The sequence below is a fragment of the Ignavibacteriota bacterium genome, from assembly GCA_016218045.1.
In the GTDB taxonomy this organism is placed as follows: Bacteria; Bacteroidota; Ignavibacteria; order SZUA-365; family SZUA-365; genus JACRFB01.
In genome coordinates this window covers 115,343-173,013 of the sequence record JACRFB010000040.1, presented here as the reverse complement: position 1 = coordinate 173,013, position 57,671 = coordinate 115,343, and the positions used below count along the sequence as shown (strand labels likewise).

The 57,671-nt window shown below is 60.9% G+C and carries 33 protein-coding genes and 1 tRNA gene (2 of these 34 running past the window's edge); 16 read left to right on the top strand and 18 right to left on the bottom strand.

Going from position 1 to position 57,671, the window contains the following annotated elements:
- The 4 genes from HY962_10395 to HY962_10380 all read left to right on the top strand — a co-directional run.
- Window positions 1-1,175, top strand: partial view of a hypothetical protein gene (locus HY962_10395; protein ID MBI5647329.1) — the 3' portion only. Its footprint begins 1,009 nt before the window's first position; 1,175 of the gene's 2,184 nt are visible here — the last part of the coding sequence; the start codon falls outside the window, past its left edge; the stop codon is at window positions 1,173-1,175.
- 47 nt (window positions 1,176-1,222) lie between these two features.
- Window positions 1,223-2,218 (top strand): AAA family ATPase, encoded by a 996-nt coding sequence (locus HY962_10390; protein MBI5647328.1) that lies wholly within the window; start codon window positions 1,223-1,225, stop codon window positions 2,216-2,218.
- Window positions 2,219-2,366: 148 nt separating this feature from the next.
- Window positions 2,367-4,514 carry a T9SS type A sorting domain-containing protein gene (locus HY962_10385; GenBank protein ID MBI5647327.1) on the top strand — a complete coding sequence of 716 codons (2,148 nt, stop codon included), beginning with the start codon at window positions 2,367-2,369 and terminating at the stop codon, window positions 4,512-4,514.
- A gap of 121 nt (window positions 4,515-4,635) precedes the next feature.
- The gene (locus tag HY962_10380) at window positions 4,636-6,678 is read left to right on the top strand and encodes a T9SS type A sorting domain-containing protein (protein MBI5647326.1); all 2,043 of its coding nucleotides are present in this window, start codon (window positions 4,636-4,638) and stop codon (window positions 6,676-6,678) included.
- Between the two features lie 147 nt (window positions 6,679-6,825).
- Here HY962_10380 and HY962_10375 read toward each other — a convergent pair whose 3' ends face one another.
- The 3 genes from HY962_10375 to HY962_10365 all read right to left on the bottom strand — a co-directional run bounded on the left by HY962_10375 (window position 6,826) and on the right by HY962_10365 (window position 13,006).
- Window positions 6,826-9,531: a PD40 domain-containing protein gene (locus HY962_10375; protein ID MBI5647325.1), complete on the bottom strand. Its 2,706-nt coding sequence runs from the start codon at window positions 9,529-9,531 to the stop codon at window positions 6,826-6,828.
- 51 nt (window positions 9,532-9,582) lie between these two features.
- Window positions 9,583-11,826 carry a hypothetical protein gene (locus HY962_10370; protein MBI5647324.1) on the bottom strand — a complete coding sequence of 748 codons (2,244 nt, stop codon included), beginning with the start codon at window positions 11,824-11,826 and terminating at the stop codon, window positions 9,583-9,585.
- A gap of 151 nt (window positions 11,827-11,977) precedes the next feature.
- Window positions 11,978-13,006: a hypothetical protein gene (locus HY962_10365; GenBank protein ID MBI5647323.1), complete on the bottom strand. Its 1,029-nt coding sequence runs from the start codon at window positions 13,004-13,006 to the stop codon at window positions 11,978-11,980.
- A 214-nt stretch (window positions 13,007-13,220) separates the two neighbouring features.
- Here HY962_10365 and HY962_10360 point away from each other — a divergent pair, with 214 nt between their 5' ends.
- Both HY962_10360 and HY962_10355 read left to right on the top strand, forming a co-directional pair.
- The gene (locus tag HY962_10360) at window positions 13,221-13,421 is read left to right on the top strand and encodes a heavy-metal-associated domain-containing protein (protein MBI5647322.1); all 201 of its coding nucleotides are present in this window, start codon (window positions 13,221-13,223) and stop codon (window positions 13,419-13,421) included.
- A 316-nt stretch (window positions 13,422-13,737) separates the two neighbouring features.
- The gene (locus HY962_10355; protein MBI5647321.1) at window positions 13,738-14,760 is read left to right on the top strand and encodes a T9SS type A sorting domain-containing protein; all 1,023 of its coding nucleotides are present in this window, start codon (window positions 13,738-13,740) and stop codon (window positions 14,758-14,760) included.
- A gap of 729 nt (window positions 14,761-15,489) precedes the next feature.
- On the opposite strand, the gene HY962_10350 is transcribed toward HY962_10355, so the two are convergent.
- Window positions 15,490-18,207, bottom strand: coding sequence for an HAD-IC family P-type ATPase (locus HY962_10350; GenBank protein ID MBI5647320.1), 2,718 nt, complete (start codon window positions 18,205-18,207; stop codon window positions 15,490-15,492).
- Window positions 18,208-18,289: 82 nt separating this feature from the next.
- Window positions 18,290-18,844 (bottom strand): hypothetical protein, encoded by a 555-nt coding sequence (locus HY962_10345; protein ID MBI5647319.1) that lies wholly within the window; start codon window positions 18,842-18,844, stop codon window positions 18,290-18,292.
- Window positions 18,845-19,037: 193 nt separating this feature from the next.
- Between HY962_10345 and HY962_10340 the strand changes: the two genes are divergently transcribed.
- Window positions 19,038-19,124: transfer RNA gene (locus HY962_10340), tRNA-Ser, on the top strand.
- Between the two features lie 152 nt (window positions 19,125-19,276).
- Here the strand turns inward: HY962_10340 and HY962_10335 are convergent.
- Together HY962_10335 and HY962_10330 are read right to left on the bottom strand one after the other, a co-directional pair.
- The gene (locus tag HY962_10335; GenBank protein ID MBI5647318.1) at window positions 19,277-19,939 is read right to left on the bottom strand and encodes a response regulator transcription factor; all 663 of its coding nucleotides are present in this window, start codon (window positions 19,937-19,939) and stop codon (window positions 19,277-19,279) included.
- Window positions 19,936-20,928: a sensor histidine kinase gene (locus HY962_10330; protein ID MBI5647317.1), complete on the bottom strand. Its 993-nt coding sequence runs from the start codon at window positions 20,926-20,928 to the stop codon at window positions 19,936-19,938. The genes HY962_10335 and HY962_10330 overlap by 4 nt, the downstream gene beginning before the upstream one ends.
- Window positions 20,929-21,416: 488 nt before the next feature.
- Between HY962_10330 and HY962_10325 the strand changes: the two genes are divergently transcribed.
- On the top strand, window positions 21,417-23,174 hold the full coding sequence (locus tag HY962_10325; GenBank protein MBI5647316.1) for a hypothetical protein: 1,758 nt from the start codon (window positions 21,417-21,419) through the stop codon (window positions 23,172-23,174).
- 74 nt (window positions 23,175-23,248) lie between these two features.
- On the opposite strand, the gene HY962_10320 is transcribed toward HY962_10325, so the two are convergent.
- Window positions 23,249-23,542: a hypothetical protein gene (locus HY962_10320; protein ID MBI5647315.1), complete on the bottom strand. Its 294-nt coding sequence runs from the start codon at window positions 23,540-23,542 to the stop codon at window positions 23,249-23,251.
- A gap of 195 nt (window positions 23,543-23,737) precedes the next feature.
- Window positions 23,738-25,627 (bottom strand): Nramp family divalent metal transporter, encoded by a 1,890-nt coding sequence (locus HY962_10315; GenBank protein MBI5647314.1) that lies wholly within the window; start codon window positions 25,625-25,627, stop codon window positions 23,738-23,740.
- Between the two features lie 673 nt (window positions 25,628-26,300).
- Between HY962_10315 and HY962_10310 the strand changes: the two genes are divergently transcribed.
- The 4 genes from HY962_10310 (at window position 26,301) to HY962_10295 (ending at window position 32,015) form a co-directional block, all read left to right on the top strand.
- Complete coding sequence (locus HY962_10310) at window positions 26,301-26,771, top strand: hypothetical protein (GenBank protein ID MBI5647313.1); 471 nt, start codon at window positions 26,301-26,303, stop codon at window positions 26,769-26,771.
- A gap of 7 nt (window positions 26,772-26,778) precedes the next feature.
- Window positions 26,779-27,342 (top strand): hypothetical protein, encoded by a 564-nt coding sequence (locus HY962_10305; GenBank protein MBI5647312.1) that lies wholly within the window; start codon window positions 26,779-26,781, stop codon window positions 27,340-27,342.
- A gap of 192 nt (window positions 27,343-27,534) precedes the next feature.
- The gene (locus HY962_10300; GenBank protein MBI5647311.1) at window positions 27,535-30,213 is read left to right on the top strand and encodes an SBBP repeat-containing protein; all 2,679 of its coding nucleotides are present in this window, start codon (window positions 27,535-27,537) and stop codon (window positions 30,211-30,213) included.
- A gap of 155 nt (window positions 30,214-30,368) precedes the next feature.
- Window positions 30,369-32,015, top strand: a complete 1,647-nt coding sequence (locus HY962_10295) for a hypothetical protein (protein MBI5647310.1) — start codon at window positions 30,369-30,371, stop codon at window positions 32,013-32,015.
- A 107-nt stretch (window positions 32,016-32,122) separates the two neighbouring features.
- Here the strand turns inward: HY962_10295 and HY962_10290 are convergent, their stop codons facing one another.
- The 3 genes from HY962_10290 to HY962_10280 all read right to left on the bottom strand — a co-directional run bounded on the left by HY962_10290 (window position 32,123) and on the right by HY962_10280 (window position 39,623).
- Entirely contained in the window at window positions 32,123-33,655 is a 1,533-nt protein-coding gene (locus HY962_10290) for a hypothetical protein (protein ID MBI5647309.1), read from the bottom strand.
- 383 nt (window positions 33,656-34,038) lie between these two features.
- A complete protein-coding gene (locus HY962_10285; GenBank protein ID MBI5647308.1) occupies window positions 34,039-39,159 on the bottom strand; it encodes an HYR domain-containing protein in 5,121 nt (1,706 codons plus the stop codon).
- 47 nt (window positions 39,160-39,206) lie between these two features.
- Window positions 39,207-39,623 carry a hypothetical protein gene (locus tag HY962_10280; protein MBI5647307.1) on the bottom strand — a complete coding sequence of 139 codons (417 nt, stop codon included), beginning with the start codon at window positions 39,621-39,623 and terminating at the stop codon, window positions 39,207-39,209.
- 323 nt (window positions 39,624-39,946) lie between these two features.
- Here HY962_10280 and HY962_10275 point away from each other — a divergent pair, with 323 nt between their 5' ends.
- Window positions 39,947-41,512, top strand: coding sequence for a hypothetical protein (locus tag HY962_10275; GenBank protein MBI5647306.1), 1,566 nt, complete (start codon window positions 39,947-39,949; stop codon window positions 41,510-41,512).
- 104 nt (window positions 41,513-41,616) lie between these two features.
- On the opposite strand, the gene HY962_10270 is transcribed toward HY962_10275, so the two are convergent.
- The 5 genes from HY962_10270 to HY962_10250 all read right to left on the bottom strand — a co-directional run bounded on the left by HY962_10270 (window position 41,617) and on the right by HY962_10250 (window position 49,925).
- Window positions 41,617-43,296, bottom strand: a complete 1,680-nt coding sequence (locus HY962_10270) for a T9SS type A sorting domain-containing protein (protein MBI5647305.1) — start codon at window positions 43,294-43,296, stop codon at window positions 41,617-41,619.
- A gap of 176 nt (window positions 43,297-43,472) precedes the next feature.
- A complete protein-coding gene (ybaK, locus tag HY962_10265) occupies window positions 43,473-43,940 on the bottom strand; it encodes a Cys-tRNA(Pro) deacylase (GenBank protein ID MBI5647304.1) in 468 nt (155 codons plus the stop codon).
- 153 nt (window positions 43,941-44,093) lie between these two features.
- On the bottom strand, window positions 44,094-45,944 hold the full coding sequence (locus tag HY962_10260) for a phosphoenolpyruvate carboxykinase (ATP) (protein ID MBI5647303.1): 1,851 nt from the start codon (window positions 45,942-45,944) through the stop codon (window positions 44,094-44,096).
- Between the two features lie 147 nt (window positions 45,945-46,091).
- Complete coding sequence (locus HY962_10255; GenBank protein ID MBI5647302.1) at window positions 46,092-48,359, bottom strand: aminotransferase class I/II-fold pyridoxal phosphate-dependent enzyme; 2,268 nt, start codon at window positions 48,357-48,359, stop codon at window positions 46,092-46,094.
- Between the two features lie 174 nt (window positions 48,360-48,533).
- Window positions 48,534-49,925 carry a flotillin gene (locus HY962_10250; protein MBI5647301.1) on the bottom strand — a complete coding sequence of 464 codons (1,392 nt, stop codon included), beginning with the start codon at window positions 49,923-49,925 and terminating at the stop codon, window positions 48,534-48,536.
- 202 nt (window positions 49,926-50,127) lie between these two features.
- Between HY962_10250 and HY962_10245 the strand changes: the two genes are divergently transcribed.
- Both HY962_10245 and HY962_10240 read left to right on the top strand, forming a co-directional pair.
- Window positions 50,128-50,598, top strand: a complete 471-nt coding sequence (locus HY962_10245; GenBank protein MBI5647300.1) for a hypothetical protein — start codon at window positions 50,128-50,130, stop codon at window positions 50,596-50,598.
- A 620-nt stretch (window positions 50,599-51,218) separates the two neighbouring features.
- A complete protein-coding gene (locus HY962_10240; protein MBI5647299.1) occupies window positions 51,219-53,111 on the top strand; it encodes a hypothetical protein in 1,893 nt (630 codons plus the stop codon).
- A 261-nt stretch (window positions 53,112-53,372) separates the two neighbouring features.
- On the opposite strand, the gene HY962_10235 is transcribed toward HY962_10240, so the two are convergent.
- A complete protein-coding gene (locus HY962_10235; protein ID MBI5647298.1) occupies window positions 53,373-54,497 on the bottom strand; it encodes an alkaline phosphatase in 1,125 nt (374 codons plus the stop codon).
- A gap of 441 nt (window positions 54,498-54,938) precedes the next feature.
- Between HY962_10235 and HY962_10230 the strand changes: the two genes are divergently transcribed.
- Window positions 54,939-57,671: the 5' portion of a T9SS type A sorting domain-containing protein gene (locus HY962_10230; GenBank protein MBI5647297.1), read on the top strand. Its footprint extends 2,523 nt past the window's final position; the window shows 2,733 of its 5,256 coding nt (coding positions 1-2,733); it begins with the start codon at window positions 54,939-54,941; the stop codon falls past the right edge of the window.

The window sequence follows — 57,671 nt, the reverse complement described above, 5'->3', positions numbered from 1 at the left end:
CCAGCGCCATCGACGCCTACGTCACCCTCCTGCACTGCAAGGGCGCGCCCGAGGAGGGCTACGCCTACCTCGACGACTACACGCGCAAATACCAGGAGCAGCGCGGCTGGGGCTTGATCAGCACGGGCACTGCGAATTACTGGAACGGGCATCTCGACGCCTCGATGCGGCATCTGACAAACGCATCCGAATATCCGGAAATATTCGGCAACATCTCGCTCACGCGCACCAACTACGATCTCGTGATCGAGGCGCAGCGCGCGCTCACGCACGAGGCCATCGCCAACCGTCTGGAATTCGAACCCGCTCCGGGCGAGGGTTTTTTCACACGCCTGTGGAACGCGGTGCTGCGGTTTTTCAACGCCCTGTGGCATCGATTCGCTGCGTTTCTCGCGCGCAACACCGCGACCGACCGGTATCTGCAGATCCGCGACCGCGGGGAATATCTCAAGGTGTTTTACGTCGAGGCCACCGGCGACCCGTTCCAGATCACCTCGGTGCTGCGCGGACTCGATCCACGCTGGCATCTCGAACGGGTCCGCGCCCTGCACGACGATCGTCCGCGCGCCGCGAAATTCCGGCGCTATCTCGAGGCCTTGTTCCTGCACGAGGACGGACGCGACGAGGATGCGTTGCGAATACTCGACAACGGCGGCCGCCTCCTGCGCGCCGAGGCCGACACGGCCTACGAAAAACAATTCATGGCCATGACCGACGATCTGCACATCGACGTGCTCGAGTCGCTCGGCATGGACACGCGTGCCCGCATTGCCGCGCAATACCGCGTGTATCCACAGACCACGTCGCTGTGGGGACGGCACCTGCCGCTGTACTTCGACCGCGAATCAGTCGTGTTCCGCCGTCTCGACGAAGCCCAGCGCGGAGCCGCCGACGAAGCCCTCGACGTGTTTGCGCGTTACGGCTTCGACTTTCTGGATGCTCCCGCGGCAGGCATACCGCGCATGCGTCTCGAGATCGAAGCAGCGCAAGGCGGGCTGCTGTACCGTTACAGCGTTGAAGCCGGAGGCACCGTGATTGCGGCGGGCGAATTCAGCACCGCCGCCACCAAGAACCGCCCCGCCCTCGCGCCGTACGACGCGGCAAAACACATCGCCTACGGCATCTTCAGAATACACGAGCGCGAAACAGGCGCCTCGGCAAGCACCGGCGTGTAAACGCAGAATCAGACATCCCGACACCCATCACCAGAACCAGTACAGCCATGACGACCCCATCCCGCGAACAGCTCGAGACGCGCATCGCCGAAGCGGCGCCCCGTATTCAAGGACTCATCGACAATGTGAACCTCATCATTCGCGGACAGCGGCCGACCATCGAACTCGTGCTGACCGCACTGTTCGCAGGCGGGCACGTTTTGATCGAGGACTATCCCGGCAGCGGGAAAACCACACTTGCAAAAACCCTGAGCTTGAGCATCGGCGGCGGCGGCACGCCTTCCACCTTCAAGCGCATTCAATTCACGCCGGATTTGCTGCCGATGGACATCGTCGGCTTCAACTTTTTCGACGCTGGGAAAAATGCGTTTGTATTCAAGCAGGGCCCGGTGTTCAGCAACTTCCTGCTGGCCGATGAAATCAACCGCGCCTCTCCAAAGGTACAGTCGGCGCTGCTCGAATGTATGGCCGAAAAACAGGTGACGGTGGACGAACGGACCTACAAACTCGAGAACCTGTTCTTCATCGTCGCGACGCAGAATCCGATCGACAGCGAAGGCACCTACCCGTTGCCTTGGGCACAGCTCGACCGCTTCTACTTCAAATTACCGCTCGGTTACGTCGATTATGAGACCGATCTCGAAATCCTCGGCGATCTCGACCGCATCCTCGACGTGCAAGGCCAGGTGCATCCGGTGATCACGGCCGACGAAGTTGTCGCCCTCCAGAATCTCGCCTTCGCCGTGCACTGCGATGAAACCATCATCCGCGCGGTCACCAACCTCATTCACCGGACGCGTGAGAGCAAGAAGGAAATCAATGTCGGCGCCTCGACCCGCGCGGGCATCTATCTGCTCAAACTCATCAAGGCGCATGCGCTTGTCGCGGGCCGCGCCTTCGCAACCGAAGACGACTTTAAGGCCGTGGCCTACTGGGGCCTCCATCATCGCCTCGTGTACGCCAACCGCAAGGCGGGCGAGGACGTTCTGCGGGCTCTCGTCGATACGGAGGTCGAGAAGCTGAGGAATGTTGTTGCGAGGTAAAGGTGGAAGGTGGAAGGTGGAAGGTGGAAGGTGGAAGGTGGAAAGGTGGAAGGGGGGACTGACGGTGTTGTGATGTCAGGATGATTGAATTGATTTGTCTCACGTATTGACTGTACCCGCGTTTCGGAATTGTGAGGGTGGAGGATGTATGAAAACGGCAAAGTTTCAGTTCATTGTTATCTTCAGCGTGTGCGGCATTACAGGCGGGGAGGTGGCCGCGCAACAGCCGTTCTGGCAGAGAGTGGATTCTGTTGAACGATTCTCATGGTCTGTCGCCTTTGGTGACGCAGGCGAGATATTCACGGCAGATGGGAAGTCGGGCGTGTACAAGAGCATCAACGACGGTAGACACTGGGCTGCTGCCAACGAAGGGCTCGTGAACAGAACTGTCCACGATATGTACTTCGATGCGGCGGGTCGACTGTTCGCCGCGACCAATGACGGTGTGTTCCGGAGCGACGACCGCGCGGAGCACTGGACGCGCGCTTCCGCCGGACTCCCGGAAGGGCCGGTCCACGTTCTTGCATCCGGCGGAGATGATACACTGTTCGCACTGCCCGGCATGAGGGTGTATCGCAGCATCAATGCGGGAAACAGGTGGGATCTGATCGGTCCGCCCGGCACCGCCCCGTGCAGCGGCGTATGTGTCACAGGTTCCGGCGTGCTCATCGTTTCCACCGACGACACGCTGTACCGCAGCACTGATGCCGGCGCGACGTGGCGCGTCTGCCACGCGCGCCCGCGCGAGACGTTTCTACCGCCCATTGTGGACACACGGGGAGTCGTGTACACTGCAGCGAATTTCGGGAAAGTGTTATTGAGCGGCGACGAGGGCATCACCTGGACGACGCTGTACCCCGGGCTTGGCCACATTTCCGTGCTGGCTGCGGGAAGCGACGGATACCTCTACAGCTCGATGTACGCAGCCAAAGGCCTCGTACGCAGCAACGACGGCGCGGCAACGTGGACGGATGTACCTGCGAGCGATTCGCCGGGGAGTGAGTACACAACGCGTATCGCCATGGACCCGCAAGGGCGGCTCATCACCTGCGACCATTTCGACGGTGTCTTCCGATACGCTCCGGATTTTTCATTCAAAGAGCCGCTTCGAGGAAGGGCGCTGTATTACGAACTCCCTACTATGGCTCTCTCGCGCCTTGCCATCAGCGATTCGGGCAGCATGGCAGTACTGCCAGAGCATGACGGACTGTTCCGCAGCAACGATGGCGGGATAACCTGGATACCGACCGACGTCTCCTTCCCTCAATCCTGGGGGAACCGCGTCTTTGTTGGCGGTGCGAGGCATTCCATGTACGTCGTTTCCAGCGACTCTCTGTACATCAGCACCGATGGCGCTGCAACATGGCATGCCGCACCTGCTCCCGCCGATACGTATACGACAGTGCGTCCGCTGCAAAGCGGGACTCTGCTGCTCGGAAGCAGACAATGGATATATAGAAGTACGGACCAGGGAGCGACATGGAATGTGGTCACACAATCCGCCGGTCCGCACTCTGTCATCGGCATTGCGCAGGACACGCGGGGTGATGTGTATGCACTTGTCGATGCGAACCGGCTGCTGGTCAGCACCGATGACGGGAACACCTGGCTGATCCGCGCATCCACAGGTTTCGATGGGTCCTACACCAAAATTGCATGCGGCGCGGCCGGACGTGTGTACGCCGTGAAGGGGATGGGACCTGTCGTGGCGGCGAGTGATGACGGCGGTGCAACATTCCGGTCAGCGAATACGGGTATGTCGCCGAACGAGCTCACCGCGTTCAGCACCGATGCACAGGGCCGTGTGTTTGCGGCGGGCGCATGGTGGGTTTCAGGCGGCGTGTATATCAGCGCCGATTTCGGTGCGAGCTGGCGCAAGCAGAATTCGGGCTTTTATTCCGTCGAGTATCAGTGGGCGTTCGAACCGGGTGTGATGGATTTGGTACGCGGTCCCGCCGGGCGCATGTACGCACTCACCGACAGCGGGCTCTATTGCGGCTCCGACTGGCCCCTGGGTGTCGATAAGAGCAAGGCACAACCCGCAAATATCGGACATGTCTATCCGAATCCATTCCGGTCCGGCACCACCGTCACCTGGACACTCGAACGGAAGCAGCATGTCGACGTGCAGGTCTTTGATCTGCTGGGCCGCCGTGTCGCCTCACTCGCTTCGGGCATGTTCGCCGCGGGAACACACTCGATACCTTTCACCGGCAGCGGCCTGCCACAGGGAAGTTACTTCGTGCGGATCGGCACCGCGGACAGATCGCGGTTGTTCATGATCGTCAAACAATAACACTGCGATGGAAGAGAATATGCCCCGTTGCATCTTTCATATCCGCATATGTGTGTTGCTGGTTTTACTGTGCCCGTTAGTGAGCAGTGCGCAGAAGCTGTCCTGGAGGCATCTGGATTCCGTGTCGCGCTTCTCATGGTCAGCAGCCACGGATCCCTCCGGTACGCTGTATGTGGCGGACGGTACACCGCATCTCTATCACAGCATCGATGATGGCGTGCATTGGAGATCGGAGATTGTTGGTTCATTCGCGCCACACGTGTATTCCATCACTACAATCCCGACGGGAACACTCTTTGCGATCACATCGGACGGCGTATATCGGCGAGAGACAGGTGTGGCCTCTTGGCTTCCGACCATGCGCAATCCTGAACTCGGAATCGTGTATTCCATTCTTTCGAAAGGTCGGGATACACTCGTGGCAACACATGCGTATGGCGTCGCAATAAGTCTTGATGGCGGATTCACCTGGAACCGCACCGGTCCTCCCGGGTCAGGCGGACTCGGGCAGGTATGCATCACAACGTCCGGCCGCATGTGCCTTGCTAGGGCCGACTCTTTGTTTCGAAGCAATGATGGTGGAGCCACCTGGCGCGGCATTCACACTCCCGCCGCAGGGTATATCCGAAAAATCTGGAGTATCGGCGAAGATACGATGTATCTCTTCACGACGGAGGGATACCTCTGCCAGAGCAGCGACGGCGGTGAGTCGTGGAGCATGGCGGCTTCGCTGGGAGGGTGGACTACTTCGGTCGTGTCACACCCTGGCACACCTCTGTTCGCGCTCAGTGACCGGGATTCCACGCTCATGCAAAGCACGGATGGTGGTCGGACGTGGATCCTCGTTCTCAGACAGGATCAGGTGGGATTTAGTAGCCTGAATTTTTTGGATGTTGATCCGGCCGGCCGCGTCTTGTATGGGGACCGCTACGATGGCTTGTTTCGCTTCGACCCTGCCAACGCCACGCGTACGCACGTCAGAGGACGCTCCTTGTATCCACGAGTCTTCCGTGGCGTATGGCCGGAACTCGCGGTGAATGCACGCGGGACGATGGTGACATGGGGTCCGCTTGACGCCTCCGGCCGCAGCGTCGATGACGGATACACGTGGAGATACAGTGAAAGTGAAGTCATCTCGAATTTCTCCGTCATTGACATATCGGCGGGACACAACGCTTCCTTTTATGTGCTCACAACCGATTCGCTTTTCACCAGCACCGATGATGGCCTCACGTACACAGCACGGCCCGTGCCGGCATCACATCCCTCCTCCTGTATCCAGACTCGTGTCGGTTCGCTGCTGATAAGCGGACTGCACGGAGTGTATCACAGTAGCGACGATGGGGTGAACTGGACGAAATCGAACGCACCCTCGGGAGTGGGTGATGTACGATCGCTGCAAGAGGATGAGTCTGGAAATCTCTTTGCACTTTCGAGGCAGAAGTTCGTGATTGTTTCCACCGATGATGGATCACACTGGCGTGAACTCCCATCTGTGGGGCTGCCGGATCACTGTTCCCAGCTTGCAGTCGCGCAAGGCACAATCTATGTACTTGATGTGTCGAACGGAGTATACCGCAGCAAAGACGGCGGCGCAACATTTCTGCAAATTCCTGCCGGAAGCCGGAACGCACACTTTAGCTGTCTCGCTGTCGATGCTGCCGGTCGAGTATATCTCGGAGCGGAGGATATCCATCGCGACGGCATACTGTACAGCACAAACAACGGTGATTCCTGGCAGGACGGGAATACTGGTATTGTATCACCAGAACAGGGATTCGACTACGAGCCCGTCGTGCGCGACTTCGAGTTGGGGCGCGATGGAAGGATGTATGCACTGGTTGACAGCGGGATCTATCGCATGGAGGAGACGGTACTCCACGCGCTGGATGACGTACACAAACCGGATATGGCCGCGACAGCGCGGCCGAATCCCTTCCAAACTACAACCACCGTCACCTGGACACTCGAGCGGAAGCAGCATGTCGACGTGCAGGTCTTTGATCTGCTGGGCCGCCGTGTCGCCTCACTCGCCTCGGGCATGTTCGCTGCGGGAACACACTCGATGCCCTTCACCGGCAGCGGCCTGCCGCAGGGAAGTTACTTCGTGAGGATCGGCACCGGCACCGGCGTAACAGTGCTGCGGCTGTTGCGGGTGCCCTGAGCAGCCGGCGCAACACTGCCGCCATCGGGGTCAGTGCGCGCGGATGGTTCGCGCGCAAGCACACTGTGGAAGGTGCGGATCGATACACTGGCCCGATGCGATACTGAGGTGCCCGAGGACGACCCGCACATGCGAGACGTTATCGTGTCACTCAACAGCCCCGAGCGTTTCCCGCAGGATCATCATTTCGAGCGTGATGCGGACTTTGCGCAGAACGGCCGCGTAGCCTTCCATCATCTGCTGTGCCTCGGCGCGGTCGGCGTACATACCGCTCCGCACCGAATACCGTTTCTCGTGCGTGTCGAGAGCAGTTGTTTCGTCGATCCACACAGGTGCACCGAGCAGTGTGCGCAGCGTGTCGCGCAGTATCTGCGCGTTGCGCGGATACAGGAAGGTGCCGAAGCTCAGCGAGAATTGCCTGCAGGCGGACTTCGAGCCGGGCGTGTATTTCTCGAGCATTGTGATGGCCTTGTGCACCGCCTCGTGCATGATACGCGCGGCCTCCTGTGCGTCGGCCGGCGCGGGCAGGCACCCTGTGTGGAGACGGAACTGGCGAGCGCCCTTGTCGTCGGTCTCCTCGACAACAACCACGCTGTCGCGCACGATCTTCGCGGGATCGGTGAATTGAAGCAGCATCGCCTTCGTGAACACCGCCTCGCTGCTGTCGCGGAACACATGTTCGGCACGCACACAGCCGCAGGACCGCGGTTGCGCCTCGGGATCGATCTGTTCCTTCTGCACAAAATCCGTCTCGAGCGGTCTCGGCATGGTGCGCGGATCACCAACCACTGGCGTGATGAAGATTTCGATCCGTCGTCCTTCGGGATTGTTGCAGCCGTAGGCGTTTGTTGATCGTTTCCGGCAGGGATTCTCCATCGCGGGGGCCTGCGTCTGTACATCGCCGCGCCATGCCGTCGGCTCGTATACACCCATGCCGTCGTAGTCGAATACGATGCGGCCCGCATCGCGAAAACGTTTGTACGTTTCAGATCGATCGCCCATGTCGCGGTCGATGGTCTTCATCGTGAAGTACGAGCGCAGCTTCGACAGGATCACGTTGCCGTACTGGCCGCGGTCCTTGAGCGGGATGTTGCGCGTCCCGTCGGCCGAGGGCAGCGAACTCGACCACATGTCGGTGCCGCTGGCGATCTTCATCGTGGGCATCAGTACTGTTTCGTCGGTGTAGGAACCCTGCACGAGATTACACGCGTCGGTGTAACCGACCACGGTGATCATCAGCGAGATGTCCTTCTCGGAACAATTGTCCACTTTGCGCAGCGCGTTGTCGATCTTGTCGTAAATATTGCGCGCGAAAAAATCGTCGATAGTCTTCGAAGCGCAGGCGTAATCGTAATCGCCGCGGTCGATGAACTTCGCGCGGGCGAGCGTGCCCGCGCCCGCCTGCCTGTTGAGCTGCGCGAGATTGCGGCTCGTGTTCGGCCACCAGTATCCCGTCACAAAATACGGGATGCCGCTCGCGTCGCTGATGAGAATGGATTCGACCGGCTTGGGATTGCAGTCGCAGTCGATGTTGACGAGCTGCAGCGTGTCGCCGAATTTTGCCACGGTCTCGACGATGGGACAGCTCATCGTGATACATTCGTCGGCGGCGCCCGCGCGCAGGAAGGACACACGATCGCCCACCTTCACCTGGATCTTCTCGCCCGCGCGCATGTCGGTCACCGCGCCGTTCACCACGGCCTTCACGCGCTGGTCGCCCATGACGCGGCCCTCGAGACGCATCCCCTCGACTTTTACGTTACCCTTTTCGTAACAGGTGACGACGGGCGAGAGCCAGATGCGCGGAACCGGCAGGCGGCACGCGTAGATGTCGAAACCACCGAAGCCGTCTTCGCGGTTCGACGACCACATGATGATCTGCCCGGTTTCCGTCGTGGACACCTGTGGAAAGATTTCATCGGCCGCGGTGTTGACGCTGAAACCCTCCTGCGCGGTGACGGTGTTGATGTCCACCGGCTTTGCTGCACGTCCCGCAAGCACGTCTTGCAGCGCGCCGGCGAGGTACACGTCGAAGCCGCGTCGCGAACGCGCGCCGGAGGCAAAGTCCCACTGCGTGGAAAAATACAGCGCGCCGAAGCTGTCGATGCCGGGGCACATGTCGTCGACGGGTGTGGCGAGCGACGCGACGATCGAAGGTGCGCCCCACACACCGCGGGTCCGCACAGCGTACCAGATGTTGATGCTGGTGTCGGCGGGGTTCAGAGGATTGGGCCGGTCGGACGCAAACAGCAGCGTGTCGCCGCCGGGCGACAGAGCCGGTTGCGAGGTCCATGCCGAGGCGAGGTTCACGTTTTCGACGGGTGTGGCGTCACGCGGAGTGCCGTCCGCTCCGCGCTGAAGTTTCCACAGGAACAGGTTGTACCCGGAGGCGCCCGGCCGCAGCGTGTTGCTGCCGTCCACCGGCTGCTCCGCTGCCAGCACCACCTCGTTGCCGAACATCGTCACGGCGCCCTTTGTCCACGTATCGAAGGCCGAGCCGATCTGCGGCATACGTTCGGCGTTCCCCCAGTTCCTGCACACGTCGGGCGGCGACAGCGCGCCCGCGTGTTTCGACACAAAAATATCGCTCGGCAGCGACGTCTGCTTTTTTCCGTCCACGCCGCGGGAACTCGTGAACCAGAGCCGCGCGCCGTCGGCACGCTGTTCCAGGTACGCCCCATACTCGTCGGCGGCAGTGTTGACCGACGCGCCGAGCAGACCCGACCCCTGCGGACAACAGCGCTCGCTGCGCGCATCGCGCAGCGACGTGCTGGACGAGCAGCCGGCACACACGAGTGCGGCAAGGGCGAGGACCGGCACCAGGCCTGTCGCGATTCTGCGATGCACAAACATGGTTCAGCTCCTGTGTCTATGAGCGCTTCCGATGGACGGGTCCGTGATCACTCAGTAGAGGATGACCGGGAATATCAATTCGTACTCGATGCCGGATTGATCGTTGCTGCTGTTGTTCAGATTGCCGTCGAAGATCTTCCGGATGTAGAGCAATGCGACCTTGCACGGTATCACATGTCCCGTGGTCGCGCTGGTCCATGTGCCGGACGATGCCATGATAAACACGTCGCCCGGGCGCGGTTTCACCGATGAGGCCGTGGGCGGGAAATCCCAGTTCAGCAGATTCTGGGAGAAGAAATTCGGGCCTGCGTTCAAGGCGTTTTGCACGCGCTGCACGATGAGTCGCACGTCGGCGAATTCGTTCTCGTTATAGTTTGTCGCGAAACGGATCAGCCGTGTGAACTCCGACGATGCGACACGGAAGAGCATCGGATCCTGCAGCTTCTGCGATCCCGGCGGCACACGCACCGAGGTGGTGTCCATCACCTCGACAAAGAAGTCGTGTTCATTGGGCGGATACGGGAAGGTCTTGGTCACGGGCTGCAGCATGTTGAAGAGGCGGCCGATGTCGAGCGAGCCGTCGAGATTTGTGCAGCAATCGATATGGCACACCTTGCGCACCGGGGGTTCGGGCAGCTTGGGTGTGTTCTGGCCGTAGGCGTACAACGTGATGACGTTGCTGATGTTGATGAAACTGCCCACCGACGCGCGCACGTCGAGGAGCTGCACGCAGTTCCCGCAGCCCGGACTCGAGAGACGTATCTGCATGTTGAATTCGTTGTCGGCCGCTGTGCCCGTACGCACGCGCCTGCCCGACGCAAACAACGCCTCGAACTCGTCGATGGTCGGCGTATTGAAGCGCACGGTCACACTCGAACGCACACCCTTCTCGAGACGGATGCTGCTGCCGGGTGTCACATCGTACAGACTGCTCGGAACACGACGCGCGTCGTTGTCGATAACTTCAATGCGCACATCGGCGGGTGACGGACAGCACGCCGTGTCGGGCAGCAGCAGCGTCACTTCCTGGTACACCGCGCTGCGCGTGCCGCCGCAGGCCGCGTTCGGCGAGAAGGGCACGGTGCCAAAATCCACTCGCACGGGCTTCGCGGCGTTGAACTCCTGATTGCCCGGACGCAGCAGCAACGGACACATCGAGCGGCAGCCGAAGCCGCGCAGCGTGGTTATCACGCGGCAGGGCGTTCCGTCGGCCAGCCGGAAGTACACGCGGAAGGTGTCGACGGCGTTGCCCGCCTTGAAGGGCCGGAAACGCGCGGTCAGGCGGATGTTCCCGCCGGGCTGCACAACCTCGCCGCCGGAAGGCGCAAGCACGTCCCACGCGCGTTCGCGGTCGCGCGAGACCACGCTGTCGACGGTGAGCGCGCGGCAGTTCGCCGGATTCGTGTACACTATGAGGTTCGTGTAGTCGCGCGTGCTGCCCACCTCCACGTCCTGCACGCCGGGCTCCAGCGCGATCATGGAGTCGCGCGGGCAGGTGCACGTGAAGGCCGTCACGGTGGCGAGCAGGCGCACACGCACGGTGTGGGTGGTCGCGCCGTCGGGACAAAGGACAATCAGATCCATTACTCCTTCATAATCGCCCGCGGCCACGGTCGACACGGCGAAGGTGATGGTGAAGGCCTCGCCGTTGGCGATGGTGACGTTCGGCCCGGTCACGACGCGGTCGTTCACGCGCATCTCGCGGATGCTGAACGGCGCGGGCGCCGCGGGCACGGTGACGGTCAGCCGGTCGTTGGGATTCGGGCAGTCGAGAAGGAAGAGCGTCCGTGTCAGCGTGTACTGGGCGATACCCGGGGGATTGCCCTGAATCAGATCTGTGCTTCCTGTTTCGTCGATGAACTGATAGGTGAGCAGTGTATCGCTCGGACAGCACACGGGCCAGGTGCCCGCGAAGCGCAGCGTGACCGTGGCATCGTTGCAGAACAGGAAGACCGGCGGATCGGTCGTCTGCCTTTCGCTATCGTAGGTGCCCACCACACGCAGATTCACGCCCGTAGCCGGAAACACCGCGCTGTACACTGCCACGCCCTGGTCGTTGGTTTCGAGCCGCGCGAGTTCATGGTCGCCATCGGCACGCACCTCGTAGATGACGATCTGCGCGCGCCGCGCCGGACCGATCACCGCGCCCGTGGCCGGATCGACCTCCTTCGCGAGCACCGTCAACACACGCTCCTTCGAGCCCTGCGCGGGCACAACCTCGTCCTTGCACCCGGCGCTGCTCAGGATCAGGATGCCTGCGACGATCAGGAGACTGTATATTCCGAGACGTGTCATGACTCCTCCGGAAACGGGAAACGGGAAACGGTGAACGGTGAACGGTGAACGGTGAACGGTGAACGGTGAACGGGGGACGAGGGACGGGGGATTCCGGAATGCTTCAGCGTTCTGCGTTCCTTGTTCTTCTCTCTTCCCTCTTCTCTTTTCACTAAAATGTGACGCCGAAACGCAGTCCGACCAGATTCGATATGCGGACGGGATTGCGTTCATCCGCGGGGATGTCGGGGCAGCATTCAAGCGGTGGAAGGGGCAGCCAGGTGCGGCGAACGAAGAGGTCCGCGCCCAGATCGACCTGTTTGGAGACGGGGATTTCATAGCCGATGCCGAGTCCGAGCCAGATGCGCCGGTCCTCGGCGATGGGCGCGCCCGTGGTGCCATCGAAGGTCACGCCGAGATCGCCAAAGAGATACCAGGCGTTGCAGTTGCATCCATAGGGATCTGGACGGTTGTTGAAGGTGATACGCGGATGCAGGGAGACGGGAATGAATGTCGAACCGTCCACCGGCCATACACCGACGAGAGGACCGAGGTGAAAGGCATGTGTGCCGCCGAAGCGTAACACTTCCCACAGCAATGCGGCTTCCGCTCCCACAGTGATCGTTGTACCTCCGCGTCCCGTACCGAACGTCTCGGGTTCATAGAGCACACCGCCCGCGGCGTCGGGATAGAACACCGCGGTCTGATCTCCGCGGTAGGCGCCCATGGCGCGCAGTTCCACCTTGTCGAAGACCAGCAGGCCGTCGCGGGCGGCCTCGCAGTTTTTACAGCGGCAGTAGAGCGCGACGGGCTGCGGGTGTGTCTTGGTGTCGGAGACGCGTAACACGCGCAGCACCGCCGCCTCTGGTATCGTCAGACCCGCGCTGCCCTCGCAGTCGCCCGCTTTTGCGCAGGGCACGTCGACGCGCAACACGCGCTGCTCGACTTCGCACAGCAGCGAGGGCTGGTAGGGAGTGGTGAGCGCAAGCACCAGTTCGCCGCTGCAGGGATCGGCCACGGGATCGCGCAACTCCACGCTGTACATGTACGCGTCGGGCGGCGGGCAGTCGCCGTAGTCGCAGTACGCGCACGAACTCGACGCGCAGGACGAGAGCAGAACTCCTGTCACGAGCGCGGCGCACAACAAACACAGCCGCACAGCGACATCGCGCGCGCGGAGAGTGATAACAAAACGGTTCATCGCCTGCATCATACGGCACCCGTTCAGGTCGACATGTGGGGAGCGGAAAGGATAGGATGGAGATAATTTGGTATGAAATTATTCAACTCAGCGGTCAAAGTAAAGACACCCGCCCTGAATAGCACATGGTGCTTCCGTGTACTCCGTCACATTGCACAACGACTCAGAAGCAGGTAGATTTATTTTCGGACGTACCCTATCATGGATGGATAACGTGAAAAAAACCTACACTATCTCCGGCATGTCGTGCCAGCACTGCGTCATGGCCGTAAAAAAAGAACTCGCAAAACTCGAAAATCTCGACGCCGCTGAAGTGCGCATAGGCGCGGCCGATGTGGAATACGATCCCACCCGCGTCGACGAGGCAGCAATCCGCGCGGCGATCATTGAAGCCGGATACGCAGTCGTGGAATAGTGGAATGTAGCAAAGTAGCAAGGTAGCATTGTGGCCTGCTTCCTCAGGCACGCTACTCGTATGTACGGTCGCTCCTTGCGATTTCGATACGTCTTAAACGCGCAGACGGTGGTAGCCGGAGGACGAATCCCTGAGATTGCCTCTGTCGCCCCATCCTCGTTTTGTAGGTGTGGCGGTGGGCGACATGTGGGAATCGTTTTGTACTTAATAAAGTAATTGAGACATCTTGATTTTCGCCATGTTCGATTTTAGATTTAGGAGGAGCATGGGTATGCTCCGTGCGTGTTTCTAATCTTTTCCTTCTTGGAGGGCTACAATGAAAACGCATCGGTACGCTCTTTTCGCGGCGGTTGGAGTGGTATTGATGACAGGGTTCGGCCTCTATTCGTCGCTATCTGCACCTTTGCAGCATCGGCATGCCATGGTTGTCTCACAGCCGACAGACACTGTGCTTCTTCGACACTGGTATCATTACAGATCGATCAGCACGATGTACGACTCGATCATTCTTGGCTGCAAGTATGGGGAGATTTGTCTTCCGTCGGATGATAGTGCATGGGTCATCCCGAACGAGTCCTTTGGAGGAGACAGCGGTTCAGACACCACCGCGACGGCAATCGGAGAGTTGTCGCGCACCTCTCCCTTCCCGATCCATGCGCAGTCGCAGTTGTCATTCTTCCGAATGCTGACAATGGTAGAGATGGATACATTGCACGCACATACAATAGCCGACACGTGCACTTTTACACTCGAACTTCGCGAATTCGGTTCCGACACATGGATTGCGACGCTCGACAGCGTTGGCTATCTTCCCGGGGTCATCTCGACGTATTCGTCACCTCCAGTGTTTGGGATACAGAGCACAACGGGATTATGCATCGATCAACACCTGATTGAACTGGGCTCCTATGCGGATGTGGCAGACACGGTGTACCTTGTATGGAAGGTCAGAATCAGCTCCTCAGGGCAGGAACAATTCTGCAATATCAACGACACGCACGGAATCCCGACGAAGATTTCCGATTTCTTCCAGCCGATCTACAAGGCCACGAGTGGTCCTTCCACTGTGAATCCTGTTTCGGATATGGTATTGTATCCCAATCCAAGTTCGGGAGATTTTTGGGCTAAGGTGGTTTTGCAGCAGAAGGCCAGTTGCATATTATCCGTGTATTCCCTCGATGGTAAGCACATCGGACGAGTCTTCAGCGGCCCCTTCAACACTGGTGCTTCTCTTATTCCTGTTCAACTTCGACATCTGGCACCCGGCACCTACCTGGCAAAGATCACAGGGGAGGACGGAGCGGATTTGGAGGTTCGGCGGTTCGTGATTCATCGGTAGAAATATTCCCACAACTCCAGTGACTACGATAGATATTGAACGGAGGAAACCATGAGGCATGCATCGTTCATCTTCTCTCTGGGGTTCAGTGTAATTGTTATAACAAGTTTCGTTCCTTGCGCAACTGCGGCACCTACTGGCCGCGGATCGTTGGAAAGTGTTGCAGCAATGAATGGTAGGGGGCCCCGTGTGATATTCCGTGTACCGCCGCGTGTTACACGCATGGAATGGTCGGGTTGCCCGCAATCATTGTCGTCCTCACAGTCGACAACTGGGCGTGCTGCGGTCGTATCATGCAAGGAATATGTCTGCGAATATCGAGACAAAGATGGAAACCGCGTTATTGTGTACCCACCTTTGAAGGGCTGTGATGTTGTGCTGGGAGAAACCCAATGCACTGTGAGAAAATCCTGCCCTCAGCATCTGATAGTAAATTAGGTAGCGGTGTGCGGTTCAGTAGCAATGGGAATACTTTGCTCCCTTCCCATCTTTTGCCGTGGACATGTAGCAAAGCAGCAAAGTAAAAAACGGATTGTTTTCAACTTTGCTACTTTCCCACTTTTTACCGTGGACATGTAGCAAAGCAGCAAAGTAAAAAACGGATTGTTTTCAACTTTGCTACTTTCCCACTTTTTACTGTGGACATGTAACAAAGTAGCAAAGTAAAAGACTGGCTGTTTTCTACTTTGCTACCTTCCCACCTTGCTACTTTCCCACTTCTTGAACACCCTACCGGGCTGTCGCCCAGACACGGAGGAGCAGCTTCTTGATCTCCATCACAAGAATGATTGTGAAGGAGACACCGAGACAGATGGCCCATTCGTCGAGTGTGAGTTCGTTCACACGCATGAGATCGTTGAGGCCCGGCAGGTGAATCGCCAGCACCTGCAGTGTAACAGACGCAAGCATCACGAGCAGCAGGGGGCGGTTCGAGAAGGGGCCGATGCGGAACAGCGACGAGCCGACCGAGCGCGAGTTGTGCACGTTCCATATCTGGAAAAAGGCGAGCGTGACAAAAGCCATGGCCCGCGCCTTGCGCAGCGCAAACTCCTGCAGTTCGGGAGTGAGCAGGAAATACGAGTAGTTGTGCAGCGCCCACTGGTACACCCCGAGTGTGCCGATCATCATCACCACACCGGCGATGATGATGGACACAAGCATCTCCTTCGGCACCAGCCCCGCGTTGGTCTCGCGCGGCGGACGTTTCATCACATTCCCATGTTCCTTCTCGTAGGCGAGCGGGAACGTGGAGATGCCGTCGGTCACAAGATTGATCCACAGGAGCTGCGCGGGCAGCAGGGGCAGCGGCATGCCGGCGATGATGGAGGCGGCAAGCGTCAGCACACCGCCGAAACTAGTGCTGAGAATAAAGAGAATGATGTGGCGCAGATTGTCGAAGATGACGCGGCCGTAGCGTACGGCCGAGGCGATGGACGCGAAGTTGTCGTCCGTCACCACCATGCTTGACGCCTCCTTCGCGACGTCGGTGCCCGAGCCCATCGCCACGCCGATGTTGGCGGCTTTGAGAGCCGGAGCGTCGTTGACGCCGTCGCCCGTCATTGCGACGATGTGATTGCGCTTCTGCAGGGCTTTCACAATGCGCAGCTTGTGCATCGGTGAGACGCGCGCGTACACTTCGGTCACATCGCAGATGCCCAGCAGGCGGCGGTCGCTCATGTCCTCGAGTTCGGCGCCGGTCACCACGTCGATGGCCTCGTCGTCGAGCGCGAGCTGCTGCGCGATGGCGCGGGCCGTGTCCTTGTGGTCGCCCGTGATCATGATCACTTTGATGCCCGCCGTTTTGCAGTCGGCAATGGCCTTCCGGGCCTCGTCGCGCGGCGGATCGTACATGCCCTGCAGGCCGGCAAACACGCAGTCGCGGTACACGTTCTCGTCGAACACCTCCTCGCCGTCGCCGATCTCGCGATAGGCGAAGGCGATCACGCGCAGCGTCTCGCCCGACATCTTCTCGACGGCGCGGTGCACCGATTCGTGATCTATGGGCGCCTGGCCCTGTGCGGTCCAGGCCGAGGTCGACATTCCGAGAACACGTTCCACCGATCCCTTGACGAGCAGATATTTTTGTCCGTCGGAGCGCACGGTGACGGCCATGTACTGGTTCTCGGATTCGAAGGGACGCAGATCGACGATGGGAAACGCGCGCGCTTCGGCCTCGACATCGAGTCCACCCTTGCGCGCGGATACAAGCAGTCCGCCCTCGGTCGGATCGCCGACCAGCTTCCATTCCCCGTCTTCACGCACAATTTTGGATTCGGTGCAGATGAGTCCGATGCGCAGCGTGTACGCGAGCGGCGACTGCCTGTCGTCGATCTGCACCTTGGCGCCCTCCTCGTCGAGGATATCGCCCGCGGGATCGTAGCCGAGTCCGGTGACGCTGTACCAGCGGCTCCCCGTATAGATGCTTCGCACCGTCATCGCGTTTGCGGTGAGTGTGCCCGTCTTGTCGGTGCAGATGATGGTGGTGCTGCCGAGCGTTTCGACGGCGGCGAGTTTGCGGATGATGGCGTTGCGTTTCGCCATCGCATACACGCCGATCGAGAGAGCGACGGTGACCGATACCGGCAGTCCCTCCGGTATGGCCGACACGGCCATGCCCACGGCGGTCAGAAACATCTGCACGAAGGAATTGCCCTCGAGCATGCCGGCGATGAAGATGAGAAGGATGGCTACACCGATCGCAAGACTCAGTTTTTTCCCGAAGGCCTCGAGGCGATGCTGCAGCGGCGAAATGCTTTCGCCCGCCTCGATAATGTTTTTGGTTATCGCGCCAAGTTCCGTTTTTACTCCCACCGACGTGACGACACCCTTGCCGCGTCCGCGCTGCACCACTGTGCCGGAGTAGATCATCGTGAAGCGGTCCCCCAGAGCGGCCTGTGTTTCAACGTCGGCAAGCGCCTTTTTTGTCACCGGCAGGGATTCGCCCGTGAGCATCGATTCGTCCACCACCAGTTCCTGCGTGTCGAGCAGGCGGATATCGGCCGGCACCTTTGTGCCGGATTCCACAAAAACGACGTCGCCGACAACCACCTCGGTCGCGGGCACCGTGGTCTGTTTTCCGTCGCGCGCGATGCGCGCGCTGGGTGACGTGAGGTTTTTCAGCGCATCGAGCGCCGCCTCGGCGCGTTTCTCCTGATAGAAGCCGATGAGAGTATTGACGAAGACGACCACAAAGATGACGATGGAGTCCGCCAGATCCGCCAGCAGGCCCGTGAGAATGGCCGCGCCGATGAGGATGTAGATGATCGGATTGTTGAACTGTTCGAGGAAAAGACGAAACGACGATTTTTTCTTTTCCTTCGGGAGTTCATTGGCGCCATTGCGGTGGCGCGAGGCCGCGACGACATCTGAAGCGAGACCGAGTTCGGCGTCGGTGCCGAGGTCGGTCAGGACTTCGGCGATGGGGAGTGCGTGATAGGGTTTTGTCATAGTCTGTCCATGGTCTCGATTCAACCGTGCATAGTGTGCCGAAAGTTCCGACTATCCGTGTGAATCGGCAAATGCCCGTGTGTCATTGCACCAGCTCGCGCGCCTTCACCATCGCCGCGAAGGCCTCCGCGAGCCTTTCGCCGCACTCGCGCGCGGCTGCCGCGCGCGGGCCCGCCTGGGCCGTCGTCACCGCCGACTGTCCCGCTCGTGTCACGCGGTACACACCGAGTACGTTTTTCCCGTCGAAGTAATATTCCTCCCACTCCGCGTCTCCCGTGTCGGCGCGCGCGATACACAGCACCATCGCGCCATCACAAAAATAGAACTCGCGCCGTGGCGCCATCGCGGCGATATTCTGTGTCAGCACGGCGGTGAGCAGGGAACTGCGGCGCCGCCAGGGGGTGTGTTCGTCCTCGAGTTCCACCGACCTGTACACGATCTCGGTATTTTGCGGACCCGATCCGGGCACGATACGCTCGAGACGCACAATACCCGGCGCCGCACCACCCGCTTCGGGTCCCGTCCCCAGCGTCTCTTCCAGCTCCAAACGATACGCGCGTATACGTCCGACGGACGTATGCTGCGCGGAGAGTGTGGTGGTGATCGCGCAGAGCAGCAACACGGCCGACAGTTTCATGTCGTCCCTCCATCTCAATGTGTAGCAGGAAAATACGCAGACGGAAGGGAAGTACAGCGTGAATACCACAGATGCCCCCTGCGCGCACGTTCCATGCCGCGGGCGCTGTGTCGCACAGCAACCGCTTCACCGTTCGTTTGGAAATATCCCCGATTGCGTGTAAAATTGGAATTCTCCCTTTGGGGGGATTTCTGGAGAGGTGCAGGAGTGGTTGAACTGGCACGCCTGGAAAGTGTGTGTACGGGGAACCGTACCGTGGGTTCGAATCCCACCCTCTCCGCAACAATGTGTTACACGTGGGCTGCGTCCAACTGCGGCCATTCCGTGTATCCGGAATATTTCGCTGCGTACCAGATCGCATCATTCGCAGCGCGAAAGACTGGCGTGTCTGTATACAGCCCGATGCGCACACGCTGCCGCGCGCGAGGGCTGTCAGAGCTTGTCGCGGTGCAGCAGCGCAAATCGCACGAGCGCGTAGGAGCCGGAAAGATTGAGTTTGCGCGTGATGTTGGACCGATGCCCCTCGACGGTGCGCGGACTGATGTTGAGCATCGTCGCGATCTCATCGGAGGTGCGATTTTCGGCGATGAGATGTAATACGCGTCGCTCGGCCTTCGTCAGTGTGGAGATGGCGAGCGGCGAACTCTCGGCATCGTCGGCGGATCTCTTGCGTGGTGCCACAAGACGTTCGGAGAGCGCGGGACTCACAAACACGCGGCCATCCGTCACTTCGTCGAGCGCGGTGACAATTTCATCTGCGGCACCGTCCTTGAGGATGTACCCGCAGGCGCCGATGTCGAAGGCGCGCTTGAAAATTGCGGCCGTGTCGTGCATGGTGAGATAGATGAGCTTGGGCGGCGCGGGGAGTTCGCGCAACATGCGGCCCGCTTCCAAGCCGTCGAGACGCGGCATTTCGAGGTCGAGCACGGCGATGGCCGGACACAGGCGTTGGGCCTCGAACACGGCCTGCTGTCCGTCCCCGCATTCAGCCACGACGTGGTAGCGGCCGTCTTCCTCGATGACATCACGCAGGCCGCGCCGGAAGATGGGGTGGTCGTCGGCGACGAGAATGTGGATGGGTTCTGCGTTGCTCATGCGGCGGACTCCGCCTTTCTGTACGTCGCCGTCTCGACGGGGATTACAATGTGTATGGCCGTGCCGCCGCCGCCGGGTATGGTGGAAATGTCGATGTCGCCGCCGAGCATACGCACGCGCTCATGCATGCCATGGAGGCCGAAGCCCGCTCCGCGGCCGTTTCGTGCCGTCGAGTTGAATCCCAGCCCGTCGTCCTCGAGCGTGATACGCAGGCAGTCGTCCGTACACGACACCATCACCAGCGCCTCGCGAGCGCGTGCATGTTTCAGCATGTTGTTGACGCCCTCCTGCACGACGCGGAACACGTTGATTTCGTGCTCCCGCGCAACAAGTCCGTCGATATCGGCCACGTCGAAGGTGAAACGCGTTTCGGAGGCCTCGGCCACCGTGGTGAGCATGGCGCGCAACGTCTCGCTGAGACCGAGGCGGTCGAGCTGCGAGGGGCGCAGGTCGCGCGAGATGGCGCGCACATCATCCACCGCCTGCGCGGCGAGGTCGGAGATAGCGCTGAGGTGCGCGGCAAGTGCATCAACCTCGAGTGCGCCGCGCAGCCCTGTCAACGCGCGGTTCCGAATCACCAGCAAGCCCTGGCTCAGGCCGTCATGCAGATCGTGCGCGATACGCGCGCGTTCCTGCTCCTGCGACAGGATGAGTTGCTCAGTAAACATCTGCTGGATTTCCTGTTCACGCTCGGCGCTCGCGGCTGTGTTTCGCAGCCGTTCGGCTTCCGCCGCCTCCACACGCAGTCGGGACTCGCGCCTCCGGCCCTGCAGGGCGCGGAACGCGATGAATCCGGCGATACACATCATCAGCACTCCGGCAATGATGAGCAGACGCCGCTCCTCGTCCATCGCATGTTTGTCCGCTTTTAACTGCGCGTTCTGCTCCAGCAACGACATGATCTTGCGCCTGTACTCCGCGTCGGAGGCGGCTGGACGAACGCTGTCGCCCACGGGTTGCGGGGTCTGGCCAAGGCCGCACGGAGCCATGGACAGCAAGAGCATAAGCGCAAGGCACGCCGAGGCGCGAGGCCGGGGTGTGCTCGCGCAATGTGCAGCACTGTGAGTGGATGTGATGGAAGCGTGAGGCACTGTTGCGGAATTCATGGGTCCATCGATACATGGGTGCGCCGGCGGGGCACTATCGATCTGTTGTGCCCGGAGACTCACGTGGGCGCCGTGCGGCGGCGGAGAGGAGGCATGGCGCACAGGCCAAAGTACACCCCGCTCCGGTCGCATGTCAAGAGGGAAAAGCCGCAATATGAATCGAAATTCAGCCATTGTGTATCGGAATTACCCGTTGGGCGGTCATATGGGACGGTAGAATTACCACCGGCGGGGACTCTGCCTCATCTCATTCATACAGACGGGAACTTTTACCCGTGTAAAACACTTTAAATTTGAAACTCGGTGCCATCCCCAGCGTATTCAGTACACTGTCGCAGTCCTCTACCGTTTTTCCCCTTCAGGAGGTTGTAATGAAACATGCCGCCAACCGTCGATCCACTATAGTTAGAACTGCGGGTTTCACCGCGGCCGCGTTGTTTGTTGTGCTGCTCGGCGCCTCTGTTCAAGCGCAGATATCCACGACGCCCTTCCGTCAGTTTCAGGACGTCTACACGCCGATTTCCGGTGGAACTGTCCTCGCGAATGCCGGCGCGGCGGTGTCGCCTTTGACGTCCGGTTCGTTGGACGATGGATACTGGACCGTTCCTCTCCCGTTTCCGTTCCTGTACAACACGTTTAATCAGAATACGATCTATGTCTGTACCAATGGATACGTGACGTTCGGGTCGGGGTCCACGAGTCTGACAGGCGCCATTTCCGGCGGTCAGGGAAGCCAGGGTGCCATCGCCGGACTTTCGCGCGATCTCGACCTGCGTTCCGGTGCACCTTCGCCCTCACTCTCATACGCTACGAGCGGTTCGGCGCCGAATCGTATCTTCACGATTCAGTGGGCGTCTATCAAGACGTATCCCGCAGCCACATATCCCGGAGACAACATTAACTTCCAGATTCGCCTGTACGAGACGTCGAATCGTATCGACGTCGTGTACGGCACGTTCACAACCGCGGCCACCACAACGGCCCAGGTCGGTCTTCGCGGATCCTCCACCGCCATGGTGAACGTCAGCAACCGCATGGTCACCTCGGGTGTTCATACCTGGCCGACCGCGGTGGCGGGTACCGTCAGTTCCTCGTCCTGCGCCTACAATCCCTCCCTGACCCCGCCCTCGGGCTGGACTTTCTCCTGGGGCTGCAACATCCCGGGCGGTTCGGCTTCGATGGAGATCGTGGACGTCAACGGCGCCCCACAGCAGTACGTGTACACACCGGGCACGATTTACGTGAAGTACAGCGTCTCGTATCCTCTGGCAACAGCCTACACGATTCCCGTGACGCTGCGATTCTACCGCATCGGCGATCCCTCGGGTCTGCCCTCGGGCACGGCCAACTTCGACATCCTCAAGCCGGCCGGTGTTGCCAATGGCACCGCGGCGGTGAACATCAATCTCACGCCCGCGTTCTACCGTGTCGAGGCCGCATACCGCATGCTGAACAATTGCGGCACCGCGGAGGATTATAAGCTGTCGACGTCGATGCTCGCACTCGCGCCGGGAACAGAACTCTGCCTCGTCTGGCCGGGTGATGCAAACGACGACGGCCTCGTGAACTACGGCGACCGCAAGGCGCTCAACACCTACATTCGCGATGCGAATCTGAGCCCGACCTGGTTGAACGGTCCGGCGCGCTACCGCCAGGAAGCCGCCACGAATCCGCTGGCCTATTTCACGTGGACGGCACAGCCCTCGCTTCCGTGGTCCACCACCATGGGGTGCCACATGGACACGGACGGCAACGGCGTGATCAACAACCTCGATTACATCGCCATGAAGCTGAACTGGGCAAAGATGCATGGCATCGTGGTCAAGGGCGGCGCCTCGTTCTCGACCGAGAGCTTCGACATGGACCAGAACTATCCGAATCCGTTTAATCCCACAACGTCGATCCGCTACAGCGCTCCCGAGCGCAGCCAGGTGCGTCTCGCGGTGCATGATGCAACGGGGCGGACCGTGGCGGTGCTTGTCGACGACGCTATCGACGCCGGTGTACACACGGTGACCTTCGACGCGGGCGCGCTTGCCAGCGGCCAGTACATCGCAACGATCTCGATGGTGGGAGCCGAGAGCGGTCTCTCGTTCTCGAAGACAATCACGATGACGCTGCAGAAATAAACGCGGCGTCCTCCGAATAACGGAGAATCCCGGATCGATTCGGTCCGGGATTCTCTTTTTTTAATCGCAGGGTGTCACATGACCACCGTGAATATCTCGCGGTGCCCTCCTGCGAGGTAGGGGACAAACCCGGCGTACCACTGCTGCCATTCGGCCCGGCCCGTTTCCTCCTGCATCATCGCCTCGTATTCCGCGAGATTGGTGAAGGTGGTTTCGAGGACCAGGGTGTAGTACGGTCCGGTGAGATCGGACAAAACACGGAACGTGCTCGAGGCACCTTCAAAGAGCGACGCACCTTTGCGTATCGCGGCAATCGCGTCTTTCGCCTTGCCGAAATGGAGTTGGAACACATCGCGCACGAGTATCATCGAAACATCCTTTCGCTGAACGGTGAGAGAGATGCCGGCGACGTACGCGACGCAAACGGCGCGAACGGGGACGGCGTGTGATTTCGTGTTGAGAAGTGGCGACGGACGAAAATACCACGCCTCGTATCCGAAATGCAACTAGCGTCCCGCGGGTTCGAAACACCCCGGGATCTGATCGGCGCGTGCCGGTGCTGTTCAGCGCACGATTACAACGGGGATTTCGAGTTCGTGCCTGACGGGCTCGATGGTGCTGCCGAGGAGGAAGTCCGCCGCCGCGCGGTGTCCGTGTCCGCCCATGACAAGAACGTCGATCTCGTGCAGGCGTGCGAGGCGTACGATTTCCTTGGGCACATTGCCGAAGCCGAGAGCGGTGTCGGCGTCGACGCCGCGGCCCGCGAGCGCTCCGGCGAGTGTGGCGAGGTAGGCCGCGTCCTCGCGCGCCTCGGTGTCGAAGGCCTCGTGTCCGAACACCGTGCCGCCCGCGCCTTCGACCACGTGGAAGAGCACGAGGCGCGCGTCGTGATGGCGCGCGAGCGAGAAGGCGTGCCCGAGCACCTTCTGGTCGTCGTCGCTCATGTCGACGGCCACGCCGATGCGCCGGTATTTCGGCACCTCGAAACGCAGCGTTTCATCGTCGGCGAGCAGGAGGTGGCGCAGCGATTTCCAGCCGGGGAGGCGGTCGGTGACGGCGCCCGGCAGCATCGGCTGCAGGGTGACGTACAGGAGCAGGGCGGCGACAAGTCCGAGCACGGGCGCGAGAATGGAGCCGAGCAAAATCGGAGAACCGGATCCGGATATCCACTCCGACACCGTGGCTGCCACGAGCTTGATGTTGAGCGACACCACGATTGCGGCGACGAGCCAGGCGAGCAGGCGCACCCAGAGCTTGTTCGCGAACGCGCCCATGATGCGACCGCTGCTCGTGAAATGAATGAGCGGGATCACGGCAAACGGAAGCTGCAGACTGAGTATCACCTGGCTGAGAATGAGCAGCCGGTACGTGCCGCCTTCGCCGGAGGAACTGATGACGATGACGGCGGGCACGATGGCGAGAAGCCGCGTGAAGAGACGCCGCAGGAAGGGACGTATCTTGAAATGCAGATATCCTTCCATCACAATCTGTCCCGCGAGAGTTCCCGTGATGGTCGACGACTGTCCGGCCGCGAGCAGCGCGAGCGCAAAGGCCGTTCCTGCGAGCGTGGTGCCGAGCAGCGGCGAGAGCAGATGATGCGCCTGCTGCAGTTCCGTCACGGCCATGCCGTTCCGGTGGAACGCGGCCGCAGCCAGCACAAGAATGGCGCCGTTCACAAAGAAGGCGGCGTTGAGCGCGACGGAGGAATCGATGAGATTGAAGCGGCAGGCCTGTCGTTTGCCTTCGTCGGACGCGTCGAAGCTGCGTGTCTGAACCAGCGCCGAGTGAAGGTACAGATTGTGCGGCATGACCGTGGCGCCGATGATGCCGATCGCCACATAGAGCGCGCCGTCCGGCAGGCGCGGAACAAATCCGCCCGCGATGCCCGCGAGATCGGGCTTCGAAAGAAAAAGTTCGAAGATGAAACAGAGTCCGATGACCGTCACCAACGAAAGGATAAACGCCTCGAATTTGCGCATCCCCATGTTCTGTATCGCGAGAAAGAGCATCGTGTCGACGCCCGTGATGAGCACGCCCCAAATCATGGGGATACCGAACAGCAGGTTGAGGCCGATGGCCGTGCCCAGCACTTCGGCGAGATCGGTGGCGGCGATGGCGATCTCGGTAAAGACCCAGAGCGCGAAGGTGACGGGGCGCGGATAATTGTCGCGGCATGCCTGCGCCAGATCACGCCCCGCCACAATGCCGAGCCGCGCGGAGAGCGTCTGCAGCAGCACTGCCATGGCATTCGACATCAGAAGCACCCACAACAGCGTGTAACCGAAACGCGCTCCCCCCTCGATGTCGGTTGCCCAGTTGCCCGGATCCATGTACCCGACACTGATCAGGTAGGCCGGGCCGAGAAACGCGAACATGCGACGCCAGATGCTCACACCTTTCGGGATGTGCACGGAGCGGTGTACTTCGGACAGTGATACCTGGGTCCGCGACACGGCGGCCTTTCGTTAAATGAGGATGTCTGCAGATGTAATATACACCGACCACGGAATTTGAGCCAGCAATTATGGAATTACCCGGTGGAATTCTCCTCGAAAGCTTGACTCCCGCATGGAAATGTATCAAGTTTGCAATAGCAACGGTCTGTACAACGGTGCCTCCCGCCAAGGACGATCCTCCCGCCCAGGATCAACCAAACGCGATCGACACATACTCCGGATGGCACCGTGAGACTCGCAACACAGCACCGCATTCGGTGCGGTGTGTTGCCGTTGCTGCCACCCATGTGATTCAACGGTGAATTGGAACGCTGCCCGAGGGCTCACACCTCGGAGGGCATGCGCACCATCAGCGCTGCACATGTCACAGGAATTGTGTTGTCCGCCTTCCACACTACCATAGACGGGAAACAATGGATTTCTCTCCACACTGACATCGTGCCCTCCGTGCCGGACGGGACGGGTACGGAGGCACACGCGACGTTTCCGCCCCGGGCTGAACGGTCCGAAAACTCGCATCACCCGGAAACACCACCGTGGTGTTTTCCCCCGGTGAGCTGCAGGCGGACGGATCCTCTCCTCGCGACCATCACGGCATCTCAGGGAACATGCCCGCAACCATCACGACAACACCTGATCAGGTACCACGCGCAAAAAAGGACATTCCCACATGTCACGCAGAAAGAATCTCTCCTCTTCCCCGGCAGGCGCCGGGACCGGATCTGAAAAGGTCGATATGGTCCTGCTCACCGAGCGCATGATCGACGAGCTTCTCTCAAACACAACGGCCTATGCTCTGGCGAAAGTATCGGGTTTGAATTATCTCACACTCCAGCACATCGCGAAAGGCGAGGCCAAGCGCGTTTCACACAAAGTGTATAATGCCGTCAAGGCGTACTACGACGCGGTAAAGGCGGGCACCGCGCCCGCACGTCCCGAACGGGGCAAGCCGGGACGCAAACCCCGCGCCGCCGGTGCGGTGCTGCCTTCCTCGGGATTCATGGGTGCCACGGCGGGTGACCGGCTGGACCTGTCCGCGATGCCATACGTGCGCCTCGAAGCGATCGAATCCGAAATTGAGCGGCTCGAGAAACGGATCGTGATGTTAAAAGATCTGCTCGAACTCGCAAAGGGATTGTGAGGCCGCCATGTTCACCAATTTTGTTCCTCTGGGACGCTTTGTCGTGCGTCCTCCCGACCCTCCCGAAGAAGGGGAAGTCGAGGAAGTCCAAGAGGAGAGGATGCCGGTTGAAAAGTCCGACAACCTTCTGCTCGCGGAAAAACTTGCGCGCGAACTTCTCGCGTCGCTGCGCATGTCCGACATCGTTGCGCGATCGGGCGTGATGCCTTCCACCGTGCGTAATCTCGCTTCGGGAAACGCCGTGCGCGTCTCGAAAAAAGTGCTCTTCGCTCTGCAGCGCTGCGTGAATCACATGCACGAACCGCTGCCGCGAGCCGCGAAGCCGGGCGATCAGCAGGAAGCTGCCGTGGAGCCCCCGCGTCCGACGGCCCTTCCCTCTGCAACGGAAGCGGCGGGCAGTGTGCAGCCGCCGGGCATGTTGTCGGATCAGGTCGATTTTCCATCTCTGACGTTTCTTGATGCCTCTGCATTCCTGGATCTCGAGGGTATCGCCTCCGCAATCCGTGAAAGCGAAAACCGTCTCGTGAGACTACGCAGACTCAGAGACCTCTCGCAGGAGTTGTCGCGCTAGCGCGCCTCTAAAAACTGCTCATTTGTTCAGTTGACGCCCGCCGTGCGCCCGCGTAATTTGACGGCAGGTCATCAACCGCTTTCATACTCCCTTCCTCGTACCGCTGTGGCGCACGGCGGAGCGCGCGTTCAAAGGCCGCATGGACGGCTGTGATGATCATTATTCATTTCGCATCACAGAAGGACTACCGTCATGCGCACACTTCCGGCCCTCTCACGCGTGTTCGTTGTCATATTGACCATCTCCGGATTGCAAGCCGCGGACGCGGCTCAGGAACCGGGAAAAACCGCGTCCCAGAATATCACCTTCATCAAGAACGACGGTCAGCTCGTCGACAGCAAGGGGCGCGTGCGTCCGGACCTGCTCTACACCGCCGACGCGGGAGGCGCGCGCCTCTATTTTCAGCGCGACCGCGTGAGCATCGTCTTCACGCGGGCAAGCGTCGCTGCGCATCCAGCGCAAGCGGGCATGCCGCATGGTGAGACGGACGAGGAACTGCGCACGTACAGGATGGACCTCCGCTTCGACGCGGCGAATCCCTCGCCGCACGTGCGCGCCGAGGACCCCGCTCCCGGCCTGCGCAACTACTACGCTGCGCATTGCCCCGCGGGCGTGCTCGGGGTGAAACAATATCGGACCATCCGGTATGAAAATCTCTGGCGCGGCATCGATGCGGTGTTTATGGAACGGGACGGCCGATTAAAATACGAATTCGTCGTGTCCCCCGGCGCGAATCCCTCCGACATCCGCCTTCGCTACGAAGGGGCGGACGCTGTCGCCCTTACCGCGGCGGGTGGTCTCGAGGTCCTCTCGCCATTAGGAGGCATACACGAGGACGCGCCTGTCAGTTGGCTCCTTGCCGCCGACGGCGGCAGAGTGCCGGTTGCCTCCGCCTTTCGTCTCGAAGGGGATGCCTTGGGCTTTCGTGTCGCGTCGTACGACGCGGCCGCCACGCTGGTCATCGATCCCTGGGCGACGTACTTCGGTGGCGCGGGATCGGAGCGCGGTGCCGCCGTGGCGGTGGATGCGCAAGGGAACATTCTGCTTGCGGGCGCATCAAACGGCGCCGACTTCCCGGTGAACAATGCGCAGCAGACGGTGAACGGCGGCAGCTATGATGCGACGGTGACGAAGTTCACATCGGGCGGCACGATGATATGGTCCACCTACTACGGCGGCACGGGGATCGAAAACGGATACGCGATCGCCGTTGACGGCAGCGGCAATGTTGCTCTAGCGGGACGCACATACAGCGCAAACTTCCCGACGCAGAACGCGCAGCAGTCGAGCATGGGCGGGACGGGAGACGCGTATGTGGTGAAGTTCAACGATGCCGGAGTGCGGCTCTGGGCCACCTTTCTCGGCGGCAGCGGCGGTGAGGAGGGCTTCGGTGTGGGCATGGACGGAAGCGGCAATGTGTACACGGGCGGGAGAACATACAGCGCAGATTTCCCGACGCTGAACGCGTTTCAACCCGCGCAGGCAAGCGGTTCCGCCGATGTGTTTGTGAGCAGATTCAGTGCCTCCGGCGTCCTCCAGTGGAGCACGTACTATGGCGGCACGAGTGATGATTATGGATGGGGTTTGACGCTCGACGGCAGCGCAAACGTGATCGTGGCGGGACAGACCAAGAGCAGTTCCTTCCCGGTGGCTGGCGGATTCCAGGGATCTTTCGGCGGAGGGAATGGAGATGGGTTTGTTGTCAAGTTCAATTCGAACGGCGGACGCGAGTGGGCCTCGTTTTACGGCGGCAGCGATTTTGACGAATGTAATCGCGTGGCCGTCGACGGCAGCGGCAACATCGCGCTGGTCGGTATGACACGCAGCGCGAATTTCCCTGTTGCCAATGCACAACAGAACACACTTGCGGGATCGTCGGATGCAACCGTTGTGTACATGTCGCCGACGGGTACGCGGATGTGGGCAACCTACTGCGGCGGACCCGGCAGCAACGATGAAGACTACGGTACAGGCGTGGTATTCGATGCGAATGGGAACGTCGTCATCACGGCGGGAACCACCAGTACCGGCTTCCCCGTGCTCAATCCACAGCAGGCGTCCAATGCAGGCGCCACCGATGCCGCACTCGTGAAATACAACGCGAGCGGCACCCGGCAGTGGGGCACCTATTACGGTGGATCGGCGGACGAGTACGCCGGCTCACCCGCGATTACCACGGGAAATACCATCGTTGTGCCCGGATATACATACAGCACGGATCTGTACGTGCCAGGCGCGAGTCAGGCCGCCAATGCGGGCAACGCGGACGCGTTTATCGCCACGTTCCTCTCGACGGGTTCGCTGCCTGTCGAATTTGTCGCGTTCACGGGCGAATTGCGCGAGGGCCGCGTGGAGCTGCGCTTCCGTACCGCATCCGAGACGAACAATGCGGGCTTCGAGATCGAGCGCCGTATCGGTGATGATGAAGGAAACCCGTGGACCTCCGTCGGCTTTGTGTCTGCGCGCGCGCCGCAGGGCGGTGGCGCCGAATACGAATTCGTGGATCATTTCGTGGATCGCGTTGTTATTCCCATCGCCGTTTCGTACCGCATCCTGCAACGCGATGTTGACGGGACCACCCTCGTTTCAACGGTGCTGCGTCTCTCTATCGCTGAGACCGAAGGAAACACGCGGCTCGACGCGTATCCCTCGCCTGTGCGCGATGTGCTGACACTCGCATGGTCGGGAATGCCTGCCGATGCGGCGGATGTTCGAATCTACGATATACACGGCCAGGAACTGCGCCGCGTGTCCGTGATTTCGTCCGCCGGACGCGGTTCGGCTGTCCTGGGTATCGGAGATCTTCGTTCCGGCCGATATTTCGCGCGTCTCGCGACAGGTGCACACGTGTCATTCCATGTTGTGCATTGAGTCCACGGCCGTGTGCCCGCGTCGCTCAGCGGTGTGAACATCTCGGGGATGACAGGCGCTGTTCCATCACGGCCGCGCGTGATGGGCATCACGTGCAGCGGATTGCGCGCGGTGGTATCTTCCGCCATCCGCCATCTCCCGCACGAGGAACTCGCATGTCGCCGCGCCACATCCATCCCGCCCTCCTGCTGCTCCTGCTCATCGGCGCACACGCCGAGGCGCGGCTCATTCAGGCAGATCCGTCCAACTACCGGTCCTTCCTGAGCACCTTGCGCGCCGGAGACACGCTGTCGCTCGCGGCGGGAACGTACACGCAGGATCTCGCGCTGAGCGGACTCAACGGCACCGCCGACGCGCCGATCGTGATCACGGGCAGTCCCGTGAGGTACACCACCGTGTTCCTCGCGCGCGCCTGTTGCAACACGGTCAGCATCACGCAGTGCTCGTACCTCGTGATCCGCAATCTCGAGTTGAACGGCAACGGCGTGGAGGTGGACGCGGTGAAGGGCGAGGGCACTGCCGGGAACTGGGCGCATCACATCACGCTCGAGTACCTCAACATCGTGGGCTACGGCGGTGATCAGCAGCTCGTGGGCATCAGCACGAAATGCCATGCGTGGGACTGGGTCATCCGACGCAACCGCATCATCGGCGCGGGCACGGGACTGTACCTCGGTAACTCCGACGGCGACAAGCCGTTCGTGAACGGGCTCATCGAATACAACCTCATCCTGAATCCCGTCGGCTACTGCATGCAGATCAAACATCAGGCGGCCGGTGTGCGCGACGTCTTTCCCGGCACGGCGGTGGACGGGAAGACCATCGTGCGGCACAATGTGTTCTGCAAGCAGCAGAACGCGTCCACCGGCGCGAATGCGAGGCCGAACGTGCTGCTCGGCGCCTTCCCGCCCGACGGCCCCGGGGCGCGCGACACGTACGAGGTGTACGGCAATTTCTTCTACGACAATCCCGTGGAGGCGCTCTTGCAGGTCACGGGCAATACGAATTTGTACGCGAACGTGTTCGTCAATCACCAGGATCCCGCGGGATTTCCCACCGTGAGCGTGACGGCGCAGAACGGATTCCGGCCGCGCACGATACACATCTTCCACAACACCATCCTGAGCGCGAGCACAACGGGCGGGATACGCCTGTACAATCCCGACCCTGCCTACACGCGGACCTGCATCGCAAACGCCGTGTTCACGGCGCATGGCATCGAGCCGAATTTTCCCGACACGCTCGCCAACGTGCTAGATGCGTACAGGCGGGCGGGGCTCTTTCTCGTTGGCGTTTCCAGCGACATCGCACGCCTCGACCTCGTCCCGTTCTGCACCCGTCTGCGCGGCGATGCGCTGCCGGACTCGCTGTTCCCCGATGCGACAGACGGTGACCGGGATTTCAACGGGCTGCCCTACGATGCGACGTATCGCGGTGCGTACGCCTGCTGCGACGTCAATCCAGGATGGAAACTCGCGCTTGATACGATGGCCGAGAAACGTGGAGGGACCACCTTCAGTGAAGTGGTGGAATCGCGTGGTCTCGCCCTAGAACTTGTGTGTCAACCTCAACCCATCCGCCACGCCGCGGCGATCACCGGCATCCTCCCTTCAGAGGGGCGCATTTGTATCAGTCTGGTGGATCAGCTTGGTCGCGAAGTGACGGTGATTCACGACGCTTGGCACGGTGCCGGCCGGTTCAGCACGACGGCACACCTGGCATCCATCTCGGCGGGAGTATACTTCCTGCGGGCGGTCACTGGCAACGCCATCGTCGCGATACCGCTGATCATTGCGCGCTGAGCGGCAGGACGTCACGCGCAGGCATGCGACGGAAAAATCTGCCGCTCGGCCATCGTGTGCGACGGCACCGCGCGCTTTCCCCGCATGAGAACGGCGCGCGGGCGCCCTCAGCGCAGGATCAGGGTCCGGACCGCCTGCGTGTGTCCCGCGCGGAGGATCGCAACGTACAGGCCGGCCGGCAGGGGGCCGGATTCCCACTGGAACAGGTGCTCGCCGGCGAGCAGATATCCGTCGTACAGCGTTGCCACGCGTGCGCCGTGCAGATCGACCACCACGAGCGTCACTGACCCCGCATGCGCCAAGGTTGCGCGAAGAGTTGCCCCGCCTCCCGTCATCCGTTCGATTGGATGCGGGTAGACCTCTTCCAGCGCCGCCGCGCCGGGGGCGACGGGCGCGTAGCGCTGACTGAGCGGGGTCCCATACACGGTGCCGCACACACGCGCAAAGGCGAAGCTGCCCCTCTTGTGGTTCTCCGAATAATAGGCACGGAGGTTCACCTCCGTGAGACCGATGCCGTCGGTCCACACTTCGAACCCTTCGTCACCGGAAGTGACATCAAAGTCGCCGCGGAAGGCGCAGAGCGCGATGGACGTCCGCGGGATGCCGTCGATGGTCACCAACCGGACGTCGGTCACCTCCCAATCGAGGACGACGCAGCCGCGCACCGCGTGATTCGGGAGCACGAGTTCCTCCGTCACACCGGTATCCCGTCCCGTCCCAGTGAATGTGCCGTTGCTGTCGCTCCGCACGCGCATGCGGGCACCCGGCCCGTCGATCCATGTCCGCATCAGCCGGAACCACTGATGCCCGCGGGCCGTGTCGGCCGCGCGCACGGTGTCGGAGATGATGAACGTCGTTTCGTGGGGCGGATTCCCAATCCTCGCGGTGTTGCGCACGGAGGCCTGGTGGACGTCGCCGTCGCACAGGGGGAGGAAGTTCCGCAGCACCGGATCCCAGTTGTGACGGCGGCCGTCGATCACCCAGCCCGATAGGACCGCGGACACCTTCGGCGTCCCATCCGGATTGTACACGTCGATGGCGACGATGCCGTATCCGTCGGCGAGGGTAAGCAGTTCGGTCCGCTCCCTCGTCACCTTCCGCACGCGAAAGGCGCGTGCCACGCTCCCGAACAGCGTCGTGTCGAAGCGCCGCAGCACGGTGATGCGGGCTTCCGAGATGACGTAGGTCGACGCTTTCGTGATATACCACCGTCGGAGCGTCATTGTGTCCGCCGCAGGGATGACCACGGGAAAAAACTCGTTGATGACTCTGGCGAGTGGATAACGGATGGCCACCGAATCGGTGCATTGCAGAATGCCCTCAGGAGCAACACGCGCGTACGCTCTGTTCGCCATGTCGAGGACTCTGGTCCCGGTGCGTAGGACAAGGACGTGTTCATCCGCGGGCTCAGGCAACGATCCGTGGACGGGTTGGAACGACAGAAGGAACTCCCCGGTGCCCGTCGTGCCTACCGCGTAGCGCAGGAAATTTCCCGGGCGGAATGGGAAGCGGCAACTGTCCTGCGCCGTCGCCGTGACGAGTGTCAGGACGAGCAGGCAGCAGGGAAAAACCGTGCCGCAGAATCTCACAGGATACTCCTTGGTGTGGAACCGCATCCGTTCGTCTCTGAAGTGGGACATCGGTGTGTGCGGTGAAGGATGGTTCCGCGGAGGACAGAGCAAAACGTGGGGTGGGGTCGCAATCGCGTTTGCTCCCGTCATGACGCCGCTACGAATGTCGTGCTTGTAATATTATCCTGTTCCACGAGAAAGTCAACGAAGATTCCGCGGTGGAGGAGCCGCTTTTCGTGACGGCCGTCCGTGGAATGTGCGCCATGCGTATGAGGCGGGACGGCCGCCCCATCCAATCGTCTAATCGTCCAATCGTTTGACGGGATACCGTCGCGCTTCGACTTCGCTCAATGGGACTCGACGTCGCTGTATCGCTCTCCCTCTTCACCAAAAAATAGGGTCAGGAGCCGAAAGATGCTCCTGACCCTTTTTCAACAAGGGGTGAGAGGAAACTACTTCACGAGTGCCATCTCACGCTGGAGAGTACGACCGAGATGTTCCAGGCGGTACATGTAGATGCCGCTCGGGAGCGACGATGCAAGGAAGCCCGCGCTGTACACACCGGCGCTCTGCACTTCGTTGACAAGTGTTGCGACTTCGCGCCCGTACATGTCGTATACGCGCAACGTCACATGGCCATCTTCGGGTATGCGGTAGCGGATGACGGTGGAAGGATTAAACGGATTCGGGAAATTCTGCTCGAGAGACAGCGCGGCAGGCACCGCGTCGTTTTCGCGCACTGTCCCCTGTTTGTAGAAGGGCACAAACACGGGCACACTGCGCATGCTCGTGTTCGATGCGGCGTCCGATGCGCGGTAGGTGACCGTGTACATGCGTCCCGCGCCGTAATCGGCGCGTTCCGCGCGCAACTGGAAGCTCGTCCCTGATGCGTTCTGGATGTCGTTGGGCAGATCCCCCGGACCGGTTCCCGCATCCGGTTCATTGCTCGTGATCGAGGCCAGGGCGTAGCTGCTGCTGCCGCAGTTGTCGGTCACCGAGATGATCGCCTGTACTGAGCGCATGCTGTGATCCGGCGGTGTGAGAACCGAAGGGTTCGCGAGAAGCACCACGATTTCGGGGCGTGTTGTGTCGACAACGGTAACCTGCTGCGTCGCTGTTGCCGTGTTGCCCGAACCGTCGGTGGCCGTCCAGGTGATGAGCGTGTTGCCCACGGGGAATTGTGCGGGCGCATTGTGGACCAATGTCACCGCGCCGCAGTTGTCCGTTGCGCGCGGCATGCCGAGCGACACCGACGACGACGAACGCGCACAGGACCATGGATCGTTCTGCACCGTCACTGGCACGGGTGCTGTGATGGACGGCCGTTCGGTGTCGTTGATCGTGACCGTCTGTGTTGCGGTGGCGGTGTTGCCCGCCGCGTCGCGCGCGGTCCATGTGACGGTGGTCACACCCTTCGGGAAGGAGACAGGCGCGTTGTTGAAGAAGGTTACGCCTGCGCAGTTGTCGGACACGGTTGGTGTGCCGAGGGATAGTGTATGTGCCGGGCGGCTGCAGAGCCCGGCGCTGGTCGGTGCAGACAAGGCCACGGGCGCCGTGATCGTCGGCGGCTGTGCGTCGAAGATGATGACCTTCTGCGTTTTGTTTGTGACGTTGTTGCTGGCGTCGCGCACGGTCCATGTGACGAGTGTCGTGCCCACGGGGAACGAGGCCGGCGCGTTGTGTGTCACGGTGTACGGGCCGGGACAGTTGTCCGTCACGACGGGGGTGCCGAGCGTGAGACTCGATGCCGCGCGTGTACACGCGTTCGGATCGGCCGCGGCCTGTATGTTCGCGGGTGGTAGCAATCGCGCGGGTTCGACATCGTTGATGGTCACAAGCTGTGTGGCGGTGCGCACGTTGCCTGAGGCGTCGGTCGCCGTCCATAACACCGAAGTTGTACCCTTCGGGAAAAACGACGGCGCATTGTGTGTCATCGTCAGTCCCGTGCAATTGTCAGATGCGACGGGGGTGCCGAGCACCACGGTGCCTCCGTCCCGTCCGCACTGGCGCGTGTCCGTCGGCAGTGTCAATGCGGTCGGCGCGGTGAGCGACGGCAGGACGAGATCCTTCGAGACTGTTGCCGGTGTTGTTGTACCGGTGCCGCAGGACGAGGTGAAACGGGCCTGGAACTGTTTGAGGTGATCGGCCGTGCTGAACGTGAACGAGTAGGTCGGATTTGTGGCGCCCGAAACGTTTGTCCAGTTGGCTCCGCCGTTTGTGCTTACTTCCCACTGCACGGGAGGCGATCCGAGCGCGGCCGCCGTGAGCGTGACGGTGCTTCCCGGGCACAGGTCGCTCTGGCTTGTTGGATTCTGCGTGATGGTCGGCGCCACCGACATGTTCAGTACCGCGGGATTCGTGACCGCAGGGGGAGAACACATGCCCGTGACAACGCAGCGGTATTGATACCCCGCCATGCCGGAGGCAACGCCGGTAATGCTCATCGTCGGGGTTGTGACATTGGAATACGGCGTCGTGTTGCTGAGTGGCGTGAATCCCGAGCCGGTATTGACTTCCCACTGATACCCGATCGATGTTCCCGATGCGGTGGTGGAGAAACTCGCATCACCACCCGCGCACACGTTAACCGTGGCGGGATGATTGCCGATCGAGGGCAGGGTATACACGGTCAAGGGCGCGTGGGTTGAAATTGCCGGCGGCGAACACGCGCCCGTTGCCACGCAGCGGAATACGTATCCGTTCATCGACGTGGTGACGGCCGAAATACCGAGCGCTGGAGTGGTGACGCCGCTGTAAGGCGGCGTGTTGCTCAGATTCGTAAATCCACTGCCTTGGTCCACCTGCCATTGCAGGCCCACAGTGGCACCCGTTGCTATTGCAGCGAATCCCGCTGGCTGTCCGGCGCATACTCCTGTTCCCACGGGATTGCCGGTAAACTGCGGTGCCGCGGTGGTGGTCAGTGTCGCCGCAGCCGAGGTGTCGCTGCTGCAGGTGTTCGTCCAGATGGCGCGGAATTGATAGCCGTTCTGGCCGCTGGTCGCGGTGAATGAGAGCGTCGGTGTGATACCTCCCGGCCAGGCGGACCAAATACCGGAGCTGCTTGTCCGATATTCCCAGACCACGGACGGCGAGGGCGAACCGGCAGCGCCGCTGGTGAAGCTCGCCTGTGTGCCGACGCAGACGGGCGCATCCGCGGGATCGACCGACACCGACACCACCGTGCAGGGCGGATCGATCAGCGACTGGTACAGTCCGCGGCCGTGTGTGGCCGCGCGCAGATAGCGTGTGCTGCCGTACGCGGCGATGTCGATGTCCATTGCGGGGACAAACGGCATGCCCGTTCCCTCGCGTGTCCACGTGGCGCCGTAGTCTGTGGAGTGGTATACGCCGAAGTCGTTCGCGATGTAGTACTCGTTGGGGTAGGAGGGGTCGACCACCACGTCGTTGTGCGGCACGTTCGGGAGATTGCCGCTCACATTCGTGAACGTGGCGCCCATGTCGGTGGTGCGGAACAGTTTTTGGCCCGCGATAAAGCCGGAACGCACCACGAAAAAGGTGCCCGCCTGCGTCGGGTGAAAGTACACACGCGGCACATACCGCGTTGTCCCCGGGATGTTGCCCGAGACGGTGGTCCATGTCGCGCCGCTGTCCTGCGACACGCGCACGAGACCGAGATTGCTGAACGCGTCGTTGGCGGCAAACACCATCTGTGCCGGGTTCGACGGGCTCAGATCGAGAGAGACGATGTAGTCCGACGCGACACTCGACGCAATGGTTGTGAAACTGGCGCCGGAATTTGTGGACTTGCGGACGGACGTGTTCGCGACAAACAGAGTCTGGCTGTTTTTCGGGTGCAGCACCAGCGGCGAGAGCCAGCCACCCCCGGTGTAGACCATGCCGCCGAAGGTGGCGCCGCCGTTGGTGGATTTCATGTGGTTGCCGGTCTGCGTGGACATGTACACGATGTTCGTGTTGCCGGGATCGATGGCGCAGTACATGCCGTCGCCGGTCGTCACGCCCTCCCAGGGACCCGAGCCGCCGTTTGTCGTGCGGTAATTCCCGTTGTCCTGGGCGCCGCCGATGATGAAGTTCGGGTCGGTAGGGTGCGAGGCGAAACGGTAGAACTGAATCGTGTTGATGCCGTTGTTGACGTCGAACCAGGTCGCGCCGGCATCCGTGGATTTGTACACGCCGCCGTCGCTGCCGATATACGCGACATTGGGATTCGACGGTGAGAAGCGGATGATGTGATAGTCGACGTGGCAGGGGCTGTACCAGGCGCCCGAGGGATTTGTACGGAGCACGTTCATCGACGCGCCGTTTGTGGCGCGGAACAGCTCCATGTTGCCCGTCATCACGATGTTGGTATCGGTCGGGTGTGCCGCGACGCAGAGGTCGTACCAGCCCTGATCGCTCCAGCCGCCGCCGTAATTGCCGCCGAGTTGTGTGCCGACCGACACCTGAAACCAGCCCGCGCCGCCGTCGGTGGTTTTGTATAGACGTGTCGTGCCGTTGTATATGATCGAGTACATCGTGGCGGGACGCGCGGGCGACTGCGAGACCTGTATGCGACCGATGCTGGTCCCTACGGGCAGGCCTGCGCTGGAAAGCGACCATGTGGCGCCATTGTCGGTGGAGCGGTACACGCCGGATCCGGCATGTGCGCCGCCGATGGCCGCGTAAATGTAGCCGGCGGAATCGGGATGCACCCACACATCGTGGGCATCGGACTGATTCAGCACGCGTGTCCACGTCGTGCCTGCGTCGGTGCTGCGCCACACGCCTTCGTTCGTGAGATTGCCGAGATGCCAGTAGCCGCTCCCGAGCGCCGCGAACACCACGTTGGAATTGTGACGGCTGACAGCGATGGCGCCGAATTGTGTCTGCGAACCGAAACCGTTGGTGATGTTGGTCCATGTCGCGCCCGCGTCTGTGCTCTTGAACATGCCGCGACCGTCGTACAGCCAGGGGTTGGTGGAATACAGCACCTCACCGCCGCCCGCGTACACGGTATTGGGATTGTTCGGATCGATCGCGATGGCCCCGTACGTAAGGGATGCGAGACTTGCGCCGATGTCCGACCAGCTCGATCCGCCGTCGGTGGTTTTCCAGAGTCCTCCGGCTGCCGCGCCGATGTACGCGATGTTTTCGTTGGTGGGATGTATCGCGAGCGCGCGCACGCGGCCGCTGGAAGTGCCCCACCACGACCCTGTGAGTCCAGGGCGCCCGTCGATGCCGGCCGGTCCGAGCGCGGACCAGCTCAACGAACCGGGCGCGGTCATGAGGCGGTTCTTTTTCTGCGCGCGTCCCGCGGCCGCCTGTTCCTTCGCCAGTTCGCTGGTGAGGATGTCGTGGTACTGCTGATTGGTTTTTTCGTCGATGTTCAGGAGTCCCCGCTGTCCGAGAAACCACTCCATGCGTTTATATGATTTGCGCTGTCGCGCGGAATCGAGCTGCGTTTTCCAGTCGGGCGCGTCGGGCCAGGTGTCGCGCCACTGGTCGCTTGTGGATGCGGGCGGTTTGACCTGCGCGGAAACGTTCCGCGTGGGAAGCAGGAGGAGGAAGGCGGCGGTACCAAGCACAACCGCGTACATCCGGCGCATAGATGCCATACGGATCCCAGTGTATGTGAATGAATGAGGAGTCGGAAATACCAGTGTTATGGCGCAGCGACGGTGATGACGAAGCGCATCGTGTCGGCCGTGCCCGCACGCAGGGTGGTCTCGCGGCTCTCCGCCTGCGCATCCAGACAGCGCGCGGTGACGCGGTACCGTCCCGCGGGCAGTGTGGTCGTGAACATGCCGTCATTGTCGCATTTTCCGAGTGCGATAGGACGGCCTTCATCATCCTGTACGTCGACCGCGGCGCCTTCGCAGGGCCGCGCTTCCGGTGCGGGCATGTCGGGCAGCGCAACGCCGGGCAGCAGACGCATACGCACCTGCACATGTAGCGTGGCGGTATCGCGCCGTGACGTGGAAGCACCCGGTGGTGATGCGCAGGTGCAGCAGGCCAGCAGCATCGACGCCGCCAGCAACCCCAGCACACCCGTGAACGGATAGTCTTTACCACGCGACATACACTGCCGTTTGCCCGTCAAAGCGCCCTCTCGAAAGTATAGGATAATTGCCGTGACAATATTGGCCGAGGGCTGCAGAATTGCAAGCCGCTGCAAGCCACTGCGAGGTGGTGACGAGCGAGGAGCGACGAAGGGCGAGAATCGGATAAAGTAATCCGTCTTTGTGTTATAAAATGATGTGCCTCAATGGAATAACATAGGACAGAGAAGTATATTGAATCGGAACAGCATTGATTCGTCGCGGGGGGGTTATGTGTTCGTGGTACCTTTCTCAAAGATCGAAATTCGCCCTGGTCTGCATCGCTTTTTTCGTTTGCATGCCGTTGAACGCACAGACGTACCGATACGACGCATGGCGGATACTGATCCACGCCATGTGGGATCAGTATGAGTATTACGACACCCATAGCGATGGTGCGGGAAGTATGTGGTACGCATACAAACAGTACAACGCGTCACCGTCGCAGACCTCGATCGTCAATCTGGCGCACTACTCCGATTTCGACAAGGATGCCCTCCATATCCGCAATCTCTCGATCGAGGATGTGTTTCGTGTCGTCGATCAGGGCCCGCGAGCAGCTTTTCTTGTGTGGCTGTCGATGACCGGTTCCACAGCGGGCATCAATATCCACCTGCTGAGATCAAACGGCGAACGACCATTTGGCCTGGGCGGTGTGTCGCTTCCCGGAACAGCGGGCGCGCACAAGATGGATGTTGCGCGAGGTGCCGAAGACGGGCTGGTTCTGGTATGGAGCACGTCGAGCTCGCTGCGCGCACAGATGCTTGATCGGAGAGGTGCGTCTCTCTGGAGTGGTGATGGTGCTGATGTGGCCTCGGCAATCCACGCCACGACATCGATCCAAGACATCGATATTGTGGCTGCCCCCGGAGGAGGAGCCTATGTCGGATGGATTGAGATTCCAGCGGGCGGCGGCGGATCGGTGTGTCGCGTGCAGCGGCTCGGCATCGATGGCGCGCGCACGTGGTCCGACTCGGGAATCGCTGTGGGGACCACATCCGGGATCATGGATCTGCACTGTCTCGCTGCTGACGGAGACGGTGGATTAATCGTATCATGGCTCCAAGACAGCGCGGTGTATCTCCAGTACATCACGGACGATGGGAAACCGAAGCTCGCCAACGGCGGGTTTCCGTTAGGCGATGCACGACGAGGAGTACGTGTTGCCTCGGACGCCAAGGGTGGGATGCTGACGTTTGACGGGCAGTCGGTTCGCCGCTACGGACCGGGGCTCCGCGAGTTGTGGGGGGGCACTGCCTCAATCTTCACTCCACGACCATACGATGAAACACGGCTCCGTGTGTCGCCCGATGGGAAGGGCGGCGCGCTTGGCGTGTGGATCGCATCGCCTGGTGTTATCATGATGCAGTGGATAGACTCCACGGGACGGCGCCGCTTCGACGGACGAATGGCCCTTGTATGGTACACGGACTGGTACACCGTGGATTTATTGGAGCCGGTAGCGTATGCCACGCAGGCGGCGATTTTTCGATGGACGACTCGCACCTTCTTCGGACATCGTGAACTACATTTTGCTGCCTTTGTCGATTCCTCGTATTCGAATCCGCTCGATTCCATTCTCACCGAGGTACGAGAAACGGGCGGTGTCTCCGGATTCTCTTTCGGTCTTACGCCCACACCCGCTCATGGACACGGTTTGTGGAGTGTGTCACTGGAACGGGCTGCGCATGTGCGGATCGATCTCTTTGATGTACATGGTCGTCATGCGGCCACCCTCTGGAATGGGACATTGCCTGAAGGTACACAGCACGGCGAAACGGATTTCAACGGCATTGCGCCCGGCGTATACTTTGCCACATGTATCGCGGGAAATCAGCGTCGGATGCAGCGCCTGCTTCTGCTGAGATAATTCGGGTGTACTCGGTCGGCGCAAAGGTAATCCGACTTCGTGTTGCATCACGGCATGCCGTGATGCAACACACATTCCCATGAAAAGGACGGTCAGTCGCTGCGTCAGCGCTTGAGGATGCGCGCGGTGTGTGTTTTCCCGTCGTGCTGCAGGTGCACGATGTAGATGCCGCGGGGCTGATCGGAGAGATCGATGTGCAGGATTGCGCCCGGGTGTATCGCATCCAGCGCGCGCGTATCGACGATGCGTCCGAGGAGATCGCTGAGTGTGAGTGTGCCTCGGCGAGCATCCGTTGAGAGTGTGATTTGCGCCACGTCCGTCACAGGATGCGGCGCCACAACAAACGCGGGAGTGCGGGGGAGCACTCCTTCATGCGGCAAACCCGTCGTGGTTGTATCGACTGCGTCGATGAGGAGGAGCCTTTGACAGAACGGCCAGAGAGTTCCGTCCTTCCCATACGCAATGACGTTGAGCCACACGACGCGGCGTTTGCGCCTTGGTTCGACCTGGATGATCCATGAAACCCGCAGGGTATCGCCCGCATGAAAGCCCGGCTCAATGGACCGCACGGCCGGAGTGGACGCATCGAAGATCAAGCCCTCATTGGTTTCCGCGGAGAGTGTGATGATGGATAGTCCGTCGTACGTCCGTGCCCCGGCGTTGCGCAGAGCGAAGGTGGCCGTGAACGGATTCGGGGTGAGGGCGCGACGGTCCGGTGTGGCGGCAATGGAATCGGGCAACGTGAGGTGCTGTACCACCTCGAGGCGGGGGATGGGTGGTTGCAGGGTGATGCCCGCGCTGCGACGGACACTGTCGAGCGGCGTCCCATTCGACGCAATGGCACCGACAACAACAGCGACACTGAGCGGCGATGGAGCGTAGGTGGTATCAACGTAGCGCAGCGTCCACGACACGCGCGGGACCGTGTCGCCGGGGCTCCACGGATGGAGCGGCGTCGGCAGTTGTACGCGCAGACGCTGGCTCGTATCCGCGAGAACGACGTTCTTCGGCAAAGAGAGGAACGCGCTCGCGCCGAGTGCATCGTCACCTCCGCGATTCACGCATGTCAGCGTGACCGTGAACGGATTGGGTGTGTAGCGGTCCTCGGACTCGAGGTATTGGAGCGAATCCGGAAGAGTCAGCGTGGGATCCAGCACCACGCCTTCAATGGAGGGAATGACAAGCGCGACGGAATCCACGATGCTTTCCGCGCCCTTCGACCACACGCGAACGAGGAGAGTGTACTCGTGTGCCACCAGCGCGATCGGATGCCAGAGCATCCACGTTATCGTATCGGCTTCGCCCCCACGAAGGGCTGCGTGTGTCGGACTCCTGCGTTTCCCGCCCGGTCCTGACGAAGGGTGCAACACCAGGTCGTTGGAAACGCCGGAGCGTGCGTGGATTTCAAGTTCCAGAAACACGGAATCGCTGCTCGATGCGGCTCTGTTCCGCACCATGCAGCGCAGAGGGAAAGGCATCGGGCGGTAGCGGAGCTGCTCGTAATCGGCAATGATCTCGCGCGGCGCCTCCAGGCACATGCAGAAGATCGCATGTACGGAGGGTATCATCGACGCGGTATCGCAGGGACAGGGCGTGTCGGTACCCTGTCGCGCCGGGGAGTGTTGCGCCAGACATGCGAAAAGAGGAAGCGTGGCGACGAGGAGGACCACGATGAGACATCGCCGACCTGCGTGATCGTCGTGATCCGTGTGATACTCCCTGCCAGGGAAACCGAGACCGACGAGGGCGCGGCCAATCCGTCGCGTCAGAACGTGGAGGTACATGCTCGATCCTTGTCGTATACCCCTTCGACACCTGAGACGCGTCGATCCTGACAAAAAAACGTAGAGGCGGCCACGCCGCCCGCGCGTGATCGGACGACCGGGACGGCCGTCCCTCGTTGGGACCCGTTTCCCCACCGGCGCAGATCACACATACCCAGCGCAATCCACATGCAGCGTTAACACAAATCCGCCCACTCCGCGCCGACAACACCGAGCAGATCCGCGGGGGCGAGAAACATCTGCAAGCCGCGCTGGCCGGCGCTGGCGTAGATGCGATCGAAAAGCTGCGCGGTCTCGTCGATCCACGTGGGGTACTGCTTCTTCATGCCGATGGGTGAACAGCCGCCGCGCACGTAGCCCGTGAGTGGTGTGAGTTCACGCAGGTGTATCAGCTCCACGCTCTTGTTGCCGCTGGCCGCTGCGGCCTTTTTCAGGTTCAGCTCGAAGGGTCCCGGAATCACGAACACACACAGCCCCGTCTTGTCGCCCCGTGCCACAAGCGTCTTGAACACACTCTCGGGTTCGGCGCCGATTTTCACGGCGACGGAAACCGCGTCGAGCGCGTCTTCGTCGACGTCGTACTCGACGGCGTCGTAGGCAACACCGTGCGCGTCGAGGATTCTAAGCGCGTTCGTTTTTGTCACAGAGAGATTGAACCTTCCACATTGCTACGTTGCTTGGTAGAGAGAGGCTGCAACCTACTCGGTCAGACTGTACTTTCCACCTGGCCACTTTGCTACGTGCGGCACTGTCAGCTTGCAGCGGGTCATTCCGCGCTGCAACTCACACGGAGTTGTCTAACGCCAGCGCCACACGCCCGGCTTGCGGGGACGCGCGACGGGCTCGTCGGATTTTACGATGATGCGCGGATCGGCGGGCGCGGGCGCGGTGGAGAAGCCGGCGCCGACAGCGACGGAGGGCGCCTTCTTCTCGCCCATGGCGCGGAAGCCGCGCTCGGCGGCGGCGATGATTTCGGGACGCAGACCTTCGCGCGCCACTTCCTCGAGGAAGGCGCGGCGGCCCTGGATCAGATCCTTCACATAATAGTCGAGCTGCTCGGGCGTGTAGAGCTTGCGCGGATTCCACTCGTCGAGCGAACGCCCGTCGGCTTCCACGATCTCGAGCGTGCCGAGCAGACCCTTCTCGTACTTGTTCGTGCCACGCAGGTCGCCGCGCTGTATGGCCGCCATCAAATCGAGAGGCACACGGTCGGTCTTGCGGATGAGTTTCTTGACGGTCTTGCCGTTCTCCTCGTGCGTCTCGATGATCTCACCCATGCCACCGGTGTTGTAGATCATGAAGTGCACCTTGCCGGGGTAGCGCGTCGAGAGTTTCATCGCGATGTCGTAGAAGCGGTTCACCTTGCGCGCGCGGCTGCCGATGATGAAGTCGTCGGTGCCGACGATGCGCACGGACTCGCCTGCCTTCAGCGGATTCGCGGCGAAACTCAGCGTGCTCTCGCCGAACAGATAGGCCAGCGCGCCCTGCTCGGGTGTGAGCTTCTGCGCGAAGGGCATGATGGTGTTGCGGCGCGTGATGAAGGCGAAGATGAGCCCGTCGGTTTCGTCGAGCGGCGGGAGGTTGATGGTCTTCGCCATGATCGACAGCAGTTTGCCGTCGCGTTCCACCGCCAGCTTGTCCTTGCGGATGACGGCGCGGCCGTTGCCGCACATCGATTCGTCGAGCCACTGTATGGCTCCGTCGGCTGTCACCATCACGTTTTCCAACAGCGCGCTCTTGTCGACCAGCGAGTGCCACATCGCCTCCTGCTGGTCCTTCACGATGTCGGTCTTCACATAGTAGTTCGCCTCGCTGCCATAGGCCGATCCGTCGTCCTTCAGGAAGCAGATGTCGTCCTGCGACACGTACGTCATCTCGCCGCGCTTGTGATCCATGCCGAGCTGATGGCAGCTCCACGTGCTCTTGCCCGTCGCCGTCATGCCGAAGAGGATCACGCCGTACTTCTTGAGTTCGTTCGTGCGCGCGTCGCGTGCAACCACCACCTTCGAACCCGCGTGCAGACCGAGCATGCCCTTCTCGTCCGCCAGCCACATGGCCTGGCGCAGGAAGCCCTTTTTCTCCTCGCCGAGATAGTCGGAGCCGAGGCAGATGTTCAGGTTGTACTCGGGCATCGTGAGGATCTGCTGCCGCGAAGTGTGCTCCTCGGGGATGTGGATCATCGTGATGTTCGGTCCCGGACGTCCCGCGGGATCAAAGAGCAGACTGCCCCACATGTACGGCAGACGGATGTTGCGCGGATCCTTCACGCAGGTGTAGATCGTGCAGGTCGGATTGAAATCGGGATTGTCGCCCATCTGCCGCGTCAGTTTCACGAAGGGAAGCGTGCGCAGCCACACGAGCACCTTCTTCAATTCCTCCGGCGCGTTCTTGATGATCTTGTCCTGCTCGGGCGTGGTGATGGGCAGGCGCACACGCTCCGTCCCGAGATACACCGTCTTGCCGGCCAGGCGCGAACTCTGCACCGAGTGCCACACGTGTGACCCGTTCGCCGTCTTCTGCGCAAACTCCCGCGCCCGCGGCTCGAGCCACTTGATGTCGACCTCGCGGATGTTCGGACCTTTGAGGGCGTCCTGAAGTTCTTCGTAGAACTTGTCGTAGTACGGAACGTCAAAGATGTCTTTGGCCATTGTATTCAGAGCTTGTGGACGGTGGAAGAGGAGCTGGGAGTTAGGATCGAGGAGCTGGGAGCTAGGAGCTAGGAGCTGGGAGTTCGGAGGTGAATCATGCTATCTAATGCAGTGTGCATGTACTCCATGTACCCCATTCACCCCATTCTACTTTACAAGGTCGAGCACTTTGCGTGTCAGTTCCGTAAGTGTGCTCGAGCCGACATTGAGCTGCCACACGTCGGCCGCGCGGAAAAGCTTGTTGAAGGAGCGTTTCTGCAGTTCGCTGCGTTCGCTGCCCGCGGAGAGCAGATGCGGGTTGTAGAAGGGCTCCTGCTTGCCGCCCGAGGCGCCTGCGGGATAACCGTTTTCGATGATGTGCATCGCGTCTTCGGCGTCGAGCTTCTGCGCGGCCGTTGTTACGGGATCGTTGCGGAGGATGAAGACAAACCGCGTGTCGATGCGTTTCACATGGCGGTTCATGCCGCCGATCCAGTACGGATCGAGCATCGCGTGGCTCTTTTTTGCGCAGTCGTAGCTGTACGGCGCGCCGCTGTTGAGCGGACACGAATCCGTCAGCTTGTGTGTTTCGTTCCGGCAATCCTCGGGCTTCATCGTCACGTTCTCGCACTTGCTCTTGTCGAAGAGACGCGCGAGTGGTTCGTACGCGGCCGTGGTGTTGGTCGGGATGTAGAGCTTGCGCTCGGGATTGTCGGCGGCCGCAATGCCGCCGCCGTGACGCAGGAACACGTAGTCGGTGCCGTGTAGTGCCGCGGCGGGTTCCTCGGAAAGGATGCGCCACACCAGCTCGGTCTTTTTTGTGCCCGAGGGTCCGATGAACAGCGCGCCGGCGCCGTTGATGTCGAGCGACATACAGCGCACACCGTGCACGTCGAAGAGCCGTTCGGCCACGTCGGTCGTGAGGCCGAGCGCGAGCGAGCGTAGCGAGCCGTAATGGTCGCAGTTGAAGAGCAGGCCCGTCTTTGTGTCGGAATTATAGAAGGCGTGCGGCTCGCGTCCGGTCACACCGTCGACGGCGTAGATGATTCCGTGCGGTTCGATGTCGGATTCGAGCTGCGCTGGATACCAGTTCTCCATCCAGAAGTCGTACAAGTGGGCGACATTCGTGCGGAGCTGCACGATCATGCCGTTGATGTTCGCGTTCCACTCGTGGTAACTCGAATAGTGGAGATGCGCCTCGGCTTCGGCCACCAGCGCATCGCGCCGTTCGATCGTCACCTTCGCATCCACCGGTGCCTCGTGTTTCACGACGGTTTCGGTATTGGCGAGACGGATGAGCTTGCGTTTTGGCGCGGGTTTCAGTTTTGCGAGGGCATCGGTGATGCGCGCGAGGCCTTTCTCGAGATTCTGCATCGAGGTCGCGTAGCTGATGCGGATGAACTCGTCCGAACCGAACGCCTCGCCCGCGATGATCGCCACGTGCGCGTGTTTGAGCAGGTAGTACGCCATGCCGTAGCTGTTGCGTATCGGCACGCCCTCGAATTCCTTTTCGTAGTACGACGACACGTTCGGGAACGCATAGAAGGCGCCGCGCGGCATCGGGCACGACACGCCGGGGATGCTCTGCAGTTTGTACACGACGTAGTTGCGGCGTTTTTCGAACTCGGCCGCCATCTTCGAGATTTCGTATTGCGGACCCTTGTACGCCTCGAGCGCGGCGCGCTGCGAAATGGAGCTTGGATTCGACGTGGCGTGGCTCTGTACCTTCGCCATCGCCGCGATGACGTCCTTCGGTCCCGCCGCCCAGCCGATGCGCCAGCCGGTCATGGCATAGGCCTTCGAGACGCCGTCGATGGTGATGGTGCGTTTTTTCACCTCGGGTCCGAGTGTCGCGAAGCGTGTGAACTTGAGCGAGTCGTACATCAGCTTGCCGTAGATCTCATCGGCGATGACGTAGATGTCTTCCGACACGATCACATCGGCGATGGCCTCGAGTTCCTCGCGCGTGTAGCCGCCGCCCGTCGGATTCGACGGGTTGTTGAGGAACACGGCGCGCGTGCGCGCGGTGATGGTGTCGCGCAGCGCGTCGGGATTCAGGCGGAAGCCGTCCTCCTCGCGCGTCTTGAGTATGACCGGCGTGCCGTTTGCGAGTTTCACCATCTCGGGATACGAGACCCAGTACGGCGCGGGAATGATCACCTCGTCGCCGTCGTTCACGAGCGCCATCATCGCGTTGTAGAGCGAATGTTTTGCGCCGTTCGAGACGATGATCTGCGACGGTTCGTACTCGAGTCCGCACTCGTCCTTCACCTGCTGCGCGATGGCCTTGCGCAGGGGCAGTATGCCTTCGCTCGCGGTGTACTTGGTGAAATTCTCGTCGATGGCCTTCTTCGCCGCATCACTGATGTGGCGCGGTGTCGGGAAGTCCGGCTCGCCCACGCTCAGGTTCACGACGTCGATTCCCTCCTCGCGCATGGCCTTGGCCTTGGCGTCCACCTTCAGGGTGGGGGAGGTTCCGATGAGGTTGATTCTATCTGCGGTCACGGGTTGCTTCCGGGAAAGTAGTCGATGGAGTGATAGTGCAGTAGTTGGGTGAAAGCTGCGTCAGGAGTAAGGAGGAAGGAGACAGGAGTTGGGCACTCCGTGTAATCAGGCCTCTCCGCCGAGTTTCTCGCGCAGATATTTGGCGAGGTCGACTCCGGTGAGCGATTTGACAACTTCGGGAACCTGCGACAACACATCGGCGATCTGTCCGGTGATCTGCGACGTGCCGAGCTTGCCGTCGCTGCCGCCGATAAGGGTGATCTTGTCGATGCGCGAAAGCGGTTCGGCCACGTTCTTTGTCAGTTCGGGAAGAATGTCGACGATCATCTGGTACATGGCGGCCTGGTTGTACTGCTCGTAGGCCTTCGCCTTTTCCTTCATCGCGTCGGCTTCGCTGGCGCCCAGCAGTTTGATACGTTCGGCCTCGACGGCATTCTCGCGCGCCCGCGCGGATGCGCGTGCTTCGGATTCCTTGCCCACGCGGAAGCTCTCGGCCTCGGCCTCGGACTGTATCTGCGCCCTGCGCGCCTCGGCCGGCTTGATGATGTTCGCCTCGAGTTCCTTCTCCTTGCGGAGGATTTCCTCGGTCTGCACCTTCGCCTGTTCCTGCGTCTCGATGATCTTCACCTTGTACTCTTCCACCTTCACTTCCTGGGCAAGGCGGTAGCGCTCGAGTTCGTAGGTGACGTCGGCCTTTGCACGGACCTTGTTCACGTTGATCTGCGAATTGGCCTTCAGTTCCTCGTTCTTCCAGTTGCGTCCGGCCACTTCCGCGTCGGCGGTCAGTTTGGCGATGTCGGCTTCCTTCTTGGCCTGTGCAGCGTAGATGGCCGCGTCGCGGTCGTACTCGGCCTGCTTGATCGCAGCGTCGCGCTTGGCGGCTGCGACCATCGGCTTCGACAGCGCGTCGAGGTAGCCCTGCGTGTCGCTGATGTCCTTCAATGCGAAGGAGAGCATCACGAGGCCCATGCTGGCGAGATCGCGCACCACGGCGTTGTACACACGCTGCGCAAATTCCGCGCGGTTCTGGTACAGTTCGGCCACCGTCATGCTGCCGATGGTTTCACGCACCTTGCCTTCGAGCACGGTCTGGGCCACTTCGCGCACGGCGTCGGTGCCGCCCGCGAGAAAGTTCTGCGAGGCGAGGAAGATCGCGTACTCGCTCGTATCGATCTTTACCTGCGCGGAGGATTCGGTCACGATGGCGATACCGTCCTTCGACAGCACTTCCGGTGTCTTGATCGCAAGACTCACAACCTCGATCGGCATGGCGCTGGCCTGTGCCGTGAACGGGTTCACGAAGGCCGCGCCGCCGATATGGAAGCGATAGCCGATTTCCTGCTTGGTGCCGTCGGGGGTGGTGATGACGCTCGAGCGTCCGGACACGACCAGCACTTCGTTCGGGCCCACTTTCCTGTATTGCCGGGTCATCCAGAAGACGAATCCCACGATCGCTGCGACGACGACAACAATGATGATGAGCACGGTGACTGACATGAATGCCTCCAGAGGTTATGCGGAAATAGATCGCGAATGTCGAGGGAAGGGGAGAGGGGGGAGTGGGGAAGGAGAGCGCATCGTGTGGATGCAGGTGCGTGATAGTGGTCCTGCAAACTTACCATGCGGAAGCGAAAGGAAAAAGTGTCGCGATCCCCGTCCACTTTCCCCTTTCCCTTGCGTAGATTACACGATGTTCCGCATGACACTCGTACTTCTTTTAACAGCGGCAGCGATAGCCGCGGGGCAGAAGGGATGGAAGACCTTCGAAGGCGCGTGGTTTACCATCGAATATCCGCGGGAGTTTGTGGCGCGCGTGTCGCTAAAAAGCGCCACAGGGATCGGCGCCGAGAGTGTGTTTTTTGCCTCTCCCGACGGTGCGGTGGAATTCTACGTCTTTTCGCCCCAATGGTCGGGCGAACCTGTCGACATTCTGCTCAATGAACGCCGCGAGAAAGTGGTGACACGTTCGGAACAACAGATCGATCAATACACTGTGACTCTCGTGACCATCGCCGACCGGGGCGGACGCTACACACGTTCCTACCGCGACATCATTACGGAAAACACACGTGTCGTTTTCGGCATTAAATACCGCCGCGCCGAGGACCTGGTCCGCTTCCGTCCCGCCTTCGAACGATTTAAAAAATCACTGCGGCAATTCGCGGATTGAGGGTGGGATCGATTCTGTTGTCCGTTTCGACGCTTCGGGCGTAGGGTCTGCTCCGTTGTGTGTGAGGATACAGGAGACAGGAGACAGGAGACAGTCGCCGAGTCAACTCGTTCCTCCTGTCTCCTTCCTCCTGACTCCTAACACTCGTGTGAGGATTTGGTACCCGGTAGATGGGTAGTTGGTAGATGGGTAGATCAGTAGATCGATCTGCTCCATGTGCGTAAGGATACAGGAGACGGGAGTCAGGAGACCGTCGCCGTGTCAACTCGTTCCTCCTGTCTCCTTCCTCCTGACTCCTCACGCTCGTGTGAGGATACAGGAGACAGGAGACAGGAGACAGGAGACGGCCACCGAGACAAGTCGTTCCTCCTGTCTCCTTCCTCCTGACTCCTCACGCTGGTGTGAGGATACAGGAGACAGGAGACAGGAGACAGCCACAGTGTCAATTCGTTTTCCCTGTCGATAATTGGACAAATGATAGCCGTTTTTTTTCGGATAGACAGGTGTGATATATTCTCCCGTCACACTCATAGTTTTTCCTGCGATGAACCTCTCGAACAACGGGGTGATCCATGGTGTATTTCAGGGTGAAGTCTGAATGTGTAGTATGGATGTTCGTCATGATGGCTTGTGTCCATGTTCCAACAGCGTTCTCACAGGAACGGTACGGCGTCCCCATGTGGACCTGGATGCACGGAGATCTGCAGTCGAATAAACCGGGTCGTTTCGGAACGCTCGGCGTGCCTCATAAGGACAACATCCCCGGCTCGCGGCACGATTGCGCAATGTGGGCCGATACAACCGGAAACATGTGGATATTCGGCGGTTTGATCTTCGACGCGACACCACCGGGTGGAAACGGGAACGACCTCTGGCGATGGGATGCGCGCACAAGCGAGTGGACATGGATGTCGGGTGCGGACTCGGCTGGAGCACCACCGCGATACGGCGTCATGGGTACGCCCAGTCGTGAGAATACACCCGGCGCGCGGGGTGGATCTGCGGCGTGGCGTGATCATACCGGTCGTTTGTGGCTTTTTGGCGGCTGGGGCTTGGATTCGCTTAGTGATACCGGCGCTCTCAATGACCTGTGGATGTACTCACAAGCAGGTGGCGGAAATTGGACGTGGATGGGTGGGTCCAGCAAGAAGTATGTCAAAGGTAGATACGGTCCTATCGGTGTTGCGTCCGATACCGCATTCCCGGGAGCCCGCACAAGCGCCGCATGTGCGACGGATTCACGCGGACGATTCTGGATGTACGGTGGATATGGAATGGCTGACACAACCGTCAAAGGGACGTTAGCAGATCTCTGGATGTACGATCCTTCGACACAGCGATGGACGTGGATGGCTGGTACAAAAACCATAAACACTCGGGCCTCCTATGGAGCCACGGATCGACACCCGGGTGGTCGGATACTCACCGGTATTGCGGTTGATGAAACCGGGGACGTGTGGTTGTACGGGGGTAGCGAAAGAGTGACGGTGGAGAAAATGGCCTCATGCAACGACCTTTGGCGTTTCGACATTACACGTGGTCAATGGGAATGGGTCCATGGATCCCCGGAACCGGATTCACCGGTACACGGCGGCACGCAGGGATGGCCGGCAAAGGAGAACACACCCGGTGCCCGAAGCGCATTCTCTTGTTGGATGGATGACGGAGGCAGGTTCTGGCTTTTTGGGGGTGCGATCGAAAAACAGGGTGGAGCAACGTCGAGGAACGATGTGTGGGCCTTTCTCCCTGAATCCCGCCAATGGGTGTGGTTGAAGGGATCTCTCACACAAGGCGCCGCCGGGTATAGCGGAGTGAAGGGAGTCCGTGATGCACGAAACACACCTCGTTCATTCTCCAAATTCGCGAGCACGCGCGACGATGAGGGCATATTCTGGTTTATGGGCGGCACGTCGCCGGGAGTATATCGCGACCTGTGGCGACTCGAACCGGCGCTTCCTTTTCTCGTTTCCGCTACTACGTCATCGGCTGGGTGGACCATGCTCGCACCTGCTGTCACACCGCATGACGCGTCTCCATGCGGATATTTTTGTGTCGATCTGGCTGTTGATCCTGTTCATGCGGTACAGTATGGAACGAATGCGCAATATGGTACGTGTGACACATTACGCCCCTCCCAGGGTGTCTGGCTGTGGAATCCTCATCCCCAATCTCGAACGATTCGCGCGGCAGGATATCGGCACGATAGTGCAGTCGTTTCGCTTCGACAGGGATGGAACTGCGTCGGTTGGCCATTCGAGTTCGGCGGCCCGCTCTCTACGCATGCCCGCATCCGCGAAGGCGGGGAGGAACGGGCTCTCGACGATGCAAAACGAAAGGGATGGATAAAGCTACCCATGAAATATTTCGATCCATCTGTCTACGCCACTCAACCTGATAGCAAATGCCGCGAGTATTACGTCGATGCAGGTGACAAGGGCGTTCCCTGGCGTGGGTATTGGTTGTACGCGTGCAAAGACGGTCTGGCGTTGATCTTCCGACGTGTGGTAGAATAAACTCAAACCTTTTGTCTGTGTATCCTGACTCCTCACGCTCGTGTGAGGATTTGGTACCCGGTAGATGGGTAGTTGGTAGATGGGTAGATCAGTAGATCGATCTGCTCCATGTGCGTAAGGATACAGGAGACAGGAGTCAGGAGACGGCCACCGAGACAAGTCGTTCCTCCTGTCTCCTTCCTCCTGACTCCTAACACTCGTGTGAGGAGTCAGGAGACGGCCACTGTGTCGACTCCGGCGTTGTCTCCGGCAGAGCGCAGATCAACGTCCCTGAATCAACTCCATCAAACGTTTGCCGATTTCCTCATTGCGATGTATGCCGCCAAATCGCGTTGAGCCCGGACCGAAGGCAAACAGCGGCACCATCGCGCCGGTGTGATCATCACCCGCCCAGTGTGCATTCATGTCGGAACCGTCGGGCGTTTTTCCGGTGAGTGAGAGTCCGCCCGTCTCATGATCAGCCGTGACAACCACGAGGGTGTGCCGGTCGCGTGCCGCGAAGTCAAGCGCCGCGGCGAGCGCGGTTTCAAAGTCGGCCATTTCACAATGTAATTGCGGCAGGTCGTTGGCGTGTGCCGCCCAGTCGATTTGTGATCCTTCCACCATAAGCACAAAGCCGTCGCTGTCCTGCACAAGCGCTGCGAGTGCGACACGGATCATATCGCCGAGGGAGTATGAACGTTCACCCGCTTTCGGCAGGCCCTCGTCGGCCATGAGGATGATGCTGCGCCTCGCTGCGCTCCCCGCCGCGGCACCCGTTGCCGCCTCGGTCGTGCGCGCGTTCGCCCCGCCGTCATGCAGCTCTGTGCGCACGTCGTAGCCGCGTGCGCGCATGGCCGCGAGCAGGTCGGTCCCGTCCGTGCGGGCACCTTCGGGCGCGGGAAGGAAGAAGCGCCGTCCGCCGCCGATCGCCACATCCACGCCCGAGGAGGCGATTTGTTCGGCGATCTCGAATTCCTTTTTCCGCGAATCCACATGCGCGAGGAAGGCCGCGGGCGTGGCATGCGTGATCGACGACGTCGCGACCACACCCGTCGCCTTGCCGGCGTAGGCGCGCGCGGCCTCGAGCAGCGTGGTTAAAGGTTCATTGATGTGCGAGAGCGAGAGATGTCCGTTCACCGTGCGCCTGCCCGTCGCGAGCGCCGTCGCTCCCGCGGCCGACTCCGTAACGAAGGCATTGGCCGATTGTGTCATCGAAAATCCTGCGACCGGGAATTCGTGGAAACGTGAATCCTTCTGCTGCAGCACGTGCGCACTCAATTGCGCCGTGCCCATGCCGTCGCCGATGAGCAGGATGATGTTTTTCGGGCGGGACTCCTGCGCGGACGCGGCCGTGGCGAGGAGAAGCAGGAGGGGGGCGAACAGGCGGAGGATGTTTCGGTGCATGGCGCAGGGGATGGATGCTGGGGAAACTCACCGGCAATATCCGTCATGCGCGGTTGATTTCAGAGTGTGCCGTGTGCTCCACCGACGAGAAACACCGGCGAGGCGGAATCACGATGCTGATCATCCACGGCCGTGCATGACGCACAGTCTGCAGGCGCCGTGACAGGCCGCTCCCATACTGTGCGTGCCTGTCATCTGTCTGTGGTCGGGAAAACGTCACAAGAAAAACACCAGTGGCTCCCTTTTCCCCGTCTGCGGAGCGGATGTTGACTTGTGGGCCGGGAGGCGATATATTCTTGGTACGTCATTCAGAACTTTTTCTGGCGGATAAGGGTTTCTCGGAGTATACCCGTTCTTTTTCGTCGCCGAATCGCAGCTGTAAATCGGATATATATTATCCGCAGTATCGCGTATCACATACTGCCATATCGTGGAGACATTATGAAAATTCGTGTCAAAGCATTCCGTGGAGCGGGCATGCCGCGTGCAACGCTCCGACCGCGTCTCGCCGTGGGCATTCTGCTCGGCTTCCTCCTCACCCTGCCGATGTCTGCGCAGCAGGCGCAGACGCGCACGCCCGACCGTGAGCAGGTGGAGTACTACCGCGACTACGCGGTGATCACGACCGAATGCCGGGACTGGGACGAGGCCTACGCGCTCGCGAGAGCCATCGTCGAAAAGGGAGGCGTCGTATCGACGCTGCTGTCGCCGCAGCGCTTTCTGGGCTTCGTGCCGGCCGAGGCGCGTTCGGCCGTGGAGGCGCTCGACCGCGTGGCGCTGGTTCGCACCACGCCGTCGATGCAGAAGGAGGCCGTGAGCGGCCCCTACGCGGAGGACGTGGCGGCGGGACTCGAGTACTTCGCCGCGGCGAAGAGTGGTCTGCTCGCGAAGCAAGACGACGCCATCGCCGAGCGCATGCGCGCCGCGAGCTGCCTGTCGCCGAATGACGGCGACGCCTTCCGCGCCTTCCTCGCGCCGCTCGGAACGCTGAGCGACAGCGTCGCGCGCGCGAAGAACGTGCCGGCCGTCGAGTGGCAGGGACGCGTGAAGGACAGTCTGCAGTCGCTGCTCGGGATCCCGCGCGGCGTGCTCTACGGCGTCATCAACGTGGAGGTGTTCATGCTCGAGAGCACGGGTGCGGGCGCCGTGGGTAACTGGACGACGGAAAACGAACTCTTCCAGATCGCACAGATCTTCCGCGCGTTCGACTTCCTCTCGCGCTCCGCGGCCCGCTACGGGAAGACGTTGTCGTTCCGCGCGACCTTCTACCGTCCTTCGTTGACGACCGTCGTACGCGTGACGGGCGAACCGGTCATGGTGCCGAATGATCAGGACTTCCGCCTCGTCCGGCAGGTGATGCGGAATCTCGGGTACGCCGATCCGTGGGGCGGGCCCGCGGAGGGATGGGCAGGCGCCATTCTTACACTCGGACTCTGCATCCCGTGCGATCTGGCCGCCGTGTGGAGTGTGTTCCCTGAGGGCACGGAAAAAGCATTCGTCAATGTGATGAAGTGGAACGATCGTCGCAGTGAGGAACTGCGCGTTGATCAGACCATCAGCTACTTCATTAAACTCATCACCCCCGGATCCAGTCATCGCGCCTATGCACGTTCGGCCGGCACAGGGTATATCGGTGGTCGCATCAGCATCCCCGAGCTGCGTTTCAGTCTTGATTTGCCCGACCTGGTGATCGGTCCCTACGCGATGCTGAACAGCGAACTGGGAGGCCCGGTGATCGCGCACGAGACGATGCACCTCTTCGGTGCGCCTGACGAGTATCGCGAGAACGAGGGCGATACCGACTGCCCGCAGCCCGCGTACTTCTTCCGCGGCACGGGGAATGCGAATTGTATGGTCTTGAACACGAATGCAGTGCGCGCGCTGATGCGCGACAACAACGAGTTCAACTTCTCGAACAACGAGATCAGCTCGGCCGCGGCGAATTTCGTCGCCTGGGGCCCGCGCGAACTGGCGCGCCCGATTTTCTTCGGCACGCAGCCGGCGGGCATCCCGGTCACTCTGCCGGTGGATATGGAGGCGGGTCCGTCACTCGATCGTATCCGGCCCCTGTTCCTCGCGCTGGGATACGCGATTCAGAACGTGTCTGTCCCCGCCGAAGTGACCGTCGGCGGCACGCGCTACTACTTCGACGGGTGGTACGAAGGCGCGAATCGTTCCGCCTCCCTGACCCGCACGGTGTGGGGCGCGACCCGGTCCGTGATCATCAACAACACCGTCGGCTACTACGAGGCGCGTTACACCACGACGGGCGGCGGCATCACCGCAGCGAACAATACGCTCGAAGGCCGCCTTGGATCACCCGGTCCCGTCGCCGGCACGAATGAACGTGCGTGGCAACCCGGCGGCGTACTCGTCTGGCGCAGCACACTCACGGGTTCCGGCGGCTCGTACGTCGTGCAGCAGAGGAACGGCACAAACTGGAACGACGTTCCCGCGGGCTATTACGCGATGGGCGTCGCGGCGCCGGGGTACTGGTACGCCGACCTCTCCACCGCTTCCTTCATCGCGGGATCCGCGAGTACGTTCCGCGTTGTGCCGGTCACCCAGGCCGGGGCGCGCGGCACGCCCTCGAACGAGGTCGCCATCACCCCCGCACCGCCGGCCCCGATCCGCTCCACCTTCGGCTACGACGGAAACGAACCGAACAACACTGCCACAACGGCGACGCCGGTGTCGTTCAACGCCGCGACGGGAACGCCCGTGTCGGTGGACGGCTCGATCATGTACAAGAAGCAGCCCGAGTTCGGGTACTACTTCGACATCGATCATTTCGCGCTGACGGCGAGCGGACTCTCCGGCACCTCGGCGCGCGTGACAGTGGTGCCGAAGCAGGGCTCGGTCTTCGATCCCTACGTGACGTACAAGCCCACACCGACGTCGTCGCCTGTCGAGGCGCGGCGCAGCTTCACGGGCGGATATTTCTTCGATGTGACCGCGGACGGATCGGTGAGCTTCACGGTCGCCGCGCGCCGCAGCTCCTTCGACCTCATCGACCTTGCAAACGGCGTCGGCAACTGGGGCGAGTACACGGTGACCGTGTCGCAGGTGCCGCCGCTATTGAGCGGGATCGACCAGATCTGTCCCGAGTGCCGATACATCAATCGTATTCCGACGGGCGGGGGACGCATATATCCCTTCAACACCGAGATCCCC

Excerpts from the sequence above, each read along its gene's own strand:
- HY962_10260 (MBI5647303.1), bottom strand. The coding sequence starts at position 45,944 with ATGGCCAAAGACATCTTTGACGTTCCGTACTACGACAAGTTCTACGAA.
- HY962_10330 (MBI5647317.1), bottom strand. The coding sequence starts at position 20,928 with ATGGCTCCGTGCGGCCTTGGCCAGACCCCGCAACCCGTGGGCGACAGC.
- HY962_10250 (MBI5647301.1), bottom strand. The coding sequence starts at position 49,925 with ATGTCAGTCACCGTGCTCATCATCATTGTTGTCGTCGTCGCAGCGATC.
- HY962_10305 (MBI5647312.1), top strand. The coding sequence starts at position 26,779 with ATGTTCACCAATTTTGTTCCTCTGGGACGCTTTGTCGTGCGTCCTCCC.
- HY962_10335 (MBI5647318.1), bottom strand. The coding sequence starts at position 19,939 with ATGAGCAACGCAGAACCCATCCACATTCTCGTCGCCGACGACCACCCC.
- HY962_10240 (MBI5647299.1), top strand. The coding sequence starts at position 51,219 with ATGATGGCTTGTGTCCATGTTCCAACAGCGTTCTCACAGGAACGGTAC.
- HY962_10365 (MBI5647323.1), bottom strand. The coding sequence starts at position 13,006 with ATGAACCGTTTTGTTATCACTCTCCGCGCGCGCGATGTCGCTGTGCGG.
- HY962_10300 (MBI5647311.1), top strand. The coding sequence starts at position 27,535 with ATGCGCACACTTCCGGCCCTCTCACGCGTGTTCGTTGTCATATTGACC.
- HY962_10390 (MBI5647328.1), top strand. The coding sequence starts at position 1,223 with ATGACGACCCCATCCCGCGAACAGCTCGAGACGCGCATCGCCGAAGCG.
- HY962_10350 (MBI5647320.1), bottom strand. The coding sequence starts at position 18,207 with ATGACAAAACCCTATCACGCACTCCCCATCGCCGAAGTCCTGACCGAC.
- HY962_10320 (MBI5647315.1), bottom strand. The coding sequence starts at position 23,542 with ATGATACTCGTGCGCGATGTGTTCCAACTCCATTTCGGCAAGGCGAAA.
- HY962_10235 (MBI5647298.1), bottom strand. The coding sequence starts at position 54,497 with ATGCACCGAAACATCCTCCGCCTGTTCGCCCCCCTCCTGCTTCTCCTC.
- HY962_10370 (MBI5647324.1), bottom strand. The coding sequence starts at position 11,826 with ATGACACGTCTCGGAATATACAGTCTCCTGATCGTCGCAGGCATCCTG.
- HY962_10355 (MBI5647321.1), top strand. The coding sequence starts at position 13,738 with ATGAAAACGCATCGGTACGCTCTTTTCGCGGCGGTTGGAGTGGTATTG.
- HY962_10310 (MBI5647313.1), top strand. The coding sequence starts at position 26,301 with ATGTCACGCAGAAAGAATCTCTCCTCTTCCCCGGCAGGCGCCGGGACC.
- HY962_10285 (MBI5647308.1), bottom strand. The coding sequence starts at position 39,159 with ATGGCATCTATGCGCCGGATGTACGCGGTTGTGCTTGGTACCGCCGCC.
- HY962_10385 (MBI5647327.1), top strand. The coding sequence starts at position 2,367 with ATGAAAACGGCAAAGTTTCAGTTCATTGTTATCTTCAGCGTGTGCGGC.
- HY962_10345 (MBI5647319.1), bottom strand. The coding sequence starts at position 18,844 with ATGAAACTGTCGGCCGTGTTGCTGCTCTGCGCGATCACCACCACACTC.
- HY962_10255 (MBI5647302.1), bottom strand. The coding sequence starts at position 48,359 with ATGCGCGAGGAGGGAATCGACGTCGTGAACCTGAGCGTGGGCGAGCCG.
- HY962_10290 (MBI5647309.1), bottom strand. The coding sequence starts at position 33,655 with ATGTCCCACTTCAGAGACGAACGGATGCGGTTCCACACCAAGGAGTAT.
- HY962_10270 (MBI5647305.1), bottom strand. The coding sequence starts at position 43,296 with ATGTACCTCCACGTTCTGACGCGACGGATTGGCCGCGCCCTCGTCGGT.
- HY962_10245 (MBI5647300.1), top strand. The coding sequence starts at position 50,128 with ATGACACTCGTACTTCTTTTAACAGCGGCAGCGATAGCCGCGGGGCAG.
- HY962_10325 (MBI5647316.1), top strand. The coding sequence starts at position 21,417 with ATGAAACATGCCGCCAACCGTCGATCCACTATAGTTAGAACTGCGGGT.
- HY962_10375 (MBI5647325.1), bottom strand. The coding sequence starts at position 9,531 with ATGTTTGTGCATCGCAGAATCGCGACAGGCCTGGTGCCGGTCCTCGCC.
- HY962_10280 (MBI5647307.1), bottom strand. The coding sequence starts at position 39,623 with ATGTCGCGTGGTAAAGACTATCCGTTCACGGGTGTGCTGGGGTTGCTG.
- HY962_10295 (MBI5647310.1), top strand. The coding sequence starts at position 30,369 with ATGTCGCCGCGCCACATCCATCCCGCCCTCCTGCTGCTCCTGCTCATC.